The sequence below is a fragment of the Micromonospora sp. LZ34 genome, assembly GCF_052981855.1.
In genome coordinates this window covers 1-56,182 of the sequence record NZ_JBRIQN010000038.1, presented here as the reverse complement: position 1 = coordinate 56,182, position 56,182 = coordinate 1, and the positions used below count along the sequence as shown (strand labels likewise).

The 56,182-nt window shown below is 72.7% G+C and carries 55 protein-coding genes (1 of these 55 cut by a window edge); 33 read left to right on the top strand and 22 right to left on the bottom strand.

Annotated elements, in window-relative coordinates:
- From pgsA to ACVCAH_RS29130, 7 genes are all read left to right on the top strand, one after another.
- Positions 1–128, top strand: partial view of a phosphatidylinositol phosphate synthase gene (gene pgsA / locus ACVCAH_RS29160; RefSeq protein ID WP_447139435.1) — the final stretch only. It extends 505 nt beyond the left edge of the window; 128 of the gene's 633 nt are visible here — the last part of the coding sequence; the start codon falls outside the window, past its left edge; it ends in the stop codon at positions 126–128.
- Positions 125–1,057: a phosphatidylinositol mannoside acyltransferase gene (locus ACVCAH_RS29155; RefSeq protein WP_447139434.1), complete on the top strand. Its 933-nt coding sequence runs from the start codon at positions 125–127 to the stop codon at positions 1,055–1,057. Before pgsA ends, ACVCAH_RS29155 begins: the two co-directional genes overlap by 4 nt.
- A 71-nt stretch (positions 1,058–1,128) precedes the next feature.
- Entirely contained in the window at positions 1,129–2,289 is a 1,161-nt protein-coding gene (locus tag ACVCAH_RS29150; RefSeq protein ID WP_447139433.1) for a glycosyltransferase family 4 protein, read from the top strand.
- A gap of 89 nt (positions 2,290–2,378) precedes the next feature.
- Positions 2,379–2,873 (top strand): hypothetical protein, encoded by a 495-nt coding sequence (locus tag ACVCAH_RS29145; RefSeq protein WP_447139432.1) that lies wholly within the window; start codon positions 2,379–2,381, stop codon positions 2,871–2,873.
- A 232-nt stretch (positions 2,874–3,105) separates the two neighbouring features.
- Positions 3,106–4,020, top strand: a complete 915-nt coding sequence (pdxS, locus tag ACVCAH_RS29140) for a pyridoxal 5'-phosphate synthase lyase subunit PdxS (protein ID WP_447139431.1) — start codon at positions 3,106–3,108, stop codon at positions 4,018–4,020.
- Positions 4,021–4,022: 2 nt separating this feature from the next.
- On the top strand, positions 4,023–4,625 hold the full coding sequence (gene pdxT, locus ACVCAH_RS29135) for a pyridoxal 5'-phosphate synthase glutaminase subunit PdxT (RefSeq protein ID WP_447139430.1): 603 nt from the start codon (positions 4,023–4,025) through the stop codon (positions 4,623–4,625).
- Between the two features lie 298 nt (positions 4,626–4,923).
- Positions 4,924–5,673 carry a YebC/PmpR family DNA-binding transcriptional regulator gene (locus tag ACVCAH_RS29130; protein ID WP_447139429.1) on the top strand — a complete coding sequence of 250 codons (750 nt, stop codon included), beginning with the start codon at positions 4,924–4,926 and terminating at the stop codon, positions 5,671–5,673.
- A gap of 97 nt (positions 5,674–5,770) precedes the next feature.
- On the opposite strand, the gene ACVCAH_RS29125 is transcribed toward ACVCAH_RS29130, so the two are convergent.
- From ACVCAH_RS29125 to ACVCAH_RS29105, 5 genes are all read right to left on the bottom strand, one after another.
- On the bottom strand, positions 5,771–6,172 hold the full coding sequence (locus ACVCAH_RS29125; RefSeq protein ID WP_447139428.1) for a hypothetical protein: 402 nt from the start codon (positions 6,170–6,172) through the stop codon (positions 5,771–5,773).
- A gap of 83 nt (positions 6,173–6,255) precedes the next feature.
- On the bottom strand, positions 6,256–6,738 hold the full coding sequence (locus ACVCAH_RS29120) for a hypothetical protein (RefSeq protein WP_447139427.1): 483 nt from the start codon (positions 6,736–6,738) through the stop codon (positions 6,256–6,258).
- Positions 6,739–6,747: 9 nt separating this feature from the next.
- On the bottom strand, positions 6,748–7,239 hold the full coding sequence (locus ACVCAH_RS29115; protein WP_447139426.1) for a hypothetical protein: 492 nt from the start codon (positions 7,237–7,239) through the stop codon (positions 6,748–6,750).
- Positions 7,232–7,726 (bottom strand): WXG100-like domain-containing protein, encoded by a 495-nt coding sequence (locus ACVCAH_RS29110; RefSeq protein WP_447139425.1) that lies wholly within the window; start codon positions 7,724–7,726, stop codon positions 7,232–7,234. Before ACVCAH_RS29110 ends, ACVCAH_RS29115 begins: the two co-directional genes overlap by 8 nt.
- A 4-nt stretch (positions 7,727–7,730) precedes the next feature.
- Complete coding sequence (locus tag ACVCAH_RS29105; RefSeq protein WP_447139424.1) at positions 7,731–8,063, bottom strand: WXG100 family type VII secretion target; 333 nt, start codon at positions 8,061–8,063, stop codon at positions 7,731–7,733.
- A gap of 276 nt (positions 8,064–8,339) precedes the next feature.
- Between ACVCAH_RS29105 and ACVCAH_RS29100 the strand changes: the two genes are divergently transcribed.
- A complete protein-coding gene (locus tag ACVCAH_RS29100; protein WP_447139423.1) occupies positions 8,340–8,996 on the top strand; it encodes a DUF402 domain-containing protein in 657 nt (218 codons plus the stop codon).
- Between the two features lie 55 nt (positions 8,997–9,051).
- On the opposite strand, the gene ACVCAH_RS29095 is transcribed toward ACVCAH_RS29100, so the two are convergent.
- The 4 genes from ACVCAH_RS29095 to ACVCAH_RS29080 all read right to left on the bottom strand — a co-directional run bounded on the left by ACVCAH_RS29095 (position 9,052) and on the right by ACVCAH_RS29080 (position 13,067).
- Entirely contained in the window at positions 9,052–10,113 is a 1,062-nt protein-coding gene (locus ACVCAH_RS29095; protein ID WP_447139422.1) for an ABC transporter permease, read from the bottom strand.
- Entirely contained in the window at positions 10,110–11,003 is an 894-nt protein-coding gene (locus ACVCAH_RS29090; protein WP_447139421.1) for an ABC transporter ATP-binding protein, read from the bottom strand. Before ACVCAH_RS29090 ends, ACVCAH_RS29095 begins: the two co-directional genes overlap by 4 nt.
- An 82-nt stretch (positions 11,004–11,085) precedes the next feature.
- A complete protein-coding gene (locus tag ACVCAH_RS29085) occupies positions 11,086–11,790 on the bottom strand; it encodes a response regulator (RefSeq protein ID WP_447139420.1) in 705 nt (234 codons plus the stop codon).
- A complete protein-coding gene (locus ACVCAH_RS29080; protein WP_447139419.1) occupies positions 11,787–13,067 on the bottom strand; it encodes a sensor histidine kinase in 1,281 nt (426 codons plus the stop codon). The genes ACVCAH_RS29085 and ACVCAH_RS29080 overlap by 4 nt, the downstream gene beginning before the upstream one ends.
- A gap of 110 nt (positions 13,068–13,177) precedes the next feature.
- On the opposite strand from ACVCAH_RS29080, the gene ACVCAH_RS29075 reads away from it, so the two are divergent.
- On the top strand, positions 13,178–13,372 hold the full coding sequence (locus ACVCAH_RS29075) for a DUF397 domain-containing protein (RefSeq protein ID WP_447139418.1): 195 nt from the start codon (positions 13,178–13,180) through the stop codon (positions 13,370–13,372).
- On the opposite strand, the gene ACVCAH_RS29070 is transcribed toward ACVCAH_RS29075, so the two are convergent.
- Together ACVCAH_RS29070 and ACVCAH_RS29065 are read right to left on the bottom strand one after the other, a co-directional pair.
- On the bottom strand, positions 13,362–13,745 hold the full coding sequence (locus ACVCAH_RS29070) for a DoxX family protein (RefSeq protein ID WP_447139417.1): 384 nt from the start codon (positions 13,743–13,745) through the stop codon (positions 13,362–13,364). The two genes, ACVCAH_RS29075 and ACVCAH_RS29070, sit on opposite strands and share 11 nt — an antisense overlap.
- An 88-nt stretch (positions 13,746–13,833) precedes the next feature.
- Complete coding sequence (locus ACVCAH_RS29065) at positions 13,834–14,601, bottom strand: SDR family NAD(P)-dependent oxidoreductase (RefSeq protein ID WP_447139416.1); 768 nt, start codon at positions 14,599–14,601, stop codon at positions 13,834–13,836.
- Between the two features lie 197 nt (positions 14,602–14,798).
- Between ACVCAH_RS29065 and ACVCAH_RS29060 the strand changes: the two genes are divergently transcribed.
- Positions 14,799–15,728 (top strand): RNA polymerase sigma-70 factor, encoded by a 930-nt coding sequence (locus ACVCAH_RS29060; RefSeq protein WP_447139415.1) that lies wholly within the window; start codon positions 14,799–14,801, stop codon positions 15,726–15,728.
- A 61-nt stretch (positions 15,729–15,789) separates the two neighbouring features.
- Here ACVCAH_RS29060 and ACVCAH_RS29055 read toward each other — a convergent pair whose 3' ends face one another.
- From ACVCAH_RS29055 to ACVCAH_RS29045, 3 genes are all read right to left on the bottom strand, one after another.
- Positions 15,790–16,740 (bottom strand): HAAS signaling domain-containing protein, encoded by a 951-nt coding sequence (locus ACVCAH_RS29055; RefSeq protein WP_447139414.1) that lies wholly within the window; start codon positions 16,738–16,740, stop codon positions 15,790–15,792.
- Positions 16,737–17,078, bottom strand: a complete 342-nt coding sequence (locus ACVCAH_RS29050) for a PadR family transcriptional regulator (protein WP_447139413.1) — start codon at positions 17,076–17,078, stop codon at positions 16,737–16,739. The genes ACVCAH_RS29055 and ACVCAH_RS29050 overlap by 4 nt, the downstream gene beginning before the upstream one ends.
- A 138-nt stretch (positions 17,079–17,216) precedes the next feature.
- A complete protein-coding gene (locus tag ACVCAH_RS29045; RefSeq protein WP_447139412.1) occupies positions 17,217–17,834 on the bottom strand; it encodes a hypothetical protein in 618 nt (205 codons plus the stop codon).
- A 197-nt stretch (positions 17,835–18,031) separates the two neighbouring features.
- Between ACVCAH_RS29045 and ACVCAH_RS29040 the strand changes: the two genes are divergently transcribed.
- The gene (locus tag ACVCAH_RS29040; protein ID WP_447139411.1) at positions 18,032–19,420 is read left to right on the top strand and encodes a protein kinase domain-containing protein; all 1,389 of its coding nucleotides are present in this window, start codon (positions 18,032–18,034) and stop codon (positions 19,418–19,420) included.
- Positions 19,421–19,447: 27 nt separating this feature from the next.
- Here the strand turns inward: ACVCAH_RS29040 and ACVCAH_RS29035 are convergent, their stop codons facing one another.
- The 3 genes from ACVCAH_RS29035 to ACVCAH_RS29025 form a co-directional block, all read right to left on the bottom strand.
- A complete protein-coding gene (locus tag ACVCAH_RS29035) occupies positions 19,448–21,955 on the bottom strand; it encodes a low temperature requirement protein A (RefSeq protein WP_447139410.1) in 2,508 nt (835 codons plus the stop codon).
- Positions 21,956–22,053: 98 nt separating this feature from the next.
- On the bottom strand, positions 22,054–22,602 hold the full coding sequence (locus ACVCAH_RS29030; protein ID WP_447139409.1) for a hypothetical protein: 549 nt from the start codon (positions 22,600–22,602) through the stop codon (positions 22,054–22,056).
- Complete coding sequence (locus ACVCAH_RS29025; protein WP_447139408.1) at positions 22,595–23,134, bottom strand: RNA polymerase sigma factor; 540 nt, start codon at positions 23,132–23,134, stop codon at positions 22,595–22,597. The genes ACVCAH_RS29030 and ACVCAH_RS29025 overlap by 8 nt, the downstream gene beginning before the upstream one ends.
- A gap of 237 nt (positions 23,135–23,371) precedes the next feature.
- Here ACVCAH_RS29025 and dnaE point away from each other — a divergent pair, with 237 nt between their 5' ends.
- The 8 genes from dnaE to ACVCAH_RS28985 all read left to right on the top strand — a co-directional run bounded on the left by dnaE (position 23,372) and on the right by ACVCAH_RS28985 (position 33,946).
- Positions 23,372–26,902 (top strand): DNA polymerase III subunit alpha, encoded by a 3,531-nt coding sequence (gene dnaE / locus ACVCAH_RS29020; RefSeq protein WP_447139407.1) that lies wholly within the window; start codon positions 23,372–23,374, stop codon positions 26,900–26,902.
- A gap of 55 nt (positions 26,903–26,957) precedes the next feature.
- Positions 26,958–27,854: a hypothetical protein gene (locus ACVCAH_RS29015; protein WP_447139406.1), complete on the top strand. Its 897-nt coding sequence runs from the start codon at positions 26,958–26,960 to the stop codon at positions 27,852–27,854.
- A 148-nt stretch (positions 27,855–28,002) separates the two neighbouring features.
- Positions 28,003–29,040, top strand: coding sequence for an aminotransferase class V-fold PLP-dependent enzyme (locus tag ACVCAH_RS29010; RefSeq protein ID WP_447139405.1), 1,038 nt, complete (start codon positions 28,003–28,005; stop codon positions 29,038–29,040).
- Between the two features lie 261 nt (positions 29,041–29,301).
- The gene (locus tag ACVCAH_RS29005; protein ID WP_447139404.1) at positions 29,302–30,063 is read left to right on the top strand and encodes an ABC transporter ATP-binding protein; all 762 of its coding nucleotides are present in this window, start codon (positions 29,302–29,304) and stop codon (positions 30,061–30,063) included.
- A complete protein-coding gene (locus tag ACVCAH_RS29000) occupies positions 30,050–30,742 on the top strand; it encodes an ABC transporter ATP-binding protein (RefSeq protein ID WP_447139403.1) in 693 nt (230 codons plus the stop codon). The genes ACVCAH_RS29005 and ACVCAH_RS29000 overlap by 14 nt, the downstream gene beginning before the upstream one ends.
- Positions 30,743–30,790: 48 nt before the next feature.
- Positions 30,791–32,044 carry an ABC transporter substrate-binding protein gene (locus ACVCAH_RS28995; RefSeq protein ID WP_447139402.1) on the top strand — a complete coding sequence of 418 codons (1,254 nt, stop codon included), beginning with the start codon at positions 30,791–30,793 and terminating at the stop codon, positions 32,042–32,044.
- Positions 32,045–32,051: 7 nt separating this feature from the next.
- On the top strand, positions 32,052–32,933 hold the full coding sequence (locus tag ACVCAH_RS28990) for a branched-chain amino acid ABC transporter permease (protein ID WP_447139401.1): 882 nt from the start codon (positions 32,052–32,054) through the stop codon (positions 32,931–32,933).
- On the top strand, positions 32,930–33,946 hold the full coding sequence (locus ACVCAH_RS28985) for a branched-chain amino acid ABC transporter permease (RefSeq protein ID WP_447139400.1): 1,017 nt from the start codon (positions 32,930–32,932) through the stop codon (positions 33,944–33,946). The genes ACVCAH_RS28990 and ACVCAH_RS28985 overlap by 4 nt, the downstream gene beginning before the upstream one ends.
- A gap of 126 nt (positions 33,947–34,072) precedes the next feature.
- On the opposite strand, the gene ACVCAH_RS28980 is transcribed toward ACVCAH_RS28985, so the two are convergent.
- Positions 34,073–34,663: a hypothetical protein gene (locus ACVCAH_RS28980; RefSeq protein ID WP_447139399.1), complete on the bottom strand. Its 591-nt coding sequence runs from the start codon at positions 34,661–34,663 to the stop codon at positions 34,073–34,075.
- A gap of 711 nt (positions 34,664–35,374) precedes the next feature.
- Here ACVCAH_RS28980 and ACVCAH_RS28975 point away from each other — a divergent pair.
- The gene (locus ACVCAH_RS28975; RefSeq protein ID WP_447139398.1) at positions 35,375–36,946 is read left to right on the top strand and encodes an MFS transporter; all 1,572 of its coding nucleotides are present in this window, start codon (positions 35,375–35,377) and stop codon (positions 36,944–36,946) included.
- An 11-nt stretch (positions 36,947–36,957) separates the two neighbouring features.
- Entirely contained in the window at positions 36,958–37,566 is a 609-nt protein-coding gene (locus ACVCAH_RS28970) for a TetR/AcrR family transcriptional regulator (RefSeq protein WP_447139397.1), read from the top strand.
- Positions 37,567–37,614: 48 nt separating this feature from the next.
- Here the strand turns inward: ACVCAH_RS28970 and ACVCAH_RS28965 are convergent, their stop codons facing one another.
- Complete coding sequence (locus ACVCAH_RS28965) at positions 37,615–39,534, bottom strand: helix-turn-helix domain-containing protein (protein ID WP_447139396.1); 1,920 nt, start codon at positions 39,532–39,534, stop codon at positions 37,615–37,617.
- Positions 39,535–39,548: 14 nt separating this feature from the next.
- A complete protein-coding gene (locus tag ACVCAH_RS28960; RefSeq protein ID WP_447139395.1) occupies positions 39,549–40,331 on the bottom strand; it encodes a 3-hydroxybutyrate dehydrogenase in 783 nt (260 codons plus the stop codon).
- 322 nt (positions 40,332–40,653) lie between these two features.
- Here ACVCAH_RS28960 and ACVCAH_RS28955 point away from each other — a divergent pair, with 322 nt between their 5' ends.
- From ACVCAH_RS28955 to ACVCAH_RS28915, 9 genes are all read left to right on the top strand, one after another.
- Positions 40,654–40,998 carry a DUF1905 domain-containing protein gene (locus ACVCAH_RS28955; RefSeq protein ID WP_447139394.1) on the top strand — a complete coding sequence of 115 codons (345 nt, stop codon included), beginning with the start codon at positions 40,654–40,656 and terminating at the stop codon, positions 40,996–40,998.
- A 208-nt stretch (positions 40,999–41,206) separates the two neighbouring features.
- Positions 41,207–41,734 (top strand): crossover junction endodeoxyribonuclease RuvC, encoded by a 528-nt coding sequence (ruvC, locus tag ACVCAH_RS28950; RefSeq protein ID WP_447139393.1) that lies wholly within the window; start codon positions 41,207–41,209, stop codon positions 41,732–41,734.
- The gene (ruvA, locus tag ACVCAH_RS28945) at positions 41,731–42,333 is read left to right on the top strand and encodes a Holliday junction branch migration protein RuvA (protein WP_447139392.1); all 603 of its coding nucleotides are present in this window, start codon (positions 41,731–41,733) and stop codon (positions 42,331–42,333) included. Before ruvC ends, ruvA begins: the two co-directional genes overlap by 4 nt.
- Positions 42,330–43,394, top strand: coding sequence for a Holliday junction branch migration DNA helicase RuvB (gene ruvB, locus ACVCAH_RS28940; RefSeq protein ID WP_447139391.1), 1,065 nt, complete (start codon positions 42,330–42,332; stop codon positions 43,392–43,394). Before ruvA ends, ruvB begins: the two co-directional genes overlap by 4 nt.
- A 139-nt stretch (positions 43,395–43,533) precedes the next feature.
- Positions 43,534–43,875: a preprotein translocase subunit YajC gene (yajC, locus tag ACVCAH_RS28935; protein WP_447139390.1), complete on the top strand. Its 342-nt coding sequence runs from the start codon at positions 43,534–43,536 to the stop codon at positions 43,873–43,875.
- Positions 43,876–44,119: 244 nt separating this feature from the next.
- The gene (gene secD, locus ACVCAH_RS28930) at positions 44,120–46,027 is read left to right on the top strand and encodes a protein translocase subunit SecD (RefSeq protein ID WP_447139389.1); all 1,908 of its coding nucleotides are present in this window, start codon (positions 44,120–44,122) and stop codon (positions 46,025–46,027) included.
- A gap of 1 nt (position 46,028) precedes the next feature.
- The gene (gene secF, locus ACVCAH_RS28925; RefSeq protein ID WP_447139388.1) at positions 46,029–47,216 is read left to right on the top strand and encodes a protein translocase subunit SecF; all 1,188 of its coding nucleotides are present in this window, start codon (positions 46,029–46,031) and stop codon (positions 47,214–47,216) included.
- 101 nt (positions 47,217–47,317) lie between these two features.
- Positions 47,318–47,884, top strand: coding sequence for an adenine phosphoribosyltransferase (locus ACVCAH_RS28920; protein WP_447139387.1), 567 nt, complete (start codon positions 47,318–47,320; stop codon positions 47,882–47,884).
- Between the two features lie 170 nt (positions 47,885–48,054).
- On the top strand, positions 48,055–50,562 hold the full coding sequence (locus ACVCAH_RS28915) for a RelA/SpoT family protein (RefSeq protein ID WP_447139386.1): 2,508 nt from the start codon (positions 48,055–48,057) through the stop codon (positions 50,560–50,562).
- Between the two features lie 186 nt (positions 50,563–50,748).
- Here the strand turns inward: ACVCAH_RS28915 and ACVCAH_RS28910 are convergent, their stop codons facing one another.
- A complete protein-coding gene (locus ACVCAH_RS28910) occupies positions 50,749–51,585 on the bottom strand; it encodes a peptidylprolyl isomerase (protein WP_447139385.1) in 837 nt (278 codons plus the stop codon).
- 60 nt (positions 51,586–51,645) lie between these two features.
- Positions 51,646–52,542, bottom strand: coding sequence for a peptidylprolyl isomerase (locus ACVCAH_RS28905; protein ID WP_447139384.1), 897 nt, complete (start codon positions 52,540–52,542; stop codon positions 51,646–51,648).
- Between the two features lie 258 nt (positions 52,543–52,800).
- On the opposite strand from ACVCAH_RS28905, the gene ACVCAH_RS28900 reads away from it, so the two are divergent.
- From ACVCAH_RS28900 to ACVCAH_RS28890, 3 genes are all read left to right on the top strand, one after another.
- Entirely contained in the window at positions 52,801–53,520 is a 720-nt protein-coding gene (locus ACVCAH_RS28900) for an MBL fold metallo-hydrolase (protein WP_447139383.1), read from the top strand.
- A gap of 68 nt (positions 53,521–53,588) precedes the next feature.
- Positions 53,589–54,914, top strand: coding sequence for a histidine--tRNA ligase (hisS, locus tag ACVCAH_RS28895; RefSeq protein ID WP_447139382.1), 1,326 nt, complete (start codon positions 53,589–53,591; stop codon positions 54,912–54,914).
- Between the two features lie 69 nt (positions 54,915–54,983).
- The gene (locus tag ACVCAH_RS28890) at positions 54,984–55,919 is read left to right on the top strand and encodes an acyl-ACP desaturase (protein ID WP_447139381.1); all 936 of its coding nucleotides are present in this window, start codon (positions 54,984–54,986) and stop codon (positions 55,917–55,919) included.
- Positions 55,920–56,182: the final 263 nt, after the last annotated feature.

Below are 56,182 nucleotides of genomic sequence, written 5' to 3'. Positions count from 1 at the left end.
GCCTCGACCCGGCCCTGGAGATCGCGCTCTGGCTGCTCGCCGCCGTGTCGATCTTCACCGTCGGGCAGCGGATGCTGCACGTGTACCGGCAGACACAGCGGATCCACACCCCGGACGGAAATCGGTGAATCTCACCGAGCTCGGCTACGTCGCCGGTTGGCGGGTGATCCGCGCGCTGCCGCGGCCCGTCGTGGCCGTGGCGTTCCGGGCCGGCGCGGACCGCGCCCACCGCCGGGGCGGCGGCGGTACGGCCCGACTGCGGGCGAACCTGCGCCGGGTGGTCGGCCCGGACCTGCCCGACGCCGAGCTGGACGAGCTGGTACGGGCGGGCCTGCGCTCGTATGCCCGGTACTGGCTGGAGGCGTTCCGGCTGCCGGCGTTGAGCCGCCAGCAGATCCTGGCCGGGTTCCGGCTGGACGGCGAGGAACTGCTCGCCGCCGACGTGGCCGCCGGCCGGGGCGCGGTGGTGGCGCTGCCGCACGCCGGCAACTGGGACGCCGCCGGCGCCTGGGTCGCGGCCACCGGCTGGCCGATCACCACCGTCGCCGAGCGGCTCAAGCCGGAGGGCGTCTACGAGCGGTTCCTCGCCTTCCGAAAGAGCCTGGGCATGGAGATCCTGCCCACCCACGGCGGCGAGCGGCCCGCGTTCGACGTGCTGGTGGACCGGCTGCGGGCCGGGGCGGTGGTGCCGCTGCTGGCCGACCGGGACCTCTCCGCCCGCGGGGTGGAGGTCGACTTCTTCGGCGCCCGGACCCGGATGCCGGCCGGGCCGGCCCTGCTCGCGCTGCGCACCGGGGCGCCGCTCTACGTCGCCTCGATGTGGTACGAACCGGATGCGGCGCGTGCGTCGTTGGCGGGCCCGCTGCCGGTGCCCGGCTCCGAGGAGGGCCCGCTCGACGAGCGGGTCCGGTCGTTGACCCAGCGGATCGCGGACGGTCTGGCGGCGGGTATCGCCCGGCATCCGGAAGACTGGCACATGTTGCAACGGATGTGGCTGGACCAACGCGGTCCAGTCGACGGCGCGGCCCTGCGCTCGCCGGCCACCGGACAGCTCTGAGGGAGAGGCAGCGGTGAGCGCGAGGAGTGCGGCGGAGCGGGGCCTGGCAGTCGCGAACAAAGGGCGTTGACGTGCGGATCGGCATCGTGTGTCCGTACTCGTTCGACGTGCCCGGTGGGGTGCAGAACCACGTCATGGACCTGGCCGAGGCGCTGATCGGGCTCGGCCACCAGGTGAGCGTCCTCGCCCCGGCCGACGAGGACTCGCCGCTGCCGCCGTACGTGGTGCCGGCCGGGCGGGCCGTGCCGCTGCCGTACAACGGCTCGGTGGCCCGGATCGCCTTCGGGCCGGTCTCCACCGCCCGGGTGCGGCGCTGGATCACCCGGGGCGAGTTCGACGTGCTGCACGTGCACGAGCCGCTCACGCTCAGCCTCTCGCTGCTCGCCGTGCTCTCCGCCCGGGGGCCGGTGGTGGCCACCTTCCACACCGCGATGACCCGGTCCCGGGCGCTGGCCGCCGCGCAGGGCGTGCTCCAGATCGTGCTGGAGCGGATCACCGCCCGGATCGCGGTCAGCGCGCTGGCCCGCAAGGTGCAGGTCGAGCACATGGACGGCGGGGCGGTGGAGATTCCCAACGGGGTGGCCGTCGCCAAGTTCACCGACGCCGAGCCGCTGCCCGGCTGGCCGGGGGAGTGCGCGCCGGGGGAGGGCGGCTCGATCGGCTTCCTGGGTCGGTTCACCGAGGCCCGCAAGGGCTTCCCGGTGCTCCGCGACGCCTTCGTCCAGCTGGCCGGTGAACGCCCCGGGTTGCGGCTGCTGGTGGCCGGGCCGGGCGACCCGGACGACCTGTACGACCGGTTCCCGGCCGGGCTGCGCGACCGGGTGACCTTCCTGGGACTGGTCTCCGAGGAGGACAAGGCGCGGATGCTGCGCAGCGTGCACCTCTACGTGGCGCCGAACACCGGCGGGGAGTCGTTCGGCATGATCCTCACCGAGGCGCTGGCGGCCGGCACCACCGTGGTGGCGAGCGACCTCGACGCGTTCCGCCGGGTGCTCGACGGCGGCCGGGCGGGGCGGCTCTTCCCGACCGGGGACCCGGCCGCGTTGCGTGCCGCGCTCACCGAGCTGCTCGACGACCCGAGGCAGCGGGCCGAGCTGACCGCCTGCGGCGACCAGGTGGTGGCGAATTTCGACTGGCCTGTGGTTGCCCGCCGGGTTCTGGAGGTATACGCAGCGGCGATCGAGGCCACCGACGGGCGGGTCATCGACACGGAATGGGTGGGGCTGGGCTGACCGCGGTGGTGGGTGGTGCGAGAGTGACCGGTCTGTCGGGCCGGTGACGGCCGGAGGCGACCGAACGGAGCAGCACTACGATGCCGGGCATGTGGTGGGTGGTGGGCACGACCCTGGTCGTCGGGCTGGTCGCGACGTACCTGATCTGGACCGCCGGCCGGGTCGAGCGGCTGCAGGAGCGCGCGGAGCTCGCCGCCCGCGCGCTCGACGCCCACCTGCTGCGCCGGGCCGCGGCCGCCGCGGTGCTGGCCGAGCGGCGCTACGGCGTCGAGCTGTACGCGGCGGCACGGATCGCCCTGGACGCCCGCCCGGACGAACGGGAGGCCGCCGAGAACGACCTCACCCGGCAGTTGCGGGCGGTCCAGCTCGACCCCACCGATCCGGACTGCGAGGCGGTGATCGCCGCCAGCCGCCGGCTGGCCCTGGCCCGGCAGGTGCACACCGACCTGGTCCGGGACGCCCGCTCCGCCCGCAGCCGGCCACTGGTGCGGTTGTTGCGGATGGGGCGCCGGCACGCCTGGCCCCGCTACTTCGACATCGACGACCCCACGCTCACCGTCCCCGCCGACGTTCCGGCCGGCTGATCCGGGACCGCTCGGACGGCGTTGTCCGGCGGGACCACGGGCTGCGCCATCCCCTACCTGTTCGCGCCCTGTGGAGCTGATGTCGTAAACGAGTAGTCCGGGCTCCGTCGGCGGCGGGTGATGGGTGCCACATCGCAGGCCACCGTGGGTCTGATTGGCTGTCGGAGCGGCGTTGACCCCGGCGTAGCATTTCCGCTGCCACCCCCCGAGCACGCCTGAGGAGCGATAACCCGTGCCCGACACCACTTCCCAGCACACCAGCGCCCCCGTCGTCGGCACCGCGCGCGTCAAGCGCGGCATGGCCGAGATGCTCAAGGGCGGCGTGATCATGGACGTGGTCAACGCCGAGCAGGCCAAGATCGCCGAGGACGCCGGCGCCGTCGCGGTGATGGCGCTCGAGCGGGTGCCGGCCGACATCCGTGCCCAGGGCGGGGTGTCCCGGATGAGCGACCCGGACATGATCGACGGCATCATCAACGCCGTCTCCATCCCGGTGATGGCCAAGGCCCGGATCGGCCACTTCGTGGAGGCCCAGATCCTGCAGTCGCTCGGCGTCGACTACGTCGACGAGTCCGAGGTGCTGACCCCGGCCGACTACGAGAACCACATCGACAAGTGGGCGTTCACCGTCCCGTTCGTCTGCGGCGCGACCAACCTGGGCGAGGCGCTGCGCCGGATCACCGAGGGCGCCGCCATGATCCGCTCCAAGGGCGAGGCCGGCACCGGTGACGTCTCCAACGCCACCACCCACATGCGGAAGATCCGCCAGGAGATCCGCCGGCTGCAGTCGCTGCCGGAGGACGAGCTGTACGTCGCGGCCAAGGAGCTGCAGGCGCCGTACGAGCTGGTCAAGGAGGTCGCCCAGAGCGGCAAGCTGCCGGTGGTGCTGTTCACCGCGGGCGGGATCGCCACCCCGGCCGATGCCGCCATGATGATGCAGCTCGGCGCGGAGGGCGTCTTCGTCGGCTCGGGCATCTTCAAGTCCGGCAACCCGGCCCAGCGCGCCGCCGCGATCGTGAAGGCCACCACCTTCCACGACGACCCGGACGTGCTGGCCAAGGTCTCCCGCGGCCTCGGCGAGGCGATGGTCGGCATCAACGTCGACGACATCCCGCAGCCGCACCGGCTGGCCGAGCGGGGCTGGTGACCATGAGCGGGCCCACCATCGGTGTGCTCGCCCTGCAGGGCGACGTGCGCGAGCACGTCGCGGCCCTGACCGGGGCGGGCGCGGACGCCTGCCCGGTCCGCCGGCCCGAGGAACTGGACGCGGTGCACGGGCTGGTCATCCCCGGCGGGGAGTCCACCACGATCAGCAAGCTGGCCGACATCTTCGAGCTGCGCGAGCCGATCGACAAGCGGATCGCCGCCGGCCTGCCGGTCTACGGCTCCTGCGCCGGGATGATCATGCTGGCGCGGGAGGTGCTGGACGGCCGGCCCGACCAGCGCGGCTTCGACGGCATCTCGATGACCGTGCGGCGCAACGCGTTCGGCCGGCAGGTGGACTCGTTCGAGGCGCCGGTGGCGGTCACCGGCGTCGAGGGCGGCCCGTTCCACGCGGTGTTCATCCGGGCGCCGTGGGTGGAGCGGGTCGGCGACGGGGTCGAGGTGCTCGGCACGGTGACCGAGGGTCCGGCCGCCGGGCGGATCGTGGCGGTGCGGCAGGGCAACCTGCTGGCCACCTCGTTCCACCCCGAGCTCACCGGCGACCTCCGGCTGCACCGCTACTTCGTGGATCTCGTCCGCGCCGCCTGACCGGCGACGGTCTGCGCGAGCAGAGAACGGGGCGCCCTCCCGACCGGGAGGGCGCCCCGGTTCGCGGGGCATGAATTCCGGCCGCCGGTCGTTGTCCCTCATGGCCCGGTCGACCGACGCCGCCCCGGGCCGGGTGTGACATGCCGGGGGAGCGCCTCGGTAGGATTGCCGCAGTTCGGCAGGGCCGTCCCCCGCCGCGGCATCTCCCGCGGAGCCGACCGGCCGCCGGATCGCCGGATGCGGCGCGGGATCGGTGCGGCAGTCGACGCAGGCGTGGAATGACAGACGGAGGTAGCAGATGTCCGGCCACTCAAAGTGGGCGACCACCAAGCACAAGAAGGCCGTCATCGACGCCAAGCGCGGCAAGATGTTCGCCAAGCTGATCAAGAATGTCGAGGTGGCGGCGCGGACCGGCGGCGGCGACCCGGCCGGTAACCCGACGCTCTACGACGCCATCCAGAAGGCGAAGAAGAACTCGGTCCCGAACGACAACATCGACCGTGCGGTCAAGCGCGGCTCCGGCCTGGAGGCCGGCGGCGCCGACTACCAGACGATCATGTACGAGGGCTACGGCCCGAACGGCGTCGCGCTGCTCATTGAGTGCCTGACCGACAACCGCAACCGCGCCGCGACCGAGGTGCGCACCGCGCTGACCCGCAACGGCGGCTCCTTCGCCGACGCCGGCTCGGTGTCCTACATGTTCTCCCGCAAGGGTGTGGTGATCGTGCCGAAGGCCGGCACCACCGAGGACGACGTGATGATGGCCGTCCTGGACGCCGGCGCCGAGGAGGTCAACGACCTGGGCGAGGCGTTCGAGGTGGTCTCCGAGCCGGGTGACCTGATCGCGGTGCGCAGCGCGCTGCAGGAGGCTGGCATCGAGTACGAGTCGGCCGAGTCGTCGCTGATCCCGAGCGTCAACGTCCCGCTGGACGAGGACGGCGCGCGGAAGATCTTCAAGCTGATCGACGTGCTGGAGGACTGCGACGACGTGCAGAACGTCTACGCGAACTTCGACGTCAGCGACGAGATCATGGCCGCGGTCGGCTGAGGTCGCTGGTGGTCCGTCGAGCCGACCAGGCGTCGGCTCGGCGCGGTCTCTCCGTACCTGCCGCGTCACCGTCGCCCTACTGAACCAGCCGCCGCTTTCAGTCGCGTCTCGTACGTTCGGCGATGGCCGGCAGGGCGCATACGAACGAGGCGAGGCTCTTGTACGGTTCACCGTCGAGAACTCGCGCGGCCAGCCCGAACGGGAACCCCGTCACGCCGAGCGCCGAGACCGCTGGGACGCCCGCCGACGTTTCGTGCGCGACCCACTCGCCGCCGTAGGCCCGGATGGCCACTTCCCCGGTGTAGGCGCCGATCAACCGCCACCACAGGCCGAGGCGCTCCTCGGCCAGCGGCCCGTCGGCGAGCAGGTCGGCGCACACCTCGTCGAGCGTCGACAGGCTCTCCGGTGACCAGTCCAGTCGGCGGCCGAACTGCCGGAACACCAGGTCCGCGCATTCGTCGGCGAGGGCGTGCAGATAAGTCGGGTCCGGCGCACTCATGGTTGACGATCCTCGCACAGTGCACACGCCCCTTCCGGCTCGCGGAAGTCTGAGCGCAGGCCGGGACGGTAACCCGGAGGGGGTCAGGCGGGCGGGCCGACCAGGCTCGGGAACGGGAAGTCGAGGTCGAACTTCTCGTTGTTGCGCGCGTCGCGGTAGACCCACTGCCGGGGGCTTACCTGCTCCGCCGTCGACCCCCGGGTCCAGCCGCGCAGCCCGGCGTAGCTGACCGCCACGCCACCGAAGTTGTCACCGAACCACAGCTCCACCCGGTGCCGGTCGGGCCCGATCTCGCGCTGCTGGATGTCCTGCACGACCATGCCGCCCGGGCCGATGCCGTGGTACGTCTCCTGGAAGTGCTGGTACGGCGCGTGGTCGCCGGCCAGGCGTTCGAACTCGACCTGTTCGAAGACGAACGCGGCGAACTCCCGGATGCTGCCAGGCGACTTCAGCGGGAACTCGGTGACCAGGGTGAACGTCGCGCGCTGCGGGTCGTACACGTAGGAGAAGACGAGGGCCTCCATGATGTGGTTGAGCGCCCCGCGCGGGTCGCGCATCGGTTCCACGGTTTCTCCTTACGGGTACGGGCCTTCGTACATGATGTGCGTCTTCTCGGCGAACAGCGGATCGTTCTTGTCGACGATGTTGCCGTCCTGATCGAGGAAGAGGTTATCGGCCGGGCTGTTGCCGGACTGGGCGGACTGCCAGCGGAGATAGCCGTTCGCCTGGCGGCTCCACTGGCTGGCACTGGGGTTGTCGCCGGTGGGCCGCATGAAGCGCAGCCGCTCGACGCCGTTCTCGTCCTTCCAGATGAAGCCCTCGTTGTTGCGGGTCGGGGTCTCGGTCCAGTTGCGCGGGCGTTGTGCGCGCAGCGACCGGATGGAGATGCCGCGCAGCGACCGGACCGGGAACGGGGTGGCGTTGGGATGCCGCAGCCGGTCGCGGGGAAGGCCGAGGTTCCTCAGGTCCTGGCCGGGGCGAAGCAGGTCGCCGACCGGCCCGAAGATGCCCCGGGCGAAGCCGCCGCGCCCCTGTCGCCGGAGCCGGCGCAGCTTTCCCTTACCCATTGAGCACCGCGTCGATGGCGAGATTGAGCAACTGGTCGATGACCAACGAGGTGATCATCTTGAAGATCGGGATCTGGGCCAGCGACGCGCCGAAGGTCGGTGCGGCGGTGGCGATGGCCTGCGCGATCTGGATCGCCAGGAGGACCAGCTGCACCATCACGTTGATCTTCAGGACGAGGACCACGCCGGCGGTGAGGAAGAGCCCCACCGCGACACCCTGGGCGGCGCTGACGCCGTCGGTGAGGTTCGCTATCGGCGCCTCCTGGCCGCTCCACCGCTGCTGGAACGCCGCGACCGCCTGGCCGGTGTTGGCGGCCCAGACCGACTCGCCGGCCTGCTGCGCCACGGCGCCGACCGTCTGCACGGTCGCGGCCAGGCTGAGCCAGTGCTGGCCCAGCTCGAAGAGCTTCTCCTCGTCGGCCTCCGGCCAGCTGTAGCCGAGCATCCCCAGCAGCGAGACGAGTTCACCGGGAAGTTGCAGCCCCATCGCGTCACCCGCCCAACGCCTGGCCGATCTTCCGCAGGCCGGCCTCGACCTGCTGATCGGCCTCCTCGAACGCGTCGGCCATGGTGTGCAGGCCGGCGGCGAACTGCCCGAGCACCTCGCCGTTGCTCTCGAAGCAGCTCATGGCCAGGTCGTGGATGCCGAGGTACAGCTCGCCGATCAGGGTACCGAGGTCGTCGCCGCCCCACGGCTCGCCGAGCCCCTGCACCGTGCTCTCGAACTGCTCCAGGACCTCGGCCATCCGGTCGACCGACCGGTCGAGCGACTCCGCGCTGGCCCGCAGCGCCTCGGGATCCACCTGGAAGCCGGACGTCGACATGCTCGCCTCCGTACTCGTGGGCGGGCTTGCGGAGCCGATGCTAGCCGTCCGGGTCCACTGTGGGATGTCCCGTGCGGGACTTCTGTCCGACTCGCGACCCCGACCTTGCCCACTGCCCGCGTCCGTGATCCAGCGCGGGGAGGCCGTCGAGCGGTGCGTCGCCCCCGACCGCCACGGCCCCGCACGTTGCTGGCAGGCCGCCCCCCGGGCCGTGGCGGTTCGAGGACTTCACCGCCCACCCGATGCCGAGTCGAGAGGCTTGCCTAGGCTGGGCGGATGGAGCTGAGCGGTGGTGCGGGGGACAGCGCTGGTCAGGTGGTCGACGGGCGCCGGTTCGCGCCCGGTGACGTGGTGGTCCGGCGGGAGATCCTGCTCGGCGAGGTCTGGTTCGGCTGCCCGACCATCTGCGTGGAGGACACGCCCGACCTGCTCGCGCTCTACCTGCCGCCGGGCGCCGAGTTCGGCTTCCCCCGACGCGGCGTCTTTCCGGCCGGTCGGCACCCGTGGGAGGCCGCCGGCCACCGGGCCTGGAGCGGGCACGGCAAGCTGATGCTGCAACGCCCCGGCGAGGCACACTCGCTGGACGTTTTCTGGACCGGCCCGGACCGCGCCTTCGCCGGCTGGTACTTCAACCTCCAGGACCCGTTCCGGCGTACCCCGATCGGGGTGGACACCCTGGACCACGAGCTGGACCTGTGGTGGCCGGCGGACGCCGAGCGCTACGTCTGGAAGGACGTGGAGATGTTCGCCCAGCGCCTCGAGGAGGGGCGCTACCCGGGGATGGCGGACGCCATCCAGGCCGAGGGCGACCGGATCGCCGCCCTGTTGGACGCGGGGGAGCACTGGTGGGACGAGAGTTGGGCCTCCTGGAAGCCCGACCCGGCCTGGCCGGCGCCCCGGCTGCCCGCCGGCTGGGACACCGTCCCCGGCTGACCCGCCCGACCCGGCCGCCCGGCCCGGCCGAGCGACCGGGCCGGGCGGCCGGCGGTCAGCCCACGGTCTCCCGGGAGCGCCAGGCGGCCCGGACCGAGGTGCGGCCGTTGGTGCGCAGCAGCGACCCCTCGTACACCCTCGCCCCGGCGGCCAGGAACGCGGCGGCCGCCACCAGCAGCAGGGCCAGCGACACCAGCGGCTCCCAGCCGGCCGCGTCGGCGGTGAACAGCCGCAGCGGCATCGCCGTCGGCGCGGAGAACGGCAGGTAGGACAGCACCCGCATGGCCGTCGCGTTGTCGTTCAGAAAGATCACCGCGAAGAACGGCAGCATCACCGCGAGCTGCACCGGCATCGACACGCCGGCGATGTCCTCCTGCCGGTTGACCAGGGCCCCGGCCGCCGCCCACATCGCCGCGATCAGCACGAACCCGAGCAGGAAGAACGGTACGAACCAGCCGATCGCCGGCCCGAGCAGTACGAGCAGCCCGCCGCTGTCGACGAACCGCATGCCGACGACGGTGACCAGGGCGATCAGCGCGATCTGCCCGAGCGCCAGCACCGTGCCGGCGAGCAGTTTGCCGGCCAGCAGCGCGCGGACCGGCACCGCGGCCACCAGGATCTCCACCACCCGGGTCTGCTTCTCCTCCACCACGCTCTGCGCGATCTGCACGCCGAAGGTCTGCGAGGTGACGAAGAAGACGAACGCGAAGGCGAACGGCACCAGGAACGCCACCACCGGGTCCACCGCGTCCGGGTCCAGCAGCCGGACCGCGGGTTGGCTGCTCAGCGCCGCCACCACGTCGTCGGGCGCCTCGTCCATCGCCAGCACGGCCGGCCCGGCGACCACGGCGGCGTCCACGTCGCCGTCCCGGACGGCCTGCTCGGCGGCCCGGTCGTCGGCGACCGTCCGCACCTCCAGACCGGCGTCGCGCAGCGGCCCGGCCGCCGCCTCGGTCACCGCCACACTCGACGGGCCGCCGGAGAGCAGCGGCGGCAGGATCGTCGCCGCCGCGGCGATGAGCAGGAAGAACAGGGTGCTGAACAGGAACGTGCGGTCGCGCAGCTTGACCCGGATCTCCCGGGCGGCGACCAGGCGGGTGGCCTGCGTGGTGTTCACTGGGCGACCTCTCGGAAGATCTCGGTGAGGGAGGGGCTGACCGGGCGGAACGCGCGGACCGGGCCGCGGGCGAGCGCCGCGTGCAGCACCGGCTGCTCGTCGGCGCCGGGGGCGAGGTCGAACACCGCGCGGGCGCCGTCCAGGTCGACCAGGGTCACCCCGGGCTGGTCCCGCAGCCAGCCGGCGTCGGTCGCCACCACCAGCTCGAACCGGGGCGAGGTGTACGTCCGGCGCAGCTCGTCCCGGCTGCCGGCGGCCCGGATCAGCCCGCCCGCGATGATCACTAGGTCGTCGCAGAGCCGCTCCACCACGTCGAGCTGGTGGCTGGAGAAGAGCACCGGCACGCCGGCCGCGGCCCGCTCCCGCAGCACGCCGACGACCGTGTCCACGGCGAGCGGGTCGAGGCCGGAGAACGGCTCGTCGAGCACCAGCACCTCGGGGTCGTGCACCAGCGCGGCGGCGATCTGCGCGCGCTGCTGGTTGCCCAGCGACAGCGTCTCCAGCAGGTCGTCGGCGCGCTCGGCCAGGCCGACCCGCTCCAGCAGCGCGTCGGTGTTGCGCCGCGCCGCCGCCGCGGTCATCCCGTGCAGCCGGCCCAGGTAGGCCACCTGCTCTCGGGCGCTCATCTTCGGGTAGAGGCCGCGTTCCTCCGGCATGTAGCCGAAGCGCCCGCGGACCTCCCGGGTCAGCGGCACGCCCTCCCAGCTGACCTCGCCGGCGTCCGGGGCGAGCACCCCGAGGATGATCCGCATGGAGGTGGTCTTGCCGGCGCCGTTGCCGCCGACGAAGCCGGTCATCCGGCCGGCGACCACGTCGAAGGACACGTTCTGGAGCACCTGACGGTCGCCGAAGCTGCGGTCGACCCCGTCGAGGCGGAGCACGTTCGTCACGGCGACCACGCTAGATCGACACGCGTCGGCCGCCGTCCGCCCGCCGGGGGAACCTCCGGGTCCGCCTCGCGGCGGAGGCCGGTCACCCGCCGGGCCGCACCACCCCGTGCTCGTACGCGAAGACCACCGCCTGCACCCGGTCGCGCAGCCCGAGCTTGGCCAGCACCCGGCTGACGTGCGTCTTCACCGTCGCCTCGCCCAGGTGCAGTTCGGCGGCGATCTCGGCGTTGCTGGCGCCCCGGGCGACCAGTACCAGCACCTCCCGTTCGCGGGGGGTGAGTTCCCGCAGCGCCGCCTCCGGCGAGATGCCCGCGCCGGCCGCGTCGCCGGGCCGGGCGAAGGTGGCGATCACCCGCCGGGTCAGTTCCGGGGCGAGCAGCCCGTCGCCGCGGGCGAGCACCCGGATCGCCTCGACCAGGTCCTCCGGCGTGCCGTTCTTCAGCAGGAAGCCGCTGGCCCCGGCGCGCAGCGCGGCGAACAGGTAGTCGTCCCGGTCGAAGGTGGTGAGGATCAGCACCGCCGGCCCGCCCGGCCCGTCGGAGTCGGCGGTGATCCGCCGGGTGGCCGCCAGCCCGTCGACGCCGGGCATCTCCACGTCCATCAGCACCACGTCCGGGCGCAGCGCCCGGGCCATGCCGACCGCCCGCTCACCGTCCGCGGCCTCGCCGACCACCTCGATGTCGTCCTCCACCTCGAGGATGACCCGGAAGCCGGTGCGGACCAGGTGCTGGTCGTCGGCGAGCAGCACCCGGATCGGCCGGTCCGCTGCGGGCGCGTCGGCGCTCACGCCGGACGCTCCGCCGGCACCGGGAGCGGGAAGCGGGCGCGCACCCGCCAGCCGCCGTGGTCGCGCGGGCCGACCTCGAGCGCGCCGCCGTGCGTGGCGACCCGCTCGCGCATGCCGATCAGGCCCAGCCCGTCGGCGTTCGCCGGCCGGCTGGCCCGTCCGTCGTCGGTCACGTCGACCTCCACCTCGTGTGCCAGGTAACGGATCCGTACGTCCAGCACGGTCGCCCCGGTGGCGTGCTTGAGCGCGTTCGTGACGGCCTCCTGGGCCACCCGGTACGCGGCCTGGGACACCGATTCCGGCAGCGGCGCCGGTTCCCCGTACACCCCCAGGGTGGCCCGCAGTCCGGCCTCGCGGGCGCGGGCGACCACGGCCGGGACCTGGTCGATCCCGGCGGGGCCGGGCTGTTCGGCGGGGCCGGCGTCCCGGGCGCGCAGCAGGCCGAGCATCCGGCGCAGCTCGTCGACCGCCGTGCGGGCGGTCTCCTCGATCGCGGTCAGTGCCGCGCGGGCCTTCACCGGGTCCTTGTCGAAGACCCGCCGGGCGGCGGACGCCTGCACGCCCATCACCGACACGTGGTGGGCCACCACGTCGTGCAGCTCCCGGGCGATGCGGACCCGCTCGCCGACCACGGCGTGCTCGCGGACTTCGGCCTGCGAGCGGCGCAGCTGCTCGGCCTGCTCGGCCAGCTCGTGCTGGCGCCGGGCGGCCAGCCACGCGGTCTCGCCGAAGAAGTACGCGAAGCCGAAGTACAGCCCGTTGACCAGCACCCCGCTGACGATCGCGGCGAGCACCGGGGGCACCGGCCCGACCGCGCGGGCGAAGGCGTCCGGCGGGATGCTGCCGATGGTGGTCGCGTAGTAGACCCCGAGCCAGACGAACATGACGGCGATGACGCCGATCCGCAGCCGCCGGGACAGCCGACGGTCCCGCCCCCAGGCGCCGAGGGTGTAGAGGGCGGCGAACAGCGCCCACGACGACAGCTGCGTCTCCGGTGCGGAGCGCGCCTGCGCGGCGATGAACGCGGCCGAGATGACCAGCGTGACGGCGACGGGGAAGCGGCGCCGCCAGATCAGCGGCAGGGTCACCGCGACGGTCCAGACGACCTGCTCCGGGCCGGACGGCGGGGGCCCGAGCAGGAACGCTCCGGTGCTGCGGGCCAGGGTGAGGCTGAACAGCGCCAGGACCGTGGCGGCCAGCCCGACGTAGACGTCGAACCGCTGCTGCTCCGGGGTGGGTCCCGGTCGCCGCCAGTCGTCGCCCGTCTCGGTGGTCACCCTGGTGAGGATCTCATCCCGCCGGCCGCCACCGGTCAGGCACCCGGCCGGGTCGGCCCGCTCCGGCCCAGCACCGCCAGGCCGGCCGCGCGGCGACCAACCTGGCCGGCGTGGCCGGCGTACGCGACAGCAAGGGCCGTGGCGGACCGGTGCTGGCCTTCGGCCCGACGGCCTGGACCGGCTTCCTCGCCGCGGCCATCACCGGCGCGCTGGGCCCGCGGCGACCGGTAGTCCCGACCCCGGACGTGCGGCGTCGGGCCGCCCCGGGCAGGGGCGGCCCGACGCCGCGGCGGGTCAGCCGGTGAAGGACTCGGGGCCGAAGCGGCCCCACGCCACGAAGACGGCCAGGGCGAGATAGACCAGGTCGGGCACGATCGTCGCCCGCTCGCCACGGCGGAGGCGCATGGTCGCCGCGCCGGCGAACAGCAACGCCACACAGGTGGCGGTCACGGGCACCAGCACCGGCGCGATGTCGAGTACGGCGGGCAGGATCAGGCCCGCCGCAGCCAGCAGCTCGAGGGCTCCGATGGCCCGGAGGGCGCCGGGGCTGAAGTCCAGGACCCATTCCCCGGCGTGGCCCACGGAGGCGATCTTCTCCCTGGGCACGAACATTTTGGACGTGCTGACCAGGAGGACCGCGGCGAGCAGTCCGGTGACGATCCACAGCGCGAGGTTCATCAGCATCTCCTTGCGGGGTTGTCGGCGATTCCCGTTGCTCGGGTGTCCAGGCTGAGCCGGCCAGGTGGTCGGCCCGCGCGGCTGACCGCTACCAGGGCACCGGGCCGTCCGCGCTGAAGAACCCGCCGGTCGGTCCGTCCGCGCCGACCGTGGCGAGGCGCACCACGACCGCGGCGCCCTGCGCGGGAGTGAGGAAACCGGTGTGGTTGTTGCTGTCCGTGGCGCAGAAGCCGGGGGCGACGGCGTTGACGAGGATGCCGTCCTTGCGCAGCTCATTGGCGTACTGCACGGTCAGCGCGCTCAACGCCGTCTTGGACGGCGAGTACGCCGCCGACGGCAGCAGGCCGGCCAGCGGGCCGTCCGGGTCGCTGGAGATGGTCAGCGACGCGGCGTGGCTGCTGACGTTGACGATGTGCGGCGCCGGCGACCGCCGCAGCAGCGGGAGCAGGGCATTGGTCACCGCGATCACGCCGAACACGTTGGTCTCGAACACCGACCGGACCATGTCCAGGTCGACGGAGCTCGGGACCTGATCATGGGCGTCTTCGGGGGAGACCTGCCCGGATCCGGTGATGCCCGCGTTGTTGACCAGCACGTCGAGGTGGCCGAAGCGCTCCTCGACCTGTCTCGCGGCCGCCTGGACGGTGGTCGGGTCGGTGACGTCCAGGGTGACCGCGTGCGCGTCGCCGCCCGCCGCGCGCACCGCCGCGGCGGCCTCCTCGCCGCGCTGCGGATTTCTGGCACCGATCAGCACCGTCATGCCCAGCGCGGCGAGCTGCTCGGCGCTCGCGCGGCCGATCCCCTTGTTCGCTCCGGTGATCAGCGCGACCTGCTGGTGGGTGGCGTGCTCGTTCATGACCAAGCTCCTGCTCGTGGAGTTGCCTGCCGCGCGGATCGTTCGCGCGGCGTCTCGTGGACATGGAGATGCCGGCGATTCGGGCCTTGTGACAGCGCCGCGATGTGGCCTGTGCCACCGACCGCGGATGTCACACGGCGGCGGGGGCCAGCGTCCAATGGGTGGCACAGTTGACAGCGAACAGGGCAGGAGCCGCCATGAGCGAGCGACCAGTGGACACCGACGAGCCGCACGCGCCCGGTGGCCGCATGGACTCCGCCACCGAACCGTTCCTCGCCCACCGCAATCTGCTGTTCACCGTCGCCTACGAGATGCTCGGCTCGGCCGCCGACGCCGAGGACGTCCTGCAGGAGACCTGGTTGCGGTGGGTGGGCGTCGACCTCGGCACCGTGCGGGATCCGCGGGCGTACCTGGTCCGGATCACCACCCGCCAGGCACTCACCCGGCTGCGTACGCTCCGCCGGCGCAAGGAGTCCTACGTCGGCTCCTGGTTGCCCGAGCCGCTGCTGACCACGCCCGACGTGGCCGAGGACGTCGAGTTGGCCGACAGCGTCTCGATGGCGATGCTGCTGGTCCTGGAGACGCTCGCGCCCACCGAGCGGGCGGTGTTCGTGCTGCGCGAGGTGTTCGACCTGGACTATGACGAGATCGCGGAAGCCGTCGACAAGAGCCCGGCCGCGGTCCGCCAGATCGCCCACCGGGCACGGGCACACGTCGCGGCACGCCGCCCACGCGGGGTCGCTTCTCCGGCCCAGACCCGGGACGCCCTCGCGGCGTTCCAGCGGGCGGTCGAGACCGGCGACCTACAGCACCTGCTCGACATCCTCGCGCCGGACGTCGTCCTGCTGGGCGACGGTGGCGGCGTCAAGCAGGCCGTCCCGCGGCCCATCGTGGGAGCCGACAAGGTGGCCCGCCTGCTGGCCGCCGGGCTGGACCGGATCGCCTCCGTGGCGTCGCTGAGCCCGGCACAGGTCAACGGCCACCCGGCGCTGATCCTCCGGCTCAACGGCGAGATCGACACCGTCGTCGCGCTGCGCATCGACGACGGGCTCATCACCGGGCTCTACGCCGTGCGCAATCCCGAGAAGCTGTCACGGATCGAGCGGGAGACCACGGTGAGCCGCTGAGTCCGACGGGTCGGCCGCGGCCCGGCACCCCCGTGGGTGCCGGGCCGCGGCGCTCGTCCGGTCAGTGCCGGTTGCGGTACGCCTTGATCGCGCTGTCGACGGTGTCCCAGAGCACGACCAGCACCGTGCCGGCGACGACGACGGTGGCGACGGTGTTCAGGTTGTCGGCCTCGCCGAGCCACTCGAAGCGGTTCACGAAGTCGGGGTTGAGCAGCCGGTCGGTCGACATCAGCCAGATCACCGGCACCGCGAACGCCAGGTTGAGCACCGCGTTCACCGCGACCAGCGGCCAGGTCCAGCGACCGGCGCGGTACTTGGCGATCTCCAGGCCGACGGTGGCGACCAGCACGGCGATCAGGAACGGCAGCCAGAAGCTCCACAGCGCCGGGTCGAGGATCGGCAGGTTGTCGTCCCCGTCGGCGGGGACGAACGACCGGAAGTGCTGCATCGGCAGGTAGGCGATGAAGAGGCCCAGGAAGCCGATCGCCGCAGCGGTGTCGGTCAGCGTGATCTGCCGGTCGACGGGCCCCTCCGGCAGCTGGTCGACGCTCCACTGCGGCAGGTGCAGGGCGGTGTTGGTGCGCTCCAGCACCGCGAAGACCAGGGTGACCCAGAAGCCGATGTGGACGGCCACCGTGAGGGCGGTGGCGATGCCCTCGCCGACCGCCCCGCCGGGGTTCTCGCCGTCGGTGGCCGCCAGCAGCCCGACCACGATACCGACCGTGGCCGGCACGAAGCTGAGCAGCAGCTTCAGCAGCCGCTCCCAGGCCAGGTAGTAGGTCGGGCCGATGAGCTGCAACCGGCGGTCGGCGTAGCGGGCGGCCAACTGCGCGGGGTCGCCCAGCTCGGTGAGCACCTCCCGCTCGGCGGTGGCGGTGTCCTGCCCGCCGGCCGCACGGCCCTCGATCATGTCCTCGATCGAGCCGCGCAGCTCGGTGGCGATCTCCTCGCGGCGCGCGACCGGCACCGAGCGCAGGGTCGCGGCGAGGTAGCGGTCGGTCATGGTGGTCATCGGTCGGCTCCTTCGATCAGTCCGGTCAGGGAGGTCTGCACGGCGGCCAGGTCGGTGAGGAGTCGGCCCAGCACCGACTCGCCCTCCTCGCTGATCCGGTAGAACTTGCGCGGCCGGCTCTCCTCGGTGTTCCACTCGCTGGTCAGCAACCCCTGCTCCTCCAGCCGTCGCAGCAGCGGGTAGAGCGTGTTGGCGTCGACCGGGAAGCCGTGGTCCGTGAGGCGTTGCAGCAGCGCGTAGCCGTAGTCGGGGCGGCGCAGGGCGATGAGGCTCGCCACCACGACCGTGCCCCGGCGTAGCTCCTGGAGGTGGGTCCGGAGGATCTCATCGCTAACCATGCGTCACACGATACTGTGTGCCACACACTGTTGTCCAGACCCATATCGTCGTGCCGATCACTGATGATGTGGTCGACCGGAGAAGCCGCCGGCCCGGCCTGCGGAGACGCGGGCCGGGCCGGGGCGGGTCGGAGGGGGTCAGCAGGAGGCGCTCTGCCGGAAGGTCCGCTCGACGTAGGACGCCGGGCCGACCTGGAAGTAGCCGACCCCCGGCCGGATCGGGTGACCGGTGAACAGCTCGACCCGGGACCCGAAGCGGACCAGGTAAGCACTCGCGGTGCCGGCGTCGTTGCTGATCAGCGCGCCGCGCGGGCCGTAGATCCGCTCCAGCTCCGCGAACGGCATGCCGACCGCGGCCCCGGCGGGCGAGCGCGGCGGCGCGGTGGCGGTGCCCACCTCCACCAGGCGGCCGTGCCGGAAGGCCAGCAGGATCACGCCGGCCCACTCGCCGGTGGCGCCGGCGTGCACCACCCCGGCGCAGCCGGGCGCGGTCCAGTCGATCCGGCCGGCGGCGACGAGCCGTTCCAGCCGGGCGCCGATCCGGTACGGGCCGGTGCCGCGCACGCTGAGCACCTCGACCTGTGCCGACCGGGCCGTGGTCACCCGGGCGACCGGCTGGGTGGTGGCCGTGCGGGCGGGCCCGTTGGCGGTGGCGGTGCGATCGGTGTCGGATCGGGCGACGGCCGGGGCCGCGACAGTGCCGATCGTGGCGAGGGCCAGTGCCCCCGTGACGACGACGGACGAGAGACGGTTCATGTGGTTCTCCTCCTGGGTGCGGGGTCTCCTGTCCTGTTGGTCTCCGGCCGCACCGGATCGGTTCGTCGGGTTTCCGACCCGGCGGCCCGCCGGCGGGCGGGAAGCGGCCGGCCGGTCGGGGAGTGCCGCCGGGCGGGCGGGCCGTCTACGGTCGAGGCGGAGGCTCCGCCGGAGAGGCGGATCGCGGGGGTGACGCCATGAGCGCTCCGGTGCGGATCGGCTCCTACCGGCTCGAGCGGCTGCTCGGGGCGGGGTCGTTCGCGACGGTCTGGCTCGGGCACGACCCGGTGCTCGACTCCCGGGTGGCGATCAAGGTGCTGGCCGAGAACTGGAGCCACGACCTGCGGGTGCGGGAACGCTTCCTGGACGAGGCCCGGCTGTTGCGGCGGCTCGACCACGACCGGCTGATCCGGGTGCACGCGGTGGGTGAACTGCCCGACGGCCGGCCGTACGCCGTGCTGGCCTGGGCGGACGGCGGCAGCCTGCGGGACCGGCTGGCCGGCGGCCCGCTGCCGGTGGCGTCCGTCGTGGACCTGCTCGACGAGATCGCGGCCGGCGTCGCCGTGCTGCACGAGCACGGGGTGGTGCACCGCGACCTGACGCCGGGCAACATCCTGTTCCGGTCCGGCCCCGGTGGCGAGCGGGTGCTCGTCGCCGACCTGGGGCTGGCCAAGGCGCTCGCCGCCGCCTCCGGGCTGACCGCCCGGGCGGGCACCCCCGGCTACATGGCCCCCGAGCAGGACGACCCGCTCGCCGTGGTGGACACCCGCGCCGACGTGTTCGGGCTGGGCCGGCTCGGCGTGACGCTGCTCTGCGCCGCCGAGCGGCCCGGGGCGCTCCTCCGGCCCCGCCCCGGCGTGCCCCCGGCGGTGACCGCCGTGCTGCGCCGGGCCACCGCGCCCCGCCCCGCCGACCGCTACCCGGACGCGGCGGCCTTCCGCGCGGCGCTGCGGGCAGCCGCGACACCGCCCGGCCCCGGCGGACCCGCCGAGGAGACGCCGGCGGCGGGGGCGGCCACGGGACCGCCTGACCGTCGACGCCGGGCCGGGCTGGTCGGGGCGGGCCTGCTGACGCTCGTCGCGCTGGGCGGGGCGGCCGGGGACGCCGCCAGCCACCGTCGCGCCGGCGACGGCACCGCGAGCAGCGGTCCGGTCACGGTCGCCCTGCCGGCGGGCTGGCGGGCCGCCGGCACCGGTTGGGCCGGCCAGTACGGCGACGACGGCGACCTCGAACCGGCGCTGGTCGTCTCGCCGGACCCGGCCCGCTGGGCGGCCGACCCGAGCGTGCCGGGCGCCTTCGTCGGCCTCTCCGTCAGCATCGCCCGGCGGACCACCGCCGAGGGGTTCGTCGCCGAGCGGCCGCACGCCGACTGCGCCGCCGCGCCGGTGCGGCGTACCCGCCTCGGCGGGGTGGACTGGGTGGTGGCCGGGTACGCCTGCCCGCAGGGGCGGCCGGTGATCGTCGAGGCGGCCGGGCTGGCCGGCCCGGCGGGCCTGCTCTACGTGCAGGTCGCCCCGCCGCCGGGTGCCGGGACGGACTTCGTCGACGCGCTGCTCGCCGGGGTGCGGGTACGCCCGCCGCGCTGAGCGGGTTCTGGGCTCCGTACCGGGCCGTCACTCGATGGGTTTGACCGGGCGCGCATCGACGAGGATGGCCGAGGGCGCCGGTTCGTGCAGGTGTCGCCGGAGGTCGGCGGTGCGGCGGGTGTCGATCACCATGACGGCGGTGCTGACGGTGGTCAGCATGGCCAACGTCCACAGCGGGGGTAGCGGGCTGGTGATCGGCGCGAGGGCCGCGATGAGCAGGATTCCACAGACCTGGAACCACCGGATTTCGCGCCGGATGCGCCACCAGAAGGCCTGGTTCGCGAGGAGATAGACGACGACTCCGGTGAAAAGGGTTGCGTGCCCGAGCGGTGCGTGCGCTGGTCCTGACGGGTGGGCGATCAGTTCGAGGAGCTTCCGCAGGCCGAAGGCGAGCAGCATCAGGCCGGCGATCATGGGCAGGTGCAGGTAGGCGTAGGCATCGCGAGCCAACGCCCCTCGCCGTGCACCGGTCGAGGCCTGCAGGGTCCGATGTCCGGCGACAGCGCCACGGTCGACATACGTCCACCAGAGGGTCGACAGCAGGATCATGTTGAACGCGACAGCGAAGATGACCGACCAGGAAATCGGGTGGTCGAATACGGCCACACCGGTCGAGATGATCACCTCGCCCACCGCGATGAGGACGATCAGCTCGTACCGGTCGGTCCAGTGCTTCGCCGAGCGGACCCCCCAGTGCCTCAGGCCGACGAGATAACCGCCGGCGAGTTCGACGGCGACGGCCGCGAGCCAGAGAATCGCTTCGAGCCGGCTGACTTCGTACTGGCCGTCCGGCCGGGTGGCGGCGAGTGCCGCGGCCAGCAGCAGGACGAGCGCCGCGAGGGTCGGAACGACGGTCCGCCGTACCTGTGCGTTGAGCGCCGGGCGGTCGGCGACCCGCCAGAGCGTGACCAGATGCAGCACGCGGAGCACGATGTAGCAGCTGACAACGATCATGGGGCCGGACAGGCCCTCCGGCACGCGCTCGAACGCCTGCGGGATGGCGATGCCGATCATCAGTACCAGCGCCACGATGAGCAGGACGCTCAACCGGGCAGGAGTGGACTCGCTGCGAAGCGCGTTGCCGAGCTGCGCATAGCCGACCCACGCGCTCCACAGCAGGGTGAGCACCGCCAGACCCTGGGCGACCCCCGTCCAGGATGGGTGGCGGGTCATCAGCACGGTGACCTGGATGAACGCGTAGACGAACACCAGATCGAGGAACAACTCCTTCGGGGTGACACCGCTGGCGGCAGCCCGGGCCGCCGCCGGCGCGACCAACTCATGCAGTGAACGGTGCCGCCTGCGGAAGACGGTGAGGTCGGCCAGCACGGTGCCGACGAGGATCGCGGCGAGCAGTCCCACCGCGGCCGCCGCACGCAGCTGCACCGCGACCGGAACCAGGGCGACGACCAGGATGATCCCCACCAACGGGCTGCGCCCCAGCAGGCGGATCGTGCGGCGCTCGAGGGCCACCAGCCCGAGCAGGTAGAGGAGGACACCGCCGTAGAGAACCAGCAGGCTCAGGTCGTCCCACCGGTACGCGGTCGCCGGCTCGACCGAACTCAACGCGCGTTTGAGCCCGAGCGCGAGCAGGACGAGGCCGACGATCAGCGGCAGGTGCCCCAGGCTGTACGCGTCGCGGCCGAACCGTGACCGGGCTGCCGCCGGCTGCCGCTCCATGGCCTGTTGTGCGGCAGGTCCGGCTATGTCGAAGTAGCGCCACCAGAGCACCGCCACCGCCAGGAGGCTCAGCGCCGAGCCGCCGATGATCGACCAGGTGATCGGCGGGCCACCGCTCAAGCCCCGGCTGGTGCCGATCGAGATGATCGTCTCGCCGAGGGCGATGAGCACGATCAGCCGGTGCCGCTCGGTCCAGTGCGGCACCGACACGATCTGCCAGTTGCCGACGCTGAGCGCACGCCGGGCGGCGAAGTCGACGACCGCGGCGGAGAGGAACAGAGCGATTCGGACGGCTTGCCCGTTCACACTCGGGGGCAGGTGGTGGGGGAGCAACGCGCCGCAGAACAGAAGGAGACCGCTGCCCGACAGCGGCAGCAGCGCGCGGACGGCTGGTCCACGGGTCCGCTGCGAGTCCCAGGTGGCATATATCAGGATCAGTATCGCCCCGAGCCGGGCCAGCACGAAGGCCACCACGAAGATGAGCGGGCCGAACAGCCCGCCCGGCCGGTCGATGAACGTCACCGGCGTGGCGACTCCGAGCAACAGGATGACCACGGCAACCCCGAAGATGAGCGGCACCATGATCCCCCGGTCCAGCCGGACGATGTTGCCGAGCATCAGGTAGCCGACCCAGCACCGGATGAGCAGCAGGACCACGACCACACCTTCGAGCAGCCCTTCGAGTCCGAACCGCTCCTCCATGAGGTTCGTCGTGGTGAAGAACGCGTACACGAAGACCAGGTCGAGGAAGAGCTCCAGCCGGGTCACCCCGACGCCCTCGCCGGCGAGTTGAACAGGCCCGAAGAACCGCGCGCGGTGCTGATCCGGAGGCAGTCCCGGCCCTCTCCTGGTCACTTCTCCCACTGTGCCAACCCGCCGGCGGCCAGAGAGCGAGTTCGGGAAGCACGCCCAGCACCAGGTCCCGGTCCCACTCTCGACACCCGATCGGGCGGCTAGACGACCACCACGGTGATGGTGTGCTCGCGGCCGTCCTGCGGGATGGTCACCGCCACGGTGCCGGTCCGCACGAAGCGGATGTCCACCACTCCCGCCTCGTAGTGGCGGGAGACCAGGTCCTCCCGGTCCACGGTGACCAGGCCGGGCCCGATGCCCTGGATGCGCAGCACCGCGCCGGCCGCGAAGCAGAGGGACTTGATCAGTTCCAGCTGGGTCTCGGCGAGGACGATGTCGTAGCGGATCGGACCGTGGCAGGCGGGCGTCGGCGACGGCGTGCGCGTACCCCTGCTCCGGGTCGTGGGCGCGGGGCCGGCCGGCGCGGGACGCCGGCTCGTCGGCGCGACGGTCGACGGGCCCGGCGGGGTCGGCGGGGTGCTGGCGGTGGCCGAGCCGGTCGGGGTGGCGCTGGCGGCGACCGGTGCCGGCGGCCGGACGGGCAGCGGCGAGACGGGGGTGTCGCTGCCGCACCCGGTGACCCCCGCGACCAGGGCGAGGAGAGCCGCGCCGGCGAGCGGTCGGCGGCCGGGCCGGCTGCGCTCACTCATCGGCCAGCCGCTGCCGGACCTGCCGGCGGGCCAGGTGGACGCGGGACTTCACGGTCCCCTCCGGCACGGCGAGCAGGTCGGCGATCTCGCGGTAGCTCAGCTCCAGCACGTCGCGCAGGGTGACCACCTCGGCCAGCTCCGGGCGGACCGCGTCGAGCGCGTCGAGCAGGTCGAGCCGGGTGCCGGCGACCACGCTGGTGCGCCGCGGGTCGGGCCGGTCGGGCAGCGGCACCCCGCCGGCCTCGACCAGCCAGCGCCGCCGCAGCACCCGGTAGGTGGAGCGGGCCCGGTTGGCGGCGAGCCGGTAGAGCCAGGTGTGGAACGACGAGCGCCGCTCGAACCGGCTGATCCCCCGGGCCAGCGCGAGCAGGGTGTCCTGGCACGCCTCCTCGGCGTCCTCGCGGTGCGGTAGCAGCCGGGCGCAGAGCCGCAGCACCTCCGGCCGTACCGCCACCAGCAGCGCGTCGAGCGCCGCCGGGTCGCCGCGTGCGGCCGCGCCGGCCAGGTCCTCGATCCCGTCCGCGAGGGGCATCCGCTCGTCCAATGCTCGCCGGTCCGCCGTCGTTCCAGGCTAGGGCCGGCGGCCCGCCGGCGGCGAGAGCGAGTCCGGCAGCCGACCGCGCGGCCGGTCGCCGGGGGCCGCCGAAGAGATCCACACCACGGCCCCGCGGGTCGCCCGCGCGGCTGCTGGAGCCGCCCGGCGCGGCGGGGATAGGGTAAGCGGACCGACCTCGACCATCCCATGATCCGACCCCGGGGGGCGCTCCGCATGGGCGATTCGTTCGCGCATCTGCACGTGCACACGGAGTACTCGATGCTCGACGGCGCCGCCCGGCTCAAGGATCTGTTCGCCGAGGTCAGCCGGCAGGGGATGCCGGCGGTGGCGATGACCGACCACGGCAACATGCACGGCGCGCACGACTTCTACAAGCAGGCGATGGCGGCCGGGGTCACCCCGATCCTGGGCATCGAGGCGTACGTGGCGCCGGAGTCGCGCTTCCACAAGCAGCGGGTCAAGTGGGGCCGGCCGGAGCAGAAGAGCGACGACGTCTCCGGCAGCGGCGGCTACACCCACAAGACGATCTGGGCGCGGAACAAGACCGGCCTGCACAACCTGTTCGCGCTGACCTCCCGCGCGTACACCGAGGGTTTCTTCGTCAAGTGGCCGCGGATGGACGCCGAGCTGATCGCCGAGTACGCCGACGGCCTGATGGCCACCACCGGCTGCCCCTCCGGCGAGGTGCAGACCCGGCTGCGGCTGGGCCAGGAGGCGCAGGCCCTGGAGGCGGCGGCCAAGTACCAGGAGATCTTCGGCCGGGAGAACTACTTCCTGGAGCTGATGGACCACGGCCTGGACATCGAGAAGCGGGTCCGCGACGGCCTGCTGGAGATCGGCCGCAAGCTCGGCATCCCGCCGGTGGTCACCAACGACTCGCACTACACGCACGAGGCCCAGGCCGAGTCGCACGACGTGTTGCTCTGCGTGCAGACCGGCAGCAACATCGCCGACCCGAACCGGTTCAAGTTCGGCGGCAGCGGCTACTACATCAAGTCCGCCGACGAGATGCGCGGCGTGGACGGCTCCGACGTGTGGCTGGAGGGCTGCCGCAACACGCTGCTGGTGGCCGAGAAGGTCGACCCGACCGGGATGTTCGAGTTCCACAACCTGATGCCGCGCTTCCCGGTGCCGGAGGGCGAGACCGAGGAGTCCTGGTTCCGCAAGGAGACCTTCGCCGGGCTGGCCCGCCGCTACCCCGAGGGCATCCCGGAAGGGCACGTCAAGCAGGCCGAGTACGAGCTGGGCGTCATCATCCAGATGGGCTTCCCGTCGTACTTCCTCGTGGTCGCCGACTTCATCCAGTGGGCCAAGAGCCAGGGCATCGCGGTGGGCCCGGGCCGTGGCTCCGCCGCCGGCTCGCTCGTGGCGTACGCGCTCGGCATCACCGACCTCGACCCGATCCCGCACGGGCTGATCTTCGAGCGGTTCCTCAACCCCGAGCGCGTCTCGATGCCGGATGTCGACATCGACTTCGACGAGCGCCGGCGCGGTGAGGTCATCAAGTACGTCACCGAGAAGTGGGGCGAGGACAAGGTCGCCCAGATCGCCACCTTCGGCACCATCAAGGCGAAGGCCGCGATCAAGGACTCGGCCCGGGTGCTCGGCTACCCGTACGCGGTGGGCGACCGGATCACCAAGGCGATGCCGCCGGCGGTGATGGGCAAGGACATCCCGCTGTCCGGCATCTTCGACCCGAAGCACCCACGCTACGCCGAGGCCGGCGAGATCCGCGGCCTCTACGAGTCCGACCCGGACGTGCGCAAGGTGATCGACACCGCCCGCGGCATCGAGGGGCTGATCCGGCAGACCGGCGTGCACGCCGCCGGCGTCATCATGTCCGCCGAGCCGATCATCGAGCACATCCCGCTGATGCGCCGGGACGCCGACGGGGCGATCATCACCCAGTTCGACTACCCGACCTGCGAGTCGCTCGGGCTGTTGAAGATGGACTTCCTCGGCCTGCGCAACCTCACCATCATCGACGACGCGCTGAAGAACATCGCCCTCAACCACGGCACCACCGTCGACCTGCTCAAGCTGCCGCTGGACGACAAGCCGACGTACGAGCTGCTGGCCCGCGGCGACACCCTCGGCGTCTTCCAGCTCGACGGCGGGCCGATGCGCTCGCTGCTGCGGCTGATGAAGCCGGACAACTTCGAGGACATCTCCGCGGTGCTGGCGCTCTACCGGCCCGGCCCGATGGGCGCCAACTCGCACACCAACTACGCGCTGCGCAAGAACGGCCTCCAGGAGATCACCCCGATCCACCCGGAGCTGGCCGAGCCGCTGGAGGAGATCCTCGGCCCCACCTACGGCCTGATCGTCTACCAGGAGCAGGTGCAGCGCGCCGCGCAGGTGCTCGCCGGCTACAGCCTGGGCAAGGCCGACCTGCTGCGCCGGGCGATGGGCAAGAAGAAGAAGGAGGTCCTCGACAAGGAGTTCATCCCGTTCCGCGACGGCATGCGGACCAACGGCTACTCCGACGAGGCCATCCAGACCCTCTGGGACATCCTGGTCCCGTTCGCCGACTACGCCTTCAACAAGGCGCACACCGCCGGCTACGGGCTGGTGTCGTACTGGACCGGCTACCTCAAGGCCAACTACCCGGCCGAGTACATGGCGGCGCTGCTCACGTCCGTCGGCGACGACAAGGACAAGATGGCGCTCTACCTGTCGGAGTGCCGGCGGATGGGCATCCAGGTGCTGCCGCCCGACGTCAACACCTCGGCCGGGCCGTTCACCCCGGTCGGCAAGGACATCCGTTTCGGCCTGGCGGCCATCCGCAACGTCGGCGCCAACGTGGTGTCTGCGATCATGCGCTGCCGGAAGGAGAAGGGCGACTACACCGACTTCTACGACTTCCTGTCCAAGGTGGACGCGGTGGTCTGCAACAAGAAGACCATCGAATCGCTGATCAAGGCCGGGGCGTTCGACTCGCTCGGGCACGCCCGCAAGGCGCTGCTCGCGGTGCACGCGGAGGCGATCGACGCGTACGCCGGGGTGAAGCGCAACGAGGCCGCCGGCCAGTACGACCTCTTCGGCGCCGGCTTCGGCGACACCGACACCAGCAGCAACGTGGCGATGCCGGTGATCGGCGACGGGGAGTGGGACAAGCGGGACAAGCTGGCCTTCGAGCGGGAGATGCTCGGCCTCTACGTCTCCGACCACCCGCTGTTCGGCCTGGAGCACGTGCTCGGCGCGGCCGCCGACTGCACCATCGCCGCGCTCTCCGAGGAGGGCACCGTCCCGGACGGCGCGGTGGTCACCCTCGCCGGCATCCTCTCCGGCGTGCAGCGCCGGGTCACCAAGCAGGGCCGGGCCTGGGCCTCGGCCACCCTGGAGGACCTCGCCGGCGGGGTGGAGACGCTCTTCTTCCCGAACACCTACGAGGTGATCGGGCAGTACATCGCCGAGGACGCCATCGTGGTGGTGAAGGGGCGGGTGGACCGCCGCGACGACACTCCGCGGATCATGGCGATGGACATGTCCATGCCGGACGTCAGCAGCAGCGCGGCCAACAAGCCGGTCACCCTCACCATCCCGGTGACCCGGTGCACCCCGCCACTGGTCGAGCGGCTCAAGGAGACCCTGGTGCTGCACCCGGGCGACGCCGAGGTGCACATCAAGCTGCTCAACGGCAGCAAGACCACCACCCTGCGGCTCGGCCCGTTCCGGGTCGCGGCCACCACCGCCCTGATGGCCGACCTGAAGAGCGTCCTCGGCCCCGCCAACGTCAGCTGACCCGGCCCGCGCGCCCGGGCCGGCGGGCCGTCGCTGGATCGGGCAGCATCGGAGGGTGCTCTCCACCGATCTGGTTCGCGTCCGTGACCTGGTGCCCGACTTCCTGGCCTGCCTGCGCGAGTGCGACGGCGTACCGGTCGAGCAGTGGCCGGTGCTCTGGCGGTCCCGCTACCTGGACCGGCACCCGGGGGTCTTCGCCGAACTGGACCGGTCGGGGGAGTGGTCCCGCTCGGACGACCTCGACGCCGTCCTGGCCCGGCTCCGCGCCGAGAGCGCCGACCTCGCGGCCCGCGCCGCGGCGGTACGCGAACTGCTGCCGCCCGGCATCCGGGCCGTCGCCGAGGCGATGGGCTGGGCGGCCGACGGCGACCCGCTCGACTGCGTGCTGCTGGTCGGGTTGCACCGGGCCAACGGCTGGGCGGACCGGCTCGACGGGCGGTTCGCCCTCTTCCTCGCCGTCGAGCAGCTCGGCGCGGCGGGCGACGACCGGCTGCTGGTGCTGCACGAGGCGGCGCACGTGCTGCACGACCGGCTCGCCGCGATCCGCGACTGGCCCCCGCAGGGAGTGGCGAACGCCCTGTTCACCGAGGGGCTGGCCACCCAGGTCTCGGCGGAGGTCGCGCCGGGGCGCGGCGACGAGGAGTACCTCTGGTTCGGCCGGCCCGGCTACCGGGCGTGGCTGGACACCTGCCGCCGCCGGTGGCCGGAGATCCTCGACCGGATCGGCGCCGACCTCGACGCCACCGACCCCGATCACCACGCGCCGTACTTCCTGATGCGCGACTCGCCGCTCGCCGGCGACCTGCCGAAGCGGTGCGGTTACCTGGTCGGGCTGGCGGTGGTACGCCGGCTGCGCGCCGAGCACCGGCTGGCCGACCTCGCCCGCTGGCCGCTGGACCGGGCCGTCGACGAGGTCCGCCGAAGCCTGCGGGAACTCCGCGCCGCTGCCTGACCGACGGCCACCTGGCCCGACCCACGCCGGCGGCACCTGGCCGGGCCGCCGGTCAGCCGCCGCCCCGGGTCGCCGCGGCGGTCGACGTGGGCCGCGAGCGGCGGATTGGCCGTCCCGGCGGCGAACGGGGCTGGCTAGCGTCGGCGGGGTGGAGATCGAACAGGCGCAGAAGTTGTGGCAACCGCAGCCGGGTTGGCTGAACACCGCCAGCTACGGGCTGCCGCCCGAGCCGGCCTGGACGGCGGTGCAGGAGGCCCTCGCGGACTGGCGCATGGGGCGTACCTCGTGGGAGGGCTGGGGCGAGGCGACCGAACGGTCCCGGGTCGCCTTCGCCGGCCTGGTCGGGGTGCCGGTCGCCGACGTCGCGACCGGCAGCGTGGTGTCCCAGCTGCTGGCCCCGGTCGCCGCGGCGCTGCCGGCCGGCGCGACCGTGGTGGTGCCCGAGGTTGAGTTCACCTCCAACCTCTTCCCCTGGCTGGTGCAGGCCGAGCGGGGGGTCGAGGTGCGTACGGTGCCGCTGGCCGGGCTGGTGGACGCCATCGACGCCGACACCGACCTGGTCGCGTTCAGCCTGGTGCAGTCCGCCGACGGCGCGGTGGCTCAGTACGACGAGATCGTGGCCGCGGCCCGGGCGCACGGCGCGCTGGTGGCGGTGGACGCCACCCAGGCGTGCGGCTGGCTGCCGTTCGACGCGGCCCGCGCCGACGTGGTCGTGGTCGGCGCGTACAAGTGGCTGATGGCGCCGCGCGGCACCGCCTTCGGCTACCTGGCCCCCGAGCTGCGCGACCGGCTGCGCCCGGACGCCGCCGGCTGGTACGCGGGCGAGGACCCGCACGCCTCCTACTACGGCCCGCCGCTGCGGCTGGCGGCCGACGCCCGGCGGTTCGACATCTCCCCGGCCTGGTTCAGCTGGGTCGGCACCGCGCCCGCCCTCGACCTGCTCGCCGAGATCGGCGTGCCCGCCGTGCACGCGCACAACGTGGCGCTGGCCAACCGGTTCCTCGCCGGGCTCGGCCGCCCACCCGGCGAGAGCGCCATCGTCACCGTCGAGGTGCCCGGGGCGCGGGAGCGGCTGGAGCGGGCCGGTGTGCGGGCCGCGGTGCGGGCCGGCCGGGTGCGCGCCTCGTTCCACCTCTACTCCACCGCCGACGACGTCGACCTGGCGCTGGACGCCCTGACCGGGTGACCGGGAACGCTCCCGCGGCGGTCGCCGTGGGAGCGCCACATGCCGGAGCGTCACCACCCGGCCTACTGATCGGCCTCGATGACCCCGACCCCCGGTCGAACCGGCCGGGGGTGGTGGACGAACCCGGTTCGGTGCCGGGGAATATGTGGGTAATCGACATGGCTCGAGTCACACACCCCGCCGTAGGTTTCCTGCACGCGACGGCCATGTGACCGTGGTCACCGACCGGACCGTCGCGCCGAACCTGCGGAGGATGTGGCGATGGCCGGGCAAGCGCTCCTGTCAGCTCGCGGGCTGACCCGCGACTTCCGGGGCTTCCGGGCGGTCGACGGCGTCGACCTCGACGTGGCGCCGGACAGCGTGCACGCGCTGGTCGGCCCGAACGGGGCCGGCAAGACGACCCTGTTCAACCTGCTCACCGGCTTCCTGAAGCCCAGTGGCGGGCGGATCGAGCTGGCCGGGCGGGACGTGACCGGGCTGCCCCCGGAGCAGGTCGCCCGGCTCGGCGTGGCCCGCTCCTTCCAGATCACCAGCCTCTTCCCGCAGCTGAGCGCCCGGGAGCACGTCGAGCTGGCGCTGCAGAGCCCGAGCGGGCTCGGCTGGCGGTTCTGGCGGTCGTCGAGGCTGATGCGGCGGTACACCGACCGGGCCACCGAACTGCTCGCCATGGTCGGGCTGGCCGAGCTGGCCGAGGCGCCCGCCGAGGCGCTCGCGTACGGCCGCAAGCGGGCGCTGGAGCTGGCCATCGCGCTGGCACTGGACCCGAAGGTGCTGCTGCTCGACGAGCCGACCGCGGGCATGGGACTGGAGGACGTCGACCGGACCGTCGACCTGATCGGCACGGTCCGGCAGGGTCGGACCGTGGTGATGGTCGAGCACAACATGAGCGTGGTCGGGCGGCTGGCCGACACGGTGACCGTCCTGCAGGCCGGCAAGGTCCTCGTCGAGGGTCCGTACGAAGAGGTCCGCGCCGACGAGCGTGTGATCACCGCCTACCTGGGAGCCGCTGATGCTGCGCATTGAGAACCTGTCCGCCTGGTACGGCGAGGCGCAGGTGCTGCGGGAGGTCAGCCTGGAGGTCGGGGCCGGCGAGGTGGTCACCCTGGTCGGCCGCAACGGCGCCGGCAAGTCCACCCTGCTGCGCTGCGTGATGGGGCTGCACTCCGGCCAGCGCGGCACGGTGGAGCTGGACGGCCGGGACGTCGGCAAGCTCCCGGCGCACCGGCGGGCGAGGCTCGGGCTCGGCTGGGTCCCCGACGACCGGGGCAGCTACGCCACGCTGACCGTGACCGAGAACCTCACCCTGCCGCCGACCGTCGGCCCGGACCCGTGGTCGCTGGAGCGGGTGTACGAGGCGTTTCCCGCCCTCTACGAGCGGCGGGACTCGGCCGCCACCATGCTCTCCGGCGGCGAGCAGCAGATGCTCGCACTGGCCCGGGTGCTGCGGATGGGCGCCCGGCTGCTGCTCTGCGACGAACCGACCGAGGGGCTCTCGCCGCTGCTCGTGCAGCAGGTCGGCGACCTCCTGCGGGAGGCCAAGCGGCATGGCGTGACCGTGCTGCTGGTGGAACAGAACCTGCACTTCGCCACCGGCGTCGCCGACCGGCACTACCTGCTGGCCGAGGGGCGCATCGCGGAGGCGATGGACAACTCCGAGGTGCAATCGCGGGAGCGCGAGCTCCTGTCGTACCTCGGCATCTGATGATTCGACGACCGACCCCGCGCGGCGCGCGGACGAAAGGAATTGGGCATGCGTAGGACGGTGGGTGTGGCCGCCGCTTCGGCGGCCGCGATGGTGTTGGTCGCCGGCTGCGGCGGCGGTGGTCCCCAGTCGGGCGGGGACGAGAAGCTGACCGGGGGCAAGATCGTACTGGGCGTGCTGAACGACCAGTCCGGGGCGTACTCCGAGCTGTCCGGCAAGAACTCGGTCAAGGCCGTGGAGATGGCCATCGCCGACTTCAAGGCCAAGCACGGGGACAAGGCGATCACGAAGGACATCACCGTCGAGACCGCCGACCACCAGAACAAGCCGGACGTGGCCAACAGCAAGGCCCAGGAGATGTACGACCGCAAGGGCGTCGACCTCATCCTCGACGTGCCCACCTCGTCGGCGGCGCTGAAGGTGGCCGACGTGGCCAAGGAGAAGAAGAAGCTCTACTTCAACATCGGCGCCGCGACCACCGACCTGACCGGCAAGAGCTGCAACAAGTACACCTTCCACTACGCGTACGACACGTACATGCTGGCCAACGGCACCGGCAAGACCACCACCGAGCAGGTGGGCAAGAACTGGTACATCCTGTACCCCAACTACGCCTTCGGTCAGGACATGGAGAAGAGCTTCACCGCCGCCATCACCGCGGCCGGCGGGAAGGTCGTCGGCAAGGACGGGGCGCCGTTCCCGAACACCAGCGGCGACTTCTCCACCTTCCTGCTCAAGGCGCCGACGCTCAACCCGAAGCCGGACGTGCTCGGCACCATGCAGGCCGGCGCGGAGCTGGTCAACGTGGTCAAGCAGTACAACGAGTTCAAGCTGCGGGACAAGGGCGTCGGCCTGGCGGTCGGCCTGATGTTCATCACCGACATCCACTCGCTCACCCCGGCCGCGCTCGCCGGCACCACCTACACCGACGCCTGGTACTGGAACTTCGACCAGCAGAACCGCGAGTTCGCCGACCGGTTCCAGAAGGAGACCGGCACCCGGCCGTCCTTCGCGCACGCGGCCAACTACTCCGCCGCGACGCAGTACCTGGAGGCCGTGCAGGCCGCCGGCAGCGACGACGCCGACACGGTGGTCAAGGGGCTGGAGGGCAAGGAGGTCAACGACGTCTTCCTGCGCAACGGCAAGATCCGCGCCGAGGACCACCGGGTCATCCACGACGCGTACCTGGCGCAGGTGAAGCCGCAGTCCGAGGTCACCGAGCCGTGGGACTACGTCAAGGTGCTCAAGACCATCCCCGCCGCCGAGGCGTTCGCCACGCCGTCGTCGGCGTGCAAGATGTGACGAGCCGATGACCGGCTTCCTGCAGAACACGTTCAACGGGTTGGTGAGCGGGGCGTTCTACGCCCTGCTCGCCCTCGGGCTCGCGGTCATCTTCGGCATGCTGCGAGTGGTCAACTTCGCCCACGGGGCGTTCTACATGCTCGGCGCCTTCGGCGCGTACGTGCTGCTCAGCGAGGCGGGCGTGCCGTTCTGGGCGGCGCTGGTGATCATGCCGGTGGGCCTCGGCCTGCTCGGCATGGCGCTGGAGCGGGCGTTCATCCACCGGCTCACCCGGCTGGACCCGCTCTACAACTTCCTGCTCACCTTCGGGTTGACGCTGATCCTGCAGGACCTGGTGAAGCTCCGGTACGGCGTGCAGTCCAGCCCGTACGCCACCCCGTCCGCGCTGAGCGGCTCGGTCGACTTCGGGCTCTTCGACTTCCCCACCTACCGGGTGTTCATCCTCGGCTTCGCGGTGGCCGTCTGCGTGGGCGTCTGGTGGGTGCTCACCCGTACCCGGATCGGCATGGTGGTCCGGGCGTCGACCGAGCGGCCGGAGCTGACCCAGGCGTTCGGCATCAACGTCGGGCGCTGGGTCACCCCGGTCTTCGGGTTCGGCATCGGCCTGGCCGGGCTGGCCGGCGTGCTCGCCGCGCCGATGCGGGCGGTCAACCCGCTGATGGGCGCCGACCTGATCATCGTGGTCTTCGCCGTGGTGGTGATCGGCGGACTGGGCTCGATCTTCGGCTCGGTCGCCGCCGGTTTCGGCATCGGGCTGGTTCAGGCGTGGGGCGAGGCGTACCTCTCGGAGTTCCCGATCGTGTCGCAGACGATCGTCTTCATCGTGATGGCCGTCGTACTGCTCTGGCGCCCGGCCGGGCTGTTCGGCCGTGAGGAGGCACCGGCATGACGAGCACTGTGGACACCCCGGCCGACGCGGCCCGTCCGGCCGCGCCGTCCGGGCTGCTCACCGTGGCCCGCGCGCCCGGCTGGGTCCGGTACGCGCTGCTCGCCCTCGGGCTGCTGGTGGCGTTCTGGCTGCCCAACGGGCTCTACCCGGCGGTCGCCGTGGACATCCTCTGCTGGGCGCTGTTCGCCGTCGCGGTGGACCTGCTGCTCGGCTTCACCGGGCTGATGTCCTTCGGGCACGCCGCGTTCTGGGGCACCTCGGCGTACGTCACCGGCCTGGTGGCGATCCACGTCGGGCTGCCGTTCCCGGCCGCGGTGCTCGCCGGCGCCCTCGCGGCGGCGGTGCTCGCGGTGCCGATCGGCTACCTGGCGGTGAAGCGGACCGGCATCTACTTCGCCATGGTCACGCTGGCTTTCGCGCAGATGGTCTACTACGTCGCCAACGAGTGGCGCTCGGTGACCCAGGGCGAGAACGGCCTCCAGGGCGTGCCCCGCGAGCTGTTCGGGCTCGACCTGACCGACGACTACTACTTCTACTACGCGATCCTGCCGATCGTGCTGCTCGGTCTCCTCGCCGCCTGGCGGATCGTGAACTCGCCGTTCGGCCGGGTGCTGGTCGGCATCCGCGACAACCCGGCCCGGGCCCGCGCGCTGGGCTACCCGGTGCACCGGTACAAGCTGACCGCGTTCGTGCTCTCCGGCTTCATCGCCGGGCTCGGCGGCGGGCTGTTCGCGGTGGGGCACCGCTTCGTTTCGCTGGAAACGCTGCACTGGACCACCTCCGGCAAGGCGGTCATCGTGGTGGTGCTCGGCGGGATCGGCACGCTCTGGGGCGGGGTGCTCGGCGCGGCCGTCGTGGTGCGCCTGGAGGACTGGCTGTCGTTCTCCGGCTTCGAGACGATCGGCCTCGTCACCGGCGGCATCTTCGTCCTCGTCGTGCTGCTGTTCCGGCGCGGCATCTGGGGCAGCGTGGCCGCCCTGGCCGGGCGTTGGTGGGCGTCCCGCCGCCGCTGACGCGGGTCGCCCGGCGGCCGGCGCCCCCTGGGTGGGGGCGTCGGCCGGCGTTCGGGTGCGGGTACGCCGCTGGCCGGCACCCGTGTCGGGTGCCGGCCAGCGGTTCAGGTACTGCCTGTGCGGTTGTCAGCTGTTCCAGTGCTTGGCGACGAGGTCGGCGGCCTGCTGCTCCCACTGGGCGTAGTGGAACGGGTAGGCCGAGACCTGCACGGTCTGGGCGGCCTTGGTCAGCGGCATGTCCTGCCACCCGTCGACCTGCTTGAGACCCTTCAGGAACGCCTTGGTCGAGTACTCCGGGTCGGTGATCTGCTCGACCGTGCCCCAACCCGAGGACGGGCGCTGCTGGAACAGGCCCTGCGAGTCGTGGTCGTTCCGGTCACCCAGGTGACCCAGGTTCTCCAGCTTCGACTCCTGCAGTGCGGTGGCGATGGCCACCACGGCGGCGCGCTCGTCCATGTCGGACTTCTTCGTCGCCGCGATGATCGCCTTCACATTGCCGACCTGCTCGTCGTTCAGCTCGATCCGCGACTGCTCGCCCTGCACGCCGTGCGGGATGAGCTTGGCGGTGTCGGGCTTGTCGGCCTGGATCATGGCGACCGCGGCCGGGCCGGTCGACTCGACCGGGGTGGTGTCGTGGTTCAGCGGACCGGCGGCGAGGCCACCGGCGACGGCGAGACCAGCGATACCGAGAATGCTCTTCCGCATGATCGTGTTCATGATGAAAGCTCCTTGGGGGTTGGCGCCACCAGCCCAGGGGGGTGGGCGTGGAGGCGCAAGCACCGTCCGGCGCTCAAAAGACTTGGGGGAAAGATCCGACGCTCGCGGGCGGGGGATGCCCTTGCGGCGCCGGGACCGTGTGTAACGACCGGCGGCCCGCCATCATTCCGGGGCCAGGACCCTCACCGGCTCGGCCGACGGGGTTCGTTGCTGCGATCGTCCGGGGGATGTAACGACCGGCCAGCCGCCATCATTCCGCGGCCCGGCCCTGCGCCCTTAGAAGGCGGCGGGCTCTTGCTCGATCGTCCGCATGATGTAACGCCCCCGAACCGGCCCCGATTCCACCACCCGGATGCGGCCGGTCACACCTCGGACCAGACATGCACCCCAAGGCCGGACGGTTGTCGCGGAAGTGATCCACCCGTGTGCCGTATGTCGGGTTTGCCGTGCGGCATCAGGCTCGCGCGCACATGGCCGGCACCGCACAGCGTCGGACTCAGCCGGCCGGCACAGCCGGGCCTCGGGAGGCGACGCGTGCCATCCGGGGCACCCGATGTGAGCGCGGGGACGGCGAACCGGAGGGCGTGACGGCAGACACATTAGATACGGATCGGTTCCGTATCGTTAATGCACCGCCTACGCTGACCCCAGTTACGAGTCTGACCCGTATCGTATTTGCGCCGCGGGTGACCGGGGGGAGAACCGTTACCGATGCAACCGCACGAGAACACCGGACACCCGAGGAGGTGGGCGATCCTCGGGGTGCTGGTGATCAGCCTCCTCGTCGTCGTCCTGGACAACACCATCCTCAACGTCGCGCTCCGCACCCTCGCCGACCCGGTGCATGGCCTCGGCGCCAGCCAGGGCGAGCTGGAATGGGCGATCAACTCCTACACGCTGGTCTTCGCCGGCCTGCTCTTCACCTTCGGCGTGCTCGGCGACCGGGCCGGCCGCAAGCGCTTCCTGCTCGTCGGGCTCGCGCTGTTCGGGCTGGCGTCGCTGCTGTCGGCGTACGCCCAGAGCCCGGCCCAGCTGATCGCGGCCCGCGCGCTGATGGGCGTCGGCGGCGCGGCGATCATGCCGGTGACGCTCTCGATCATCTCCAACGTCTTCGACCCGCGCGAGCGGGGCCGGGCGATCGGTGTCTGGGCCGGCGCGGTCGGCCTGGCAGTGGCGATCGGCCCGGTGCTCGGCGGCGCGCTGCTGGAGCACTACTGGTGGGGCTCGGTCTTCCTGATCAACGTGCCGGTGGTGGTGCTCGGCGTGGTCCTGGTCGCGCTGCTGGTGCCCGAGTCGCGGGACCCGAAGCCGGGCCGGGTCGACGTGCTCGGCGTGCTGCTCTCGGTGGTCGGCCTGGTCGCCCTGTCGTACGGCATCATCGACGGCGGTGAGCACGGCTTCGACCGGCCGGTGGTCTGGGCCTCGATCGTCGGCGGTGTCGCGGTGCTGGCCTGGTTCGTCGCGCACGAGCGGCGCAGCGACCACCCGTCGCTGGACGTCCGGCTGTTCCGGGTGCCGCGCTTCGCCGCCCCGGTGGCCCTGGTCGGGCTGGTCTTCTTCGCCGCGATGGGCGTGATGTTCTTCAGCTCGTTCTACCTGCAACTGGTCCGCGGCTACAGCCCGCTGGAGACCGGCCTGCTCTTCCTGCCGTTCGCCGGCGCCCAGCTCTTCTTCGCCCCGCGCAGCGCGGCGATGGTGCACCGGTACGGCGGCAAGGCGGTCGCCGCGGTCGGCCTGACGCTCACCGCGGTGGCGCTCGGCGCGTTCGCGTTCATCGACGCGACCACCCCGATCTGGGTGGTGCTGGTCTTCTTCTTCCTCCAGGGCGTCGGGATGGCCAACATCATGCCGCCGGCCACCGAGTCGATCATGTCGGCGCTGCCCCGGGAGAAGGCCGGGGTCGGCTCGGCGGTCAGCAACACGATCCGGCAGGTGGCCGGCGCGCTCGGCGTCGCGGTGCTCGGTTCGGTGCTCTCCGCCGTCTACCGCGGCGACGTCGAGCCGGCCCTGCGGGACCTGCCCGCCGGGGCGCAGCAGGCGGCCGGCGAGTCGATCTCCGGGGCGTACGCCGCGGCGCGTCAGCTCGGCCCGGCGGGGCCGCAGCTGATCGCGGTGGCCAACGACGCCTTCGTGACCGCGATGCACTGGGCCGCGGTGCTCGCCACGGTGGTGGCCGCCGCGGGTCTGCTGGTGGTGGCCCGCTGGATGCCGGGCCGCCCGGCCGGGTCGGCCGCACCCGTGACGGCGCCCGCCGGGGAACCCGAGTTGGCCGGGACCGCCTAGGTTCGGCGACAATGTCCGACATGACTTCCACCGCCGATGCTCCGCGGTCGCCCGGGCGACCGCGGAGCGTCCGCGCGGACGAGGCGATCATCGAGGCCACCCTGGACCTGCTCGCCGAGGACAGCTCGGTGGAGACGATCTCGATCGAGGCGATCGCGACCCGCGCCGGCGTCGGCAAGGCCACCATCTACCGCCGCTGGCCGGGCAAGGACGCGCTGCTGACCGACGCGCTGCGCCGGCTCAAGGGCAACCCGCCGACGCTGGCGGGCCGCTCGGTCCGCGAGGACCTGGTGCTGCTGGTCGGGGCGATCGGGCACAACATCGACCCCCGGGCGGCGAAGATCATGCCCTGCCTGGCGCCGCACGTGAACCGCAGCCCGGACAACTACCAGCTCTACCAGAGCATCATCGAGCCGCGGCGGGCGCTGATGCGCGAGGTGCTGCGCCGGGGGATCGACACCGGCGAGCTGCGCGCCGACATCGACATCGAGGTCACCATGGCGATGCTGACCGGCCCGATGCTGGTGCAGCGGATGCTGCGCTGGCACCCCGACCTCGACGAGGCGACCCTGCCGGCAAAGATCGTCGACGGCGTCCTGGACGGCATCGGCGCCCGCTGACCCCGGTCCGCCGCGGCCGGCCCCACCGGTAGCCGGCGGGCCCGGCCGTCAGCTGGCGGGCGTACGCAGGCGGTGCAGGCGCAGCGCGAGCTGCACCTCGAGGGCCCGCTCGGGCTTCTGCCAGTCCGCGCCGAGCAGCTGCCCGACCCGCTCCAGCCGCTGGGTGACCGTGTTGACGTGCACGTGCAGCAGCTCGGCGGCGCGGGCCAGGCTGCCGCCCACCCCGAAGTACGCCTCCAGCGTCTTGACCAGCGCCGTGCCCCGCCGGGCGTCGTAGTCGACCACCGGGCCGACGGTGGCCTCGAGGAACCGGGTGACGTCCTGGTCGCCCTGGTCGCCCACCGCGCCGAGCAGCAGCCCGACGAAGCCCAGCTCGGCGGTGCTCGCCCCCTGCCCGGCCCGGCCCAGTGCGCCGAGCGCGGTCAGGCAGCGGTCCGCCTCCCGGAAGGTGGTGGCCAGCGACGCTGGCCCGGTGGACGGCCCGCTCGCCCCGGCGGTCACCGGCCGGCCGGTCACCCGGGACAGGTCCCGGGCCACCGCCCGGGCGCTGCCGCCGGCGTCCTGGCCGGGCAGCATCAGCACCACCCGGCCGTCGCGCGCCGCGGCCAGCCCGCCCCGGGTGGAGGCATACGTGGTGGCCCAGGAGAGCACCCGCTGCCGCGCCGACCCGGTCGCCGCGATCGCGTCGTCGCCGACCGCCACCAGCACGTGCGGGGCGTCCAGGTCCACCCCGAGCCGGCGGGCCCGGCTGCGCAGCGCGTCGGTGTCCCGCAACGGCCGGGCGATCAGGTCGTCCAGCAGCTCGCCGCGGACCCGCCCCTCCGCCTCGGCGACCGTCCGCCGGAACAGCAGCAACAACGCGGTCACCAGCGCGGCCCGCTCCAGGATCCGCTGGTCGGCGTCGACCAGGTCGTCGTCCGGGCGCAGCACCAGCGCGCCCAGGTTCTCCGCGCCGGCCACCACGGCGGCATACCAGAGCGTGCCGCGGCGCACGCTGCGCCCCTCGGTACGCGACGCGGCGATCGCCTCCACCATGTCCGCCCGGTCCGGCTCCTCGATCTCGCCGACCCGGGCCAGCAGCCGGCCCTCGGCGTCCAGCGCCAGCAGCGCCCCGCCGAGCACCTCGGTCACCGCCGCCGCGACGTCCTCCACCCCGCCTCCGCGCAGCACCAGCGCGGTCATCCGGTCGTGCGCGGCGGCGGCCCGCTCTACCGAGCTGCTGTGCGCCCGGATGGTGGTGTTGGCCGCCGACAGCTCCTCCAGCGCCGACCGGGTCTCGGCGAGCAGCCGCGCGGTGTCGATCGCCACCGCGGCGTGCGCGGCCAGCGAGACCAGCAGCGCCACCTCCTCGCGGGCGAACGGGCGGGCCGAGCGGTTCGCGGCGTAGAGCACGCCGATCGAGGTCGAGCCGAGCCGCAGCGGCACCCCGAGGATGGCCACGAGGCCCTCCTCGCCCACCCCGGCGTCGATCTCCCCGGTGTGGTGGAAGCGGTCGTCCTCGGGATAGTTCGCGGTGACGTACGGGGCGCCGGACTGGGCCACCAGGCCGCCGAGCCCGGCGCCCATCGGCAGCCGCAGCCGCTGGAACCGGGCCGAGACCGAACCGTCGGTGACCCGCATGTAGGTGTCGCCGCGCTCCTCGTCGTCGAGCGTCATGTAGGCGACGTCGGCGCCGAGCAGGTTGCGCGCCCGGTGCACGATGGCCCGCAGCACGTCGTCCAGGTCACGCAGCCCGGCCAGGTCGCTGACCGTGTCGTACAGCCCGGAGAGCTCCGTCTCCCGGCGGCGTCGGCGCTCCAGCAGCGCGCGGACCCGCAGCGCAACCGTCTTGGCCTGCTCCAGCTCGGCCAGCCGGTCGGCGGGCAGGCCGGCGGCGCGAGCGGCGACCAGCGGCCCCTCGAACTCCACCGCGGCCGCTTCCCGCGCGAGCAGTTCCAGGTACTCCACCGGTGACGACATGACCGACATTGTGCGGCTCGCCACTAGTTCGCCGTCCAGCCCCCGTCGAGCGCGATCGACGCGCCGGTGATGAACCCCGCCGGCGGCGAGCAGAGGTACGCCATCAGCTCCGCCACCTCCTCGGGCTCGATCAGGCGCTTGATCGCGGCCCGGGCCAGCATGATCTTCTCGATCACCTCGGACTCCGGGATGCCGTGGCTGGCCGCCTGGTCGGCGATCTGGCTCTCCACCAGCGGGGTCCGCACGTACGCGGGGTTGATGCAGTTGGCGGTGACGCCGTGCGCCGCGCCCTCCAGCGCGACCACCTTCGACAGCCCCTCCAGCGCGTGCTTGGCCGACACGTACGCTGCCTTGTACGGCGAGGCGCGCAGCCCGTGCACGGAGGAGATGTTGACGATCCGCCCCCACCCCTGCGCGTACATGTGCGGCAGCGCCCGGCGGATGATCAGGAACGGCGCCTCCACCATCACCCGGTGCAGGTACGTGAACCGGTCCGTCGGGAACTCCGCCACCGGGGCCACGTGCTGCAACCCGGCGTTGTTCACCACGATGTCCACGTCCGCGTCGAGCCGGTCCACCGCCCCGGCGTCGGCCAGGTCGAGTCCCTCGGCCCGGCCGCCGGCCTCGGCCGCCACCGCCTTGGCCGCCTCGACGTTGCGATCCACCACCAGCACCGCCGCGCCGGCCGCCGCCAGGCGCAGGGCGCAGGCCCGTCCGATGCCACTGCCGCCCCCGGTCACCAGGGCGCTGCGACCGGAGAGGTCGACGTTCACGACGTGGGGGACCGCCACGGGTTCTGCCGTCATGGCGCAAGAAGTTACGAGCTGTGTGGCCGGGCGCACATGGGGTGGCGACACATACTCGACCGGCAGAGTGTGTGGGCGGGGCCCGCGACCGTCGACACCGGGCGGATCGCGCCCCGGCGGGCCGAGCCGGTTCGGGGCCTGCGGCTCGGCCCGCGGTCCGGGCGGCGCGCCGCTGCGGGTCGTCCAGCCGACCGGCGGTCGCGGTCGGCGACGATGTCGGTGGCCGATGGCAGAGTCGTCCCGGGGCGGATTCCGGCCCAACCCGCGGCCGGGCGGAGCGACCGACGGGAGGGCGCGGACGCGGGCGGGGAGGGATGGCGGCGTGGTGGCGGTGACGCCGGGGGACGGGGCGACGCGGGCGGCCGGCAGCACGGACGGCGGGCGCGGGGAGCAGGCGACGCCGACCTTCGAGGCGACCCTGGTGCGCTGGTCCGGCGCCGGTGGCTGGGTGTTCGCGCCGGTCCCGGCCGAGCACGCGCCCGACGCGGCCGGGCCGTTCGGCCGGGTCCCGGTGACCGCGACGGTGGACGGGCGCACCTGGTCCACCAGTGTCTGGCGGGACCGCCGGGCCGGCTGGTTGCTGCCGGTGCCGGCCCGGATCCGGGCCGGCCGCGACGACGGCGACGTGGTCACCGTCTCGATCGAGATCGACCCGGCGCGGCGGTGAGCGCCGGGCGCCCCGACGGCCGAGCGGGCGCGTCCGCCCGGCCGGAGGCACCGGGGCGAGCCCTCCGGTCGACGGGGCCCGGCGCGGGCCGCGCGGTCCGGCGGCGCGGGGGCCGGGCCCCGTCCCGGCGTGTCCCGACCGGCGACCGTCCGAGGGCACCAGTAGGGTGTCGAACACACGTACTGCTGACGGCTGGGGAGGAGGCGGCGTGCGGGTGCTCGGCGTCGACCCGGGGCTGACCCGGTGCGGGGTCGGCGTGGTCGAGGGGGTGCCGGGGCGGCCCTGCACCCTGGTCGCCTACTACGTCGTCTACACCGACCCGGCCGACGAGCTCCCGCTGCGCCTGCTGCACCTGGACCGCTCACTCACCGACCTGGTCGCCGAGCACCGGCCGGACAGCGTCGCCGTGGAGCGGGTGTTCAGCCAGCACAACGTGCGCACCGTGATGGGCACCGCCCAGGCCAGCGGGATCGCCGTGCTGGCCGGGGCGCGGGCCGGGCTGCCGGTGCAGACGTACACCCCCAGCGAGGTGAAGGCGGCGGTGACCGGTTCCGGTCAGGCGGACAAGGCGCAGATGACCGCCATGGTCACCCGGCTGCTGCGGCTGCCCGAGCCGCCCCGCCCGGCCGACGCCGCGGACGCCCTCGCCCTGGCCATCTGCCACGTGTGGCGCGGCGGGACGCGCTCCAAGCTGGCCGCCGCGGCCGACCGGGTACGACGAGGAGGAGCGAGATGATCGCCAGCGTGCGCGGCGTGGTGACCGCGACAGGTCCGGACCAGGCGGTGATCGAGGTCGGCGGGGTCGGCCTGGCGGTGCAGTGCGCCCCGGGCACCCTCGCCGAGCTGCGGGTCGGCCAGCCGGCCCGGCTGGCCACCAGTCTGGTCGTCCGGGAGGACTCGCTCACCCTCTACGGCTTCGCCGACGACGACGCCAAGCAACTCTTCGAGCTGTTGCAGACCGCCAGCGGGGTGGGCCCCCGGCTGGCCCAGGCGGTACTCGCCGTGCACACCCCGGACGCGGTCCGCAAGGCCATCGCCAACGCCGACACCGCCGCGCTGACGCGGGTGCCGGGCATCGGCAAGAAGGGCGCCGAGCGGCTGGTGCTGGAGCTGCGGGACCGGATCGGCCCGGTGCCGGTCGGCGCCGACGGCGCGGCCGGGGTCACCGGCGGGGCCTGGCCCGACCAGGTCCGCCAGGCGCTGGTCGGGCTCGGCTGGACGGCCGCCCAGGCCGACCAGGCGGTGGCCGCGGTGGCGGAGACCGTCGAGGGGGAGACCCCGCCCGTGCCCGTGCTGCTCAAGCAGGCCATCCGGCTGCTGGGTCGGACCCGATGACCGGCGACGGCCTGGTCTCGGCGTACGTCAATGACGCGGAACGGGACGCGGAGGCCAGCGTCCGGCCGAAGCGGCTCGCCGAGTTCATCGCCCAGCACCGGGTCCGCGACCAGCTCGACCTGCTGCTGCAGGGCGCCATGCGGCGCGGCTCTCCGCCGGACCACATCCTCCTGTCCGGGCCGCCTGGCCTCGGTAAAACGACGTTGGCCAATATCGTCGCCGCCGAGCTGGGCGCCGGCATCCGGGTGACCAGCGGCCCGGCGATCGAGCGCTCCGGCGACCTGGCCGCCATCCTGACCAGCCTCGCCGAGGGCGACGTGCTCTTCATCGACGAGATCCACCGGATCGCCAAGCCGGCCGAGGAACTGCTCTACAGCGCCATGGAGGACTTCCGGGTCGACGTGGTGGTCGGCAAGGGTCCCGGCGCCACCGCCATCCCGCTGGACGTCGAGCCGTTCACCCTGGTCGGCGCGACCACCCGGTCGGGCCTGCTGACCGGGCCGATGCGGGACCGGTTCGGCTTCGTCGCCCACCTGGACTTCTACGCGCCGGCCGACCTGGAGACGCTGCTGCACCGCTCGGCGCGGATCCTCGGCGTGCCGATCACCGACGACGGCGCCGCCGAGATCGCCGGCCGCTCCCGGGGCACCCCCCGGATCGCCAACCGGCTGCTGCGCCGGGTGCGGGACTTCGCCGAGGTCCGGGCCGACGGCGTGGTCACCCTGGAGAACGCCCGGGCGGCCCTGACGGTGTACGACGTGGACGCGCTCGGGCTCGACCGGCTGGACCGGGCGGTGCTGACCGCGCTGGTCGACTCGTTCCGGGGCGGCCCGGTCGGGCTCTCCACCCTCGCCGTGGCGGTGGGGGAGCAGCCGGACACCGTGGAGGAGGTCTGCGAGCCGTTCCTGGTGCGGGCGGGCCTGCTGGCCCGTACGCCCCGCGGGCGGGTGGCCACCGAGGCTGCCTGGCACCATCTGGGGCGTACTCCGCCCAATGGTACATTTGGCACCGATGCCCCTCCCGCGCCCGATCTGTTCTCGGTGCAGCCTGATCAGCCGTGATGCGAACGTGATCTGTGCCGCATTCGGCGTTCCCAGGTGCAGGGATTAGACTCGCCGCGGTCTGTACAGGACGTGAGAATCCGCCTCCGCTCCGGCGCCCCTCGTGCCGAGCCGGAGGCCAATGGGAAGGTCTGTAACCGTGCTTTATGCAGCATCGGGCGGCGGAGGTGCCGGCGGTCTCACGCCGATCCTGATGATCGTCCTGCTCTTCGGCGTCATGTACTTCATGATGATCCGCCCTCAGCAGAAGCGCCGCCGCGAGGCGGAGGCGATGCAGCGTGCCCTCGCCCCGGGCGACGAGGTGGTCACCATCGGCGGGCTCTACGGCACGGTCACCGGCGTGGACGACGACACCGTCCTGCTGGAGGTCGCCCCCGGCGTGCAGACCCGGTACGCCCGTCCGGCGATCGCCCGGGTGGTCACCCAGGCGGAGCGCCCCGCCGAGGAGGCCGTCGAGGAAGCGGACGCCGTCAAGGAGTGATCCCTCCACCCCGTCCGGGGTGGGGCCGTCGCGCGCCTGTCGGCGCGGCGGCGGACGTGACGTGAAAACTGGATAGTCGGGTCGACGCCGGGCTTCGGCACGTACCCGCGACCGGCCGGCGCCGCCGGCCGCCGCGGCGCCGTGCCGGCCCGGTGCCACCCCCTCAGGCCCGTCGGCCGGAATCCCGGCCCGACACCCGCCGCCGCAGCACGGCGGCGCGACCGTACAGGGAGACAGGACAGCCGTGGCACCACCTCAGGGACAGATGCGCCCCGGACGGCAGTTGGCCGTGCTCGGGCTCATCTTCGTCGTCCTCTACCTTCTGGTGTTCTTCTCGGGCGGCGCCAGCGGCGGCTTGAAGGACCGGCTCGAGCCCCGGCTCGGCCTGGACCTGGTCGGCGGCACCCGGCTGACGCTGGAGGCGACCAACACCGTCGACGGCCGGGCCCCGACGGCGGAGAACCTGGAGGAGGCCCGCCAGATCATCGAGAGCCGGGTCAACGCGTTCGGCGTGGCCGAGGCCGAGGTGGTCACCGAGGGCAACCGCAACATCGTGATCTCCCTGCCCGGTGAGAACCGGGACCTGACCGAGGTCGGCAGCGCGGCCGAGCTGCGCTTCCGCAAGGTGCTCAAGGCCGCCGACGGCAGTGGCGCGGTCGCCGCCCCGGCGGCCACCCCGACGCCGTCGGGCACCGCCAGCCCGGCGCCGTCCGGCAGTGCCACGCCGACGCCGTCGGCCAGCGCGCCGAAGGCCACCGCCTCGCCGAGCGCCGGTGGCCAGGGCGGCTCCGCCCCGGCGCCGAGCGCGACCCCGACCCCGTCGGCGTCCGCCTCGCCGGGTGCCGCCACGCCGTCGCCGAGCGCCAGCGCCCCGCCGGTGTCGCAGAGCGTCGAGGAGCAGCGCAAGGCCGTCGAGCAGAAGGTCGGCGCCGCCGCCTGGGCCGCCGCCAGCGGCCTGCAGGGCCCGGCCGACCTGACCGCCGACCCGTCGCTGGCCGACAAGCTCAAGCCGTTCGGTTCGCTCAGCCCGCGCGAGGTCGCGGTGCTGCCGGCGCAGATGCAGTTCAACGTGCCGACGATCAGCTGCGCCCAGCTCGACGACCGGCCGCCGGCGTCGATCTCCGACCCGAACCAGCAGGTCGTGGCCTGTGAGGACGGCGCCGCGAAGTACCTGCTCGACGTGGCGAAGGTGCTCGGCACCGACGTCAGCGACGCCAACGCGGTGCTCGACCAGACCAGCGCCTGGGTGGTCAGCCTCGACTTCACCGGCGAGGGCCAGGAGAAGTGGACCAACCTGACCCGCGAGGCGTTCAACAACGAGGGCCAGGCCTGCGACGCGACCGCGCTGGGCCAGGACGGCAAGTGCCGGGTCGCCGTGGTGCTGGACAACGAGATCGTCTCCTCGCCGGAGATCCAGGGCGTGCTGACCGGAAACTCCCAGATCACCGGCAACTTCAACCAGAAGGACTCCAGCGAGCTGGCCGGCCAGCTGCGCTACGGCGCGCTGCCGGTGACCTTCGAGGCGCAGGAGCAGCAGAACGTCACCGCCACCCTGGGCGCCAGCCACCTGCGGGCCGGTCTGCTCGCGGCGGGCATCGGCATGCTGCTGGTCATCATCTACTCGTTCTTCTACTACCGGCTGCTCGGCTCGGTGATCTTCCTGAGCCTGATCCTCTCGGCGCTGCTGGTCTTCGGCGCGCTGGTGGTGCTCGGCCGGCAGATCGGCTTCACCCTCACCCTCGCCGGCATCGCCGGCATGATCGTCTCGCTCGGTGTGGCGGCGGACTCGTTCGTCATCTACTTCGAGCGGCTCAAGGACGAGATCCGGGAGGGGCGCAGCCCGCGCAGCGCGGTGCCGCGGGCCTGGATCCGGGCTCGGCGGACGATCATCTCGGCGAACGCGATCACGCTGATGTCGGCGGTGGTGCTCTACATCGTCTCGGTCGGCACGGTGAAGGGCTTCGCCTTCGCCCTCGGCCTGGCCACCGTGCTCGACCTGGTCGTGGTCTTCCTCTTCCGGCACCCGATCATGACCATGTTCGCCCGGACCCGGGCGTTCCTGTCCCCGCGGGTCAGTGGTCTCGGCCGGGCGCTCCCTGCCCGGACCACCGAGCAGGCCAAGCCCCGCAACCCGCGCGTCAAGGAGGCCTGAGATGGCTGGAAGTGGTCTCGCGAGCCGCCTCTACCGCGGTGAGGCCGGGCTCAACGTCATCGGCCGGCGCAAGCTGTGGTTCACGGTCGCCGGCACGCTGATCCTGATCGCCGTGCTCAGCGTCGCGCTGCGCGGCTTCAGCCTCGGCATCGAGTTCGCCGGCGGCAACTCGTTCCAGATCCCGGCCAGCGTGGGCACGCTGGAACGGACCGAGGAGCAGGTCGACGAGGCGCTCGCCACGGTGGGCGACGGCGCCGAGGTGGTCACCGCGCAAAAGGTCGGCGGCACCGGTGGCGACTTCTACGAGATGCGCACCACCCAGCTCAGCGCCGAGCAGGCCAACGAGGTCAAGACCGAGATCGCCCGCGAGTTCGGCATCGACCCGGCCCAGATCAGCGGCAACCAGGTCAGCGAGGCGTGGGGCAGCCAGGTCACCGAACGGGCTCTGCTCGGTCTGTTGATCTTCATCGCGGTCGTGATGGTCTACCTGATCCTGCGCTTCGAGTGGCGGATGGCGGTCGCGGCGGTCGCCTCGCTGGTGATGAACCTGATCCTCACCGCCGGCATCTACTCGCTGGTCGGCTTCGAGGTCACCCCGTCGACGATCATCGGGTTCCTCACCATCCTCGGCTTCGCGCTCTACGACGTGGTGGTGGTGTTCGACAAGGTCCAGGAGAACACCCGGGGCATCACCGCCAGCAACAACCAGACGTACGGCGAGGCGGCCAACCTGGCGATCAACCAGAGCCTGATGCGGTCGCTGAACACCTCGGTGGTCGCCCTGCTGCCGGTCGGTGGTCTGCTCTTCATCGGTGCCGGCCTGCTCGGCGCGGGCACCCTGAAGGACCTCGGCCTGGTGCTCTTCGTCGGTATGGCGGTGGCCTTCCTGACCTCGATCCTGCTGGCCACCCCGCTGCTGGTGCTGCTGAAGAACTACGACCCGCGGATCCAGGCGCACACCAAGCGGGTGCTGGCCCGCCGGGGCGCCATCGAGCGGGGCGAGATCGCCCCGAAGGGCACCCCGCGGACGGGCGCGGAGGCCCCCGCGGAGGTCGACCCGGAGGCGGCCGCGCTGGCCGGCGCCGCGCCCAAGGTGGGCGCCCGGCCGACCGGCAAGCGGTCCGGCGGCGCCCGGGGCGGGCGGCCGGCCGGTGGCGGCGGCAACCGACCGGGTGGCAAGCGGCGCTGACCGCACCGGGGACACCCGGTAGGAGACGACCAGACGGCGTCCTTCATGCTGTGCGAGCAGCACGAAGGACGCCGTCGTCGTGGAAGGGACACAGAACTGCCGTGACGGAGACCCACAGCACCGGGGTACGGGGGGACAGCGGTCCGGAGACCGCCCGGCTGGTCGCCAGCCGGGTGCTGGACGTGCCGGACTTCCCCAAGCCCGGCGTCGTGTTCAAGGACCTGATGCCGCTGTTCGCCGACGGCGAGGCGTTCCGCGAGGTGATCGACGGGATCATCGCGTACCACGGGCGTGACACGTTCGACGCGGTGGTCGGCATGGAGGCGCGCGGGTTCGTGCTCGCCGCCGCCATCGCGTACGCCACCGGGGTCGGCGTGGTGCCGGTCCGCAAGGCCGGGAAGTTGCCCCGTGCCGTCCACTCGGCCTCCTACGCCCTGGAGTACGGCGAGGCCACCCTCGAGGTGCACCAGGACGCGTTCACCGCCGGGCACCGGGTGCTGGTGGTCGACGACGTACTGGCCACCGGGGGGACCGCGCAGGCGACCCTGGACCTGGTGGAGCGGGCCGGGGGCACGGTGGCCGGGTTCACCGTGCTGCTGGAGTTGGGCTTCCTCGGTGGCCGGGAGCGGCTCGCCCCCCGTCCGGTCCATGCCCTGCTGACCGTTTGAGCCGGCCAGCCGTCGGGCGGACCCGGCGCGGTCCGTCCGGCGGAGCGGCGGGGCACCGTGCGTGCGGGTAGCATTGCCCTTTGCTGACCGGGCGGTGACCGTCCGGGCGGCGCGAGACCAGGCCGGCCGGCGCACGGTCGGTGTCCATCCGGCGAGCGGTGAGGAGGCCGGTGTCCCACGATGTCGTCCCTCCGGTGGAGGGCACGGTGCACCCGACAGGCGACGCGGACGGCTCGGTGACCGACCGGCACGGTGACGCTTCGGCCCGGGTGACGGGCTCTGGCAACGGCTCCGGCCCTGCCGAGGGCGTACGCTCCGGCGCGGCCCGGACCGAGAGCGCCCGGTCGGGGGCGGACGCGGTCGTGGTCCCGTTCCCGACCGACGCCGGCGAGCCCATGCCGAGCGCCGGGTTCGCGCTCTCCACCGCGCCCACCGGCCGCCGGGTGCGGGCCCGGCTGGCCCGGTTCAACGCGCCCTGGCAGACCTCGCAGGTCAGCGAGGTGCTGGAGCCGCTGATCTCCACCCACCGGGAGAACCACCCGAAGGCCGACGCGCGGCTGCTGCAGCGCGCCTTCGACACCGCGGCGCGGTGGCACTCCGGGCAGTACCGCAAGTCGGGCGATCCGTACATCACCCACCCCCTCGCGGTGGCGACCATCCTGGCCAACCTCGGGATGGACACCACCACGCTGGTCGCGGCGCTGCTGCACGACACCATCGAGGACACCGAGTACACCCTGGACCAGATGCGGGCCGACTTCGGCGGCGAGGTCGCGCTGCTGGTCGACGGTGTCACCAAGCTCGACAAGGTCAAGCTGGGCGACGCGGCCAAGGCCGAGACGATCCGCAAGATGGTCGTGGCGATGGCCAAGGACCCGCGGGTGCTGGTGATCAAGCTGGCCGACCGGCTGCACAACATGCGCACCCTGACCTTCCTGCCCCGCCCCAAGCAGGAGCAGAAGGCCAAGGAGACGCTGGAGATCCTCGCCCCGCTGGCCCACCGGCTGGGTATGAACACGATCAAGTGGGAGCTGGAGGACCTCGCCTTCGGCACGCTCTTCCCCAAGCGGTACGAGGAGATCAACCGCCTGATCGGGGAGCACCAGCCGCAGCGCGAGGCGCTGCTGCGCCAGGTCACCCAGAAGGTGCAGACCGACCTCAAGGCCGCCAAGATCAAGGCGGAGACCACCGGCCGGCCGAAGCACCTCTACTCGATCTACCAGAAGATGATCGTCCGGGGGCGCGACTTCAACGACATCTACGACCTGGTCGGGGTGCGGATCCTGGTCGACACGGTGCGGGACTGCTACGCGGCGCTGGGCGTGATCCACGCGAACTGGCAGCCGGTGCCGGGCCGGTTCAAGGACTACATCGCGATGCCCAAGTTCAACATGTACCAGTCGCTGCACACGACGGTCATCGGGCCCACCGGCAAGCCGGTGGAGATGCAGATCCGCACGTACGCGATGCACCGCACCGCCGAGTTCGGCATCGCCGCGCACTGGAAGTACAAGGAGCACAAGGGCACCCAGATCGTCGGCCCGCCGGCGCACATCGACGAGATGACCTGGCTGCGCCAGCTGCTGGACTGGCAGCGGGAGGCGGCCGACCCGAGCGAGTTCCTCGACGCCCTGCGCTTCGACCTGTCCAGCCAGGAGGTGTACGTCTTCACCCCGAAGGGTGACGTCATCCCGCTGCCGACCGGCTCGACGCCGGTGGACTTCGCGTACGCGGTGCACACCGAGGTGGGGCACAAGTGCATCGGGGCGCGGGTCAACGGCAAGCTGGTGCCGCTGGAGTCGACGCTCTCCAACGGCGACGTGATCGAGATCTTCACCTCGAAGTCCGACACCGCCGGCCCGACGCAGGACTGGCTGGGCTTCGTCAAGAGTCCCCGGGCGCGGACGAAGATCCGTCAGTACTTCAACAAGGAGCGGCGCGAGGAGGCGATCGAGGCCGGCAAGGACGCGATCGTCAAGGCGATGCGCAAGCAGGGCATGCCGTTGCAGCGGATGCTCACCCCGGACGCGCTGATGTCGATCGCCCGGGACCTGCACCTCGCCGACGTCGCCTCGCTCTACGCCGCGGTCGGCGACAGCCAGGTCTCCGCCCAGTCGGTGGTGCAGAAGCTGATGGCCGCGTACGGCGGCGAGGAGGGCGCGGCGGAGGACATCGCCGAGACCGCCGTCGCCACCCGGCCGCCGCGCAGCCGGCAGAGCAGCGCCGATCCGGGCGTGGTGGTCCGCGGGGTCAGCGACGTCTGGATCAAGCTGGCGCGGTGCTGCACGCCGGTCCCGCCGGACTCGGTCTTCGGCTTCGTCACCCGCTCCGGCGGGGTGAGCGTGCACCGCGACGACTGCGCCAACGCCGAGGACCTGCGGGCGCAGAGCGAGCGGGTGGTCGAGGTGAGCTGGAAGCTGACCTCCGCCTCGACGTTCCTGGTCGCCATCCAGGTCGAGGCGCTGGACCGGCACAAGCTGCTCGCCGACGTCACCCGGGTGCTCTCTGACGAGCGGGTCAACATCCTCTCCGCCACCGTCACCACCACCCGGGACCGGGTCGCGGTGAGCCGGTTCAGCTTCGAGATGGCCGACCCGAAGCACCTCGGGCACCTGCTGGCCGCGGTCCGCAAGGTCGACGGCGTCTTCGACGCCTACCGCGTAACCTCCGGCGCCTGACCCCCCCTCCCCCCACCACCCCATGTTGATCATGAGGTTGGCGGCAGTGGTGGAGATCGACATCGCCGCTAACCTCATGATCAACGGCGTGGGTGGGGGCGGGAGCGGGGGAGTAGGGGAGTCGGGCGGATGGGGAAGCGCCCGCCGGCGGGGCCGGCGGGCGCTTCTTCGTGCGGGTGGGCGGGGTCAGCCCTGGGGGGCGCTCATGGTGAGCTTCTTGATGGTGATCTCCTTCTTCGGGTGACCACCGCCGGCCTGCTGGGCGAACGCCTTGTCGTCGCCGGCCGCCGCGACCTGCTTGACGATGTCCATGCCACCGGTGATGGTGCCGAGGACGGTGTAGTTCGGGTCCAGCGGCGAGTCGCCGTAGACGATGAAGAACTGGCTGCCCGTGCTGCCCGGCTGGCCGGAGTTGGCCATCGCGATCACGCCCTCCGGGTACGGGGGCCGCTTGTCGGTGGGCAGGTTCTCCTCGGTGAGCCGGAAGCTCGGGCCGCCGGTGCCGTCGGTCTCCCGCCAGCCCTTGCCGGTGGCGCTCGGGTCACCGCACTGGAGCACCTTGATGCCCTCGGTCACCAGCCGGTGGCACTTGCTGTTGTCGAAGAAGTTCTTCTCGGCCAGGTGGGTGAAGCTGCCCGCCGTGCAGGGCACCGCGGCCCGGTCGACCTTGGCGGTGATCGGACCCAGGTTGGTGTCGATCGTCATGGTCTGCACGCCGGTATTCGACTGCTGCGCCGCCGGCAGCCCGACGTCCTTGATCTGCTTGGTCCGCTGGTCGGCCGGGACCTCCGTGAAGGCGCACTGCGCGAAGCCGGCCTCCGGCGCCGCGGTGTCGGTCTTGTCGTCGTCACCCAGGCTGGCGGCGAGCCAGACCGTCCCGGCGACCACGAGCAGCAGGGCTGCCGCGGCCCCCACGATCGCCTGCGTCTGCCGGCGCTTGCGGGCCTTCGCCGCGCGCTCGGCCATCTCCTTCTCGAGCCGGGCGCGGGCCGCCGCGCGCTGCCGCTCTCTGGTGGACGTCACGCCTGGATCCTCCTGGACTATGTCGGGCGCGGCCGGTGCCGCTGAGTGTGTGGTGCCGGGTCAGCCGGCGCTCGGGCTGGCCGACGGAGCGCCGGTCGCCGCGGGCGTCGCCGTCGGCGCCGAGGTGGCCTGCGCCACCGGCTCGCCGACGGTGAGGTTCTGGATCACCACGTCGGTCTTCGGCTTGACCTTGGCTCCGCTCCCATTGTCCACGGTCTCCAGGGCACCGATCTTCTCCACCACGTCGATCCCGCCGGTGATCCGGCCGATGATCGGGAACTTCGGGTCGGTGGTCTGGTAGTCCTTGAAGAAGATCAGGAACTGGCTGCCGTTGGCGCCCGGCGGGTTCGCGATCATCGCGACCGTGCCCTTCGGGTACGCCGGGGGCTGGCCCGGCGCCGGGCTGGCCGACGGGGAGGCCGACGGAACGGTCGGCACGTTCTCGTCGTAGAACGAGTAGGTCGGCCCGCCCAGACCGGTGCCGCTGGGGTCGCCGCAGCGCAGCGCGCCCTCGGCGGTGATCTCGTGGCACTTGGTGTTGTCGTAGAACGACCGGCTCGCCAGGTGGGCGATGCTGGCCGCGGCACAGGGCGCGGTGGCGAGGTCGAGCTCGGCCGTGATCGGCGCGCCCTGGTTGGTGGTGACGGTCAGCGCCCGGACGCCGGAGGTGGGCAGGCCGGTGGTGGCCGGGGTGCCCACGTCCTTGAGGTTGGTGTTGGCCGTGGCGTCCTGCGGGGTCCAGAGGCAGACCTCCTCGGCGGCGGTGTTCTGCTTCCCGTCGTCGTCGAAGGCGCCCAACGCCCAGGCCGAGCCGGCCACGATCAGCAGGAGGACGACGGCGGCGCCCACCCCGGCCTGGATCTGCCGGCGGCGCCGGGCCCGCGCGGCCCGCCGGGCCAACTGACGGTCGAGCTTGGCCCGCGCCAGTTTGCGCTGCCGGTCCCTGCTGGAAGCCACCCGTGCTCCCCTTCCTCTGCCCTGGTCGTCACGGCGCCTCGGGCGGCCCGCGCCCGGTCGGGCGGCACGTGCGCCGCGCCACACGCCCGCCAGAGTGTACGGCTACCGACTGGGAAAGTGGTGTACGAGGTCCGGGCTGCGCTGATCGGAGCGCGTCACTGTGCCGTACGGGGCCGGCGGGACGGATGCGCAGAACCGGGTCGCGCCGCCAGTTAGGCTGCTGACAGGGGATGTACAGCTCGACGGAAGGGGAGCGCCGTGCTCGTGGCCGGCTTTCCCGCGGACGCCTTCGGCACCAACTGCTACGTGGTCGCCACCGCGCCCGGGGAACAGTGCGTGGTGGTCGACCCCGGCATCGGGGTGCTCGACCGGCTCGACGCGCTGCTCGCCGAGCACCGCCTGCACCCGGCCGCCGTGCTGCTCACCCACGGCCACCTCGACCACACCTTCTCGGTGGCGCCGGTGCGCGGCGCGCGCGGCATCACCGCGTACCTGCACCCGGACGACCGGGAGATGCTCGCCGACCCGGCCAAGGGGCTGTCGGCCGACCTCACCGCGCTCTTCGGCGGGCGGCTGCCCTACAGCGAGCCGGAGGACGTCGCGGAGCTGACCGACGGGCTCACCCTGAACCTCGCCGGGCTGGAGATCACCGTCGACCACGCCCCGGGCCATACCGGCGGGTCGGTGCTGTTCCGGTTGCCGGGCGCCGGCTCGCCGTGGGAGGCGGAGCAGATCTGCCTCTCCGGCGACGTGCTGTTCGCCGGCTCCATCGGGCGCACCGACCTGCCGGGCGGCGACCTGCCGGCGATGCTCGCCAGCCTGCGGAGCAAGATCCTCCCGCTGGCCGACGACACCGTCGTGCTGCCCGGCCACGGCCCCACGACCACCATCGGCCGCGAGCGCGCGACCAACCCGTACCTCCTCGAGGTGGCGGACGGCGACGGCGCGCGACCGGCCGCTCCCAGCCGAGGCTGGTGACCCCCGCCCGCGTCGCACGCGGGCCCACGACCTGACCGCGGTCCGCGCGGACCGCCAAGGAGTACGCCATGAGCAAGCCCACGCCCATCTCCGGCTTCCCGGAGTGGACGCCGCCGCAGCGGATGATCGAGCAGTACGTGCTGGACCGGATCCGCGGCACCTTCGAGCTGTACGGGTTCGCCCCGCTGGAGACCCGCGCGGTGGAGCCGCTGGACCAGTTGCTGCGCAAGGGGGAGACCTCCAAGGAGGTCTACCTGATCCGCCGGTTGCAGGCCGACGCCGACCCGACCGGCGACGACTCGCTCGGCCTGCACTTCGACCTGACCGTGCCGTTCGCCCGGTACGTGCTGGAGAACGCCGGCAAGCTGCAGTTCCCGTTCCGCCGCTACCAGATCCAGAAGGTGTGGCGGGGCGAGCGGCCGCAGGAGGGGCGCTACCGGGAGTTCCTCCAGGCCGACATCGACATCGTCGACCGGGACACCCTCGCGGCGCACCACGAGGCGGAGATGCCGCTGGTCGTCGGCGATGCGCTGCGCTCGCTGCCGATCCCGCCGGTGAAGATCCAGGTCAACAACCGCAAGGTGTGCGAGGGCTTCTACCGGGGGATCGGGCTCACCGACCCGGAGGCGGCGCTGCGCGCGGTGGACAAGCTCGACAAGATCGGCCCGAACCGGGTCGCCGAGCTGCTGGCCGAGACGGCCGGGGCGAGCGAGGCGCAGGCCAAGGCGGTCCTGGCGCTGGCCGAGATCTCCGCGCCGGACGCCTCCTTCGCCGACGCGGTGCGCGCCCTCGGGGTGACCGACCCGCTGCTCGACGAGGGGATCGAGGAGCTGGTCCGGGTGGTGGAGACCGCCGCCGAGCACGCCCCCGGCCTCTGCGTGGCCGACCTGCGGATCGCCCGCGGCCTGGACTACTACACCGGCACCGTCTACGAGACCCAGTTGGTCGGCTACGAGCGGTTCGGCTCGATCTGCTCCGGCGGCCGGTACGACAACCTGGCCAGCGCCGGCGCGGTCCGGTTCCCCGGGGTGGGCATCTCGATCGGGGTGACCCGGCTGCTCGGCCTGCTCTTCGGCGCGGGCGCGCTGTCGGTGTCGCGGGACGTGCCGACCTGCGTGCTGGTCGCGGTGACCAGCGAGGAGCAGCGCGGGGTCAGCAACCGGGTGGCCGAGGCGCTGCGGTCCCGGGGCGTCCCGACCGAGGTGTCGCCGAGCGCGGCGAAGTTCGGCAAGCAGATCCGCTACGCCGAGCGGCGGGGTATCCCGTACGTCTGGTTCCCCGGGGCCGACGGGGCGGCCGACGAGGTGAAGGACATCCGCTCCGGCGAGCAGGCGCCCGCCGCGGCGGGCACGTGGACGCCGCCCCCGGCGGACCTCAAACCGCTGGTCGGCTGAGACACCACTGGCGCGTCCGGCCGCAGGGACCTACGGTAGCGTAAGTTACGCCACCGTAGGGAGATCCTTGTGACCGCACTGAGCCAGACCGCCCTGCTCGTCGAGCTGGAGCCGGTGGTCGAGCGCAACCTCGACCGGCACCTCTCGATGGCGAAGGAGTGGTTCCCGCACGAGTACGTGCCGTGGAGCGAGGGGCGCACCTTCGACGGCCCGCTGGGCGGCGAGGCGTGGTCCGAGGCCGACTCGACCGTCCCCGAGGTGGCCCGGACCGCGCTGATCGTCAACCTGCTCACCGAGGACAACCTGCCCTCGTACCACCACGAGATCGCCACCCTCTTCGGCCGCGACGGTGCCTGGGGCACCTGGGTGCACCGGTGGACGGCCGAGGAGGGGCGGCACGGCACGGCCATCCGGGACTACCTGACGGTGACCCGGGCGGTCGACCCGGTCGCGCTGGAGCGGGCCCGGATGACGCACATGTCGGCGGGCTACGTCAACGTGCACGACGACGAGGTGCTGCACTCGCTGGCGTACGTGTCGTTCCAGGAGCTGGCCACCCGGATCTCACACCGCAACACCGGCCGGGTCACCGGCGACCCGGCCTGCGAGGCGCTGCTGGCCCGGGTCGCCGCCGACGAGAACCTGCACATGGTCTTCTACCGCAACCTGCTGGCCGCCGCCTTCGAGCTGGCGCCCAGCCAGGCGATGCGGGCGGTCGCGGACGTGGTGGCCGACTTCCAGATGCCCGGTGTCGGGATCGAGGGCTTCGCCCGCAAGTCGGTGGCGATCGCCCTCGCCGGCATCTACGACCTGCGCCAGCACCGCGACGAGGTGCTGGCGCCGGTGCTGCGGCAGTGGGACGTCTGGAACACCACCGGCCTGGACGCCGACGGCGAGGCGGCCCGCGAGCAGCTTGCCCGCCAGCTCGACGACCTGGAGCGGGCCGCCGCCCGGTTCGAGGAGAAGCGCGACGCCCGCCGGGCCCGGCTCGCCGCCACCCGCTGACCGTCCCACCCCGCCGCCCGCCCCGGCACTCCGGACGCGGCCGTCGCTGGCTCTCTCGACGACGACCGCGCCCGAAGCGGCCCTTGCCCCCGCTTCCTCTCGGCGATCTTGCGCTTCGCGCCCCGGCGAAACGCGCATTCCGCGCGGATCGGCGGCCGGAACGGCAAGATCGATGGGACCGGGTGGGGGTCAGACACCCCAGGAGCTGAGGTGTCAAGCAGCAGTGGGTAGGGCGGTGCGGTGTGACCAGGCGGTGGCCTGGT

What these genes read in the sequence shown, in the direction of transcription:
- ACVCAH_RS29145 (WP_447139432.1), top strand. Translation starts at nt 2,379, where the DNA reads ATGTGGTGGGTGGTGGGCACGACCCTGGTCGTCGGGCTGGTCGCGACG.
- pdxT (WP_447139430.1), top strand. Translation starts at nt 4,023, where the DNA reads ATGAGCGGGCCCACCATCGGTGTGCTCGCCCTGCAGGGCGACGTGCGC.
- ACVCAH_RS29130 (WP_447139429.1), top strand. Translation starts at nt 4,924, where the DNA reads ATGTCCGGCCACTCAAAGTGGGCGACCACCAAGCACAAGAAGGCCGTC.
- ACVCAH_RS29125 (WP_447139428.1), bottom strand. Translation starts at nt 6,172, where the DNA reads ATGAGTGCGCCGGACCCGACTTATCTGCACGCCCTCGCCGACGAATGC.
- ACVCAH_RS29115 (WP_447139426.1), bottom strand. Translation starts at nt 7,239, where the DNA reads ATGGGTAAGGGAAAGCTGCGCCGGCTCCGGCGACAGGGGCGCGGCGGC.
- ACVCAH_RS29110 (WP_447139425.1), bottom strand. Translation starts at nt 7,726, where the DNA reads ATGGGGCTGCAACTTCCCGGTGAACTCGTCTCGCTGCTGGGGATGCTC.
- ACVCAH_RS29105 (WP_447139424.1), bottom strand. Translation starts at nt 8,063, where the DNA reads ATGTCGACGTCCGGCTTCCAGGTGGATCCCGAGGCGCTGCGGGCCAGC.
- ACVCAH_RS29100 (WP_447139423.1), top strand. Translation starts at nt 8,340, where the DNA reads ATGGAGCTGAGCGGTGGTGCGGGGGACAGCGCTGGTCAGGTGGTCGAC.
- ACVCAH_RS29070 (WP_447139417.1), bottom strand. Translation starts at nt 13,745, where the DNA reads ATGAACCTCGCGCTGTGGATCGTCACCGGACTGCTCGCCGCGGTCCTC.
- ACVCAH_RS29065 (WP_447139416.1), bottom strand. Translation starts at nt 14,601, where the DNA reads ATGAACGAGCACGCCACCCACCAGCAGGTCGCGCTGATCACCGGAGCG.
- ACVCAH_RS29060 (WP_447139415.1), top strand. Translation starts at nt 14,799, where the DNA reads ATGAGCGAGCGACCAGTGGACACCGACGAGCCGCACGCGCCCGGTGGC.
- ACVCAH_RS29055 (WP_447139414.1), bottom strand. Translation starts at nt 16,740, where the DNA reads ATGACCACCATGACCGACCGCTACCTCGCCGCGACCCTGCGCTCGGTG.
- ACVCAH_RS29050 (WP_447139413.1), bottom strand. Translation starts at nt 17,078, where the DNA reads ATGGTTAGCGATGAGATCCTCCGGACCCACCTCCAGGAGCTACGCCGG.
- ACVCAH_RS29045 (WP_447139412.1), bottom strand. Translation starts at nt 17,834, where the DNA reads ATGAACCGTCTCTCGTCCGTCGTCGTCACGGGGGCACTGGCCCTCGCC.
- ACVCAH_RS29040 (WP_447139411.1), top strand. Translation starts at nt 18,032, where the DNA reads ATGAGCGCTCCGGTGCGGATCGGCTCCTACCGGCTCGAGCGGCTGCTC.
- ACVCAH_RS29030 (WP_447139409.1), bottom strand. Translation starts at nt 22,602, where the DNA reads ATGAGTGAGCGCAGCCGGCCCGGCCGCCGACCGCTCGCCGGCGCGGCT.
- ACVCAH_RS29025 (WP_447139408.1), bottom strand. Translation starts at nt 23,134, where the DNA reads ATGCCCCTCGCGGACGGGATCGAGGACCTGGCCGGCGCGGCCGCACGC.
- dnaE (WP_447139407.1), top strand. Translation starts at nt 23,372, where the DNA reads ATGGGCGATTCGTTCGCGCATCTGCACGTGCACACGGAGTACTCGATG.
- ACVCAH_RS29005 (WP_447139404.1), top strand. Translation starts at nt 29,302, where the DNA reads ATGGCCGGGCAAGCGCTCCTGTCAGCTCGCGGGCTGACCCGCGACTTC.
- ACVCAH_RS29000 (WP_447139403.1), top strand. Translation starts at nt 30,050, where the DNA reads ATGCTGCGCATTGAGAACCTGTCCGCCTGGTACGGCGAGGCGCAGGTG.
- ACVCAH_RS28995 (WP_447139402.1), top strand. Translation starts at nt 30,791, where the DNA reads ATGCGTAGGACGGTGGGTGTGGCCGCCGCTTCGGCGGCCGCGATGGTG.
- ACVCAH_RS28990 (WP_447139401.1), top strand. Translation starts at nt 32,052, where the DNA reads ATGACCGGCTTCCTGCAGAACACGTTCAACGGGTTGGTGAGCGGGGCG.
- ACVCAH_RS28985 (WP_447139400.1), top strand. Translation starts at nt 32,930, where the DNA reads ATGACGAGCACTGTGGACACCCCGGCCGACGCGGCCCGTCCGGCCGCG.
- ACVCAH_RS28980 (WP_447139399.1), bottom strand. Translation starts at nt 34,663, where the DNA reads ATGAACACGATCATGCGGAAGAGCATTCTCGGTATCGCTGGTCTCGCC.
- ACVCAH_RS28975 (WP_447139398.1), top strand. Translation starts at nt 35,375, where the DNA reads ATGCAACCGCACGAGAACACCGGACACCCGAGGAGGTGGGCGATCCTC.
- ACVCAH_RS28970 (WP_447139397.1), top strand. Translation starts at nt 36,958, where the DNA reads ATGTCCGACATGACTTCCACCGCCGATGCTCCGCGGTCGCCCGGGCGA.
- ACVCAH_RS28965 (WP_447139396.1), bottom strand. Translation starts at nt 39,534, where the DNA reads ATGTCGGTCATGTCGTCACCGGTGGAGTACCTGGAACTGCTCGCGCGG.
- ACVCAH_RS28960 (WP_447139395.1), bottom strand. Translation starts at nt 40,331, where the DNA reads ATGACGGCAGAACCCGTGGCGGTCCCCCACGTCGTGAACGTCGACCTC.
- ruvA (WP_447139392.1), top strand. Translation starts at nt 41,731, where the DNA reads ATGATCGCCAGCGTGCGCGGCGTGGTGACCGCGACAGGTCCGGACCAG.
- ruvB (WP_447139391.1), top strand. Translation starts at nt 42,330, where the DNA reads ATGACCGGCGACGGCCTGGTCTCGGCGTACGTCAATGACGCGGAACGG.
- secF (WP_447139388.1), top strand. Translation starts at nt 46,029, where the DNA reads ATGGCTGGAAGTGGTCTCGCGAGCCGCCTCTACCGCGGTGAGGCCGGG.
- hisS (WP_447139382.1), top strand. Translation starts at nt 53,589, where the DNA reads ATGAGCAAGCCCACGCCCATCTCCGGCTTCCCGGAGTGGACGCCGCCG.